We start from the raw sequence: 56,275 nt of genomic DNA on the forward strand, positions 1-56,275 counted from the left end.
GCCCGCCGCCGCGGCACAACTTCACCTCGTTGCCGCGGATCCGCTCCGAGCGACCCGCCCTGGACCTCCACCACCCGGAGCTCTCCCAGTCCTACACGGTCGATACCTCCGATTCCCCGGCCGCAGCCGTGCTGGGTAACGCCGACCAGAAGGACAACGCCAAGTGAAGATTGAATCAAGGGTTTTTGGCCTCGGAGTCTTCTTTTTCGTCCCGGTGTCAGTGGTCTACGGGTTTCTGACCGGCTGGACTGAGTACGTTGGGTTCCTCGGAATTATGCTGGTCGCCGGCCTGGCAGGCATGATCGGTGCCTACCTTTCGTTCACGGGGAAGCGGGTCGGGATGCGTCCCGAGGACCGCAGCGACGCCGAAATCCATGAGGGCGCCGGTGAACAGGGTCACTTCAGCCCCTGGAGCTGGTGGCCCCTGGTTCTCGGTACGGCGTGCGCCACCGGCTTCCTTGGGATGGCGGTGGGTTTCTGGATCGTCTACATCGGTGCCGGCCTCGCCGTCGTAGCCCTCGTAGGCTGGGTCTACGAGTACAGCCGCGGAGATCACGCGCACTAAGGTCCGCACGGACGCGAACATGGATTCAACGGCAGCGGGCCCCACCATCGAGGTGGGGCCCGCTGCCGTTAACGCTTCCTGTTGGACGGGGCGGCGGCCGAGTCTCCGGTCGGGGCACCTAGCCGGCCAGAGATGACTCCACCAGGTCCCTGAGACTCTCCAGGGCCTTCTCTACGGCGGCAGGGCTGCGTTGATGCGGGAGGGATTCATCGGCAATGGAGAGCTCTACTGAGCACCCGAAGCGGAAGTCCTCGGTCATCACTTCCAGCAGTGAGCGGGCGTCGACGGCGGGCCTGCCGTCCCTGCTGATGGTGACGGGAAGCCCGGTGGCAAGGACTGCACGGACGAACCGGGCGGCCGGTCTGGCATGCAGTCCAACACGGGCCCTGACGATTGCGGTCCGAACAGGCAATGGTCTTCCTTTATCTCGCAACGGGAATTTCGGCCGGTGGGGGACCAGCGCATTCAAGCCTATCGGCGGGCGGCCCCGCGGGCGAACCTATACTTCTTGGTGGTCTAGACCGGGGTCAGGCATGGCCTAATCTTGAGGTATGGCTCATTCGGGAAGGCAGTGAAATGGCGCCCACTGATGCTTCGCGCATGGACGGCGAAATCGACCGTCACAACGGAACGCCCATTTACGTCCAGCTGAGGGAGATCATCAGGGCGCACATCGTAAGTGTTTGCCCGCCGGGCTCGGCGCTTCCCTCGGAGCGGGATCTCGCATTGCGTTTTGGTCTGGCCCGGATGACGGTACGCCAAGCCATTGATGCCCTCGTCGGCGAGGAAGTCATCGAACGTGTTGTGGGGCTGGGCACTTTTGTCCGAAAGCCGAAACTGGACCTTCAGGTCAAGCTCACTTCCTACAGCGAAGAAATGCAGCGCCGCGGCATGGTTCCCGCGGCTAAGGTGCTTAGCTTTGAGCAGATCGGTGCGAGCGCATTCCTGGCCCGTGAATTGCAGCTCGAGGAGGGGACACCCTTGGTGCGCTTCCGGCGGCTGCTGCTTGCCGATAGCGAGCCCATGAGCGTGGACGAGAATTTCATTCCGGCCCACCGGGTACCGGGCCTGCTCGACGGCGAACCGCCCACCTCGCTCTACAACGTCCTCAGCGAACGGTACGGACTGGTGATGGAGTGGGGAGAAGACATGATCGAGGCCACGGCTGCGTCGCCGTCAACGTCTCGTTTGCTCAACGTGGAGGTTGGGTCTCCGCTGCTGAAAATCCAGCGTCATGCCTTTGTGGCTCGGGCCATGGTTGATTACTCGGTGTCGTACTACCGGGCCGACCGGTACAAGCTGTGGGTGCCGCTGCAGCGGCCCGGTGTCCGCCCGACACGCAACTACGCCTCGGGATACCGCCCCTAGCAGCCCTTGGGCGCGCTGATCCTTCACCGCCCCTCGTGTGGGGCCTTGTGGGCTGTCCTAGGTGTGGCCAGTGGGCATGTCCTGTGGCGGGATCCGGCAGTGGACATATTGGCCTTGTGCGCTGTCCTTGCTGTGACCAGTGGGCATGTCCTGCGGGCCGATGGTCGCCGTCCGGACGGTGGCCCGGACACTTGGGAACAAAACAACTCGGGAACCACAACGAGGCGCCGGTCAAGTGGATGAGGGGCTAAGGCAATACACAAAAAAGGCCCGGTCCTGTAGGACCGGGCCTTTCTGCGGATCACTGCAGCAGGTTAGTGGCTGAGTGTCTTTTGATTATCCGCTGTTTCAATTGCTTCGTGCCCGCCGTGGGCCCCGTGGGCAGCTGCCAGTTCAGCGGGAGTTGCCGGCGCGACGCGGTCCTCAAAGAACAGCTGCGACAGCTTGGCACGGCGCTTTTCCGTTCTGTCGACGACTCCGTGTGCGTTCGGCTCCGCGGGCAACGGAGACGGTGACTCGAAGCCTACGAGCTTGTAGCGCTTGTACTCATCCAGCGGGGCGTGGACCTCGATGAATTCACCGTGCGGGAGCCGCACGATGCGGCCGGTTTCGCGGCCGTGCAAGGCTATCTCGCGGTCCTTGCGCTGCAGGGCCAGAGCAACGCGCTTGGTGACTATAAAGGCGAGGATCGGGCCGATGAAGAACAGCGCGCGCAGCCAGTAGGTGACATCGTTGAGCGACACGTGGAAGTGCGTTGCAATGAGGTCCGAACCGGCGGCCGCCCACATCACGCAGTACCAGACGAACCCGGCCATGCCGATGGCCGTCCGGGTCGGCGCATTGCGGGGACGGTCCAGGACGTGGTGCTCGCGGTTGTCCTTGGTGATCCAGCGTTCAATCCAAGGGTACGTGAACATAAGGGTGAACAAGATGCCGGCCGGGACCAGCGCCGGCAGCAGGACGTTGAACGTAAACACGTGACCGAACCAGATCTGCTCGACATGCCAGTCGCCGAAGGTGCCCGGCATCAGGCGCAGGGCGCCGTCAACAAAACCGATGTACCAGTCGGGCTGGGTGCCGGCGGACACGGGGGAGGGGTCGTACGGGCCGTAGTTCCAGATCGGGTTGATGGTGAAGAAGCCAGCCATCAGCGCAACGACACCAAAGACGATGAAGAAGAAGCCGCCGGCCTTCGCAGCGTAGACCGGGCCAAGCGGGTAGCCCACGACGTTGCCGTCGTTGCGTCCCGGGCCGGGGTACTGGGTGTGCTTGTGCACCACAACCATAAACAGGTGGAGCACGATCATCAGGAGGATGAGCGCCGGAACGAGCAGGATGTGCAGCATGTACAAGCGGCCGATTATGGCCGTGCCCGGAAATTCCCCGCCGAAGAGGAAGAAGGAGATGTACGTGCCGATCACCGGGATTGACTTGATAACGCCGTCGATGATTCGCAGGCCGTTTCCGGACAGCAGATCATCGGGGAGGGAGTAGCCCGTGAAGCCGGCAGCCATTGCGAGGATGAGCAGCACGCTGCCCACCACCCAGTTCATTTCACGCGGTTTGCGGAAGGCGCCGGTAAAGAACACACGGAGCATATGCACCGAGACGGAAGCAACAAACAGCAGCGCGGACCAGTGGTGGACCTGGCGCATAAACAGGCCGCCACGAACGTCGAAGGAGATGTCCAGCGACGAGCTGTACGCGACGGACATTTCGACGTTCTTCAGCGGCGTGTAGGAACCCGAATAGTGGGTCTCTGCCATGGAGGGATCGAAGAAGAACGTCAGGAACGTTCCCGAGAGAAGCAGGATGACGAATGAATAAAGAGCCACTTCGCCGAACATAAACGACCAGTGGTCCGGGAAGACCTTCCGGCCGAATTCTCGAAGCATACCGGAGCCGCCAACACGCTGGTCGACGAAATCGGTAATGCGGCCGCCTTTAGTTGTGGCGACAAAGACCGGTGCCTCAGGCGTTGTTGCTGCGCTCATGCTCATCACGCTCCCAATAGCTAGGTCCAACAGGTTCATGGAAGTCGCTGGTGGCGACCAGGTAGCCCTCGGCGTCGACTGCAATGGGCAGCTGGGGGAGAGGACGGCTGGCCGGGCCAAAGATAACCTTGCATTCCCGGGTGAGGTCGAAGGTTGACTGGTGGCACGGGCACAGCAGGTGGTGCGTCTGCTGCTCGTACAGGGCAACGGGGCAGCCAACGTGAGTGCAGATCTTGGAGTACGCGACGATGCCGTTGTAGCCCCAGTCCTCACGCCCGGCGGACGGGTTCAGCGACTCAGGATTGAGACGCATCAGCAGAACGACGGACTTTGCCTTCTCGTTCAGCTTGCCTTCGCTCAGCTCGTTCAGCCCTTCAGGGATGACGTGGAAGGCCGAGCCGATGGTGACATCCGAGGCCTTGATGGGCGTGCCGTCGGGGTCGCGGGTAAGCCGCTTGAGCTTACCCTCCTCGGGCGCCCACATGGTGTGAGCCAGAGCCTTATCAGGACGGGGACCCAGGTCGCCGAAGACGGCAAGGGCAGGCAGCGGCGCCAGCGCGACGGCGCCCAGCAGGGTGTTGCGGATCAGGGGCCGGCGCTTGATGCCAGTTTCCTCAACGATGTCGTCGACGATGCGGACGGCGGCCTGGCGGTCTTCTTCGGTGCGGATCGCGTGGCGCTCTTCCGACACTTCATGGTCCGGCATAAGGGCCTTGGCCCAGTGCACAATGCCGGTACCGATGCCGAGCATCGCAAAGGCCGTGCCGATGCCGAGTAGCGCGTTCTGCAACCGGATCGTCGCGATCGCGGTGTCATCTCCCAGATCGATGGCGAAGTAAGCCACCAAAAATATCAGGGTGCCAACGACTGAGATACCGAAAAGAAGGGCTACCTGCCGTTCTGCTCGCTTTGCGGCCTTCGGGTCCGTGTCGGCCAGGCGCAAACGGTGCGGAGGAAGTCCAGGGTCCTGGAACTTCTCCACCTCATTTTGACCAGCCGTAGCTACGGTGCCCGAGTGGTTCGGACTGCCGTCACTATGGTTGCCCATAATTCGCCTCATCCCTCTCTCGTCTCGGCGATTGCCGAGTTAGCTTTCAATTCAAACTGCCGACGGGTCAGCAGCAAAACTCTTACAGGTGCAACAGGTGGCTAGGACGTCCGGGACGTCAGCCAGATGGTGAAGGCGATGATAACGCCGAGGCCGGCGATCCAGACAAACAGACCTTCCGACACCGGGCCCAAGGCGCCCAGATCAGCACCGCCGGGAGACCCGTTGGCTTCGATCTGCTTCAGGAAAGTGATGATGTCTCGCTTACCTTCGGGGGAAACGTTGGCATCGCTGAAGACCGGCATGTTCTGCGGGCCGGTGACCATTGCTTCGTAGATGTGCTTGCCGGTGACGTCGGCCAGGGCCGGGGCGAACTTGCCACGGGTCAGGGCCCCTCCGGCAGCTGCGGCGTTGTGGCACATGGCGCAGTTTGTGCGGAACAGCTCGCCACCCTTGGCGGCGTCTCCCTTTTCATCGAGGACACCTGCCTCGGGAATGGACGGGCCGGGGCCGAGCGAGGCAACGTATGCGGAAAGCTGGTGGGTCTGCTCTTCGTTGAACTGGGCCGGCTTCTTGTACGCCTGCGGGCCGTTCATCTGCATGGGCATACGGCCCGTACCGACCTGGAAGTCGACGGCTGCGGCGCCGACGCCTACCAGGGACGGTCCGGACTGGGACCCGCTGGCACCCATGCCGTGGCAGGTGGCGCAGTTGGCGGCGAAGAGCTTGCCGCCCTCCTCTGCGTCGTTGGCGCTGAAGCTGGTGGTGGCCTTGGCCTGGTTGACGGTCGTGGCAACGGCGTACAGCCCACCAGTGACCAGGAGGCCCATCAGCAGCAGTGCAATTGCTGCCAGCGGGTGACGTCGCTTCTGCGAGAGTGCCTTCACGTGGTGGTTCCTTTATTCGATCGTGCGTTGGCTCCGGGAGCCGCTACTTGAAATTCTACCTCTTGTAGAAAGAGTGGCAAGTGGTGCTACTTGAGGACATAGATGACCAGGAAGAGCCCGATCCAGACGACGTCAACGAAGTGCCAGTAATACGAGGTGACGATCGCTGAGGTCGCTTCGAAGTGGCCGAACTTCTTCGCCGCGAAGGACCGTCCCATTATGAGGAGGAAGGCAACCAGGCCGCCGATAACGTGCAGGCCGTGGAACCCGGTGGTGATGTAGAACGCCGAGCCATAAGCGTTGGAGGAGAGGGAAACATGCTCGGAAACGAGCATGGCGTACTCGGTTGCCTGGCCGGCCACGAAGAAGGAACCCATGATGAAAGTCACGGTGAACCATTCGTTCATTCCCCAGCGGGTGAAGCTGAGGGGGCCGCCGCTTCGGCGCGGCTGAAGCCGCTCAGCGGCGAAGACGCCCATCTGGCAAGTAAAGGAACTGGCCACGAGGACGATCGTGTTGACGAGCGCAAAGGGAAAGTTGAGCTTGGCTGTCTCTTCGGCCCACATTTGTCCGGAAGTCGAACGGAGTGTGAAGTACATGGCGAAGAGACCGGCGAAGAACATCAACTCACTGGACAGCCAGACTACGGTTCCAACAGAAACCATGTTCGGGCGATTCAGCGTCGGGTGCGCCGGGGTACTGGGGGCATGGGTCGCAGATGTCACATAGACATTATGTCTATAAAAGTCCCTGCTGCCCAACGCAAACCGCGTTTTGGGAGGACTTTTTCTACAAAGACGCGAATTCGAGCGGAAAAGTTCCCGGAGCGGTTCACATTGGTCATTGCGGTGCGCACCTCGATAGCATCGGAACGTGACTTCTCAGGCATCTGCACAGGCGGCAGTCAACTCGTGGCCGCGGCTCATCAAGGCACTCATCGACGGTACCGATCTCACGGCCGGCAGCACCGAGTGGGCGATGAACTCGATCATGTCCGGGGAAGCGACGCCCGTCCAGGTTGCAGGCTTCCTCGTGGCCCTGCGTGCCAAGGGCGAGACCGTGGATGAACTCGTGGGCCTGGTGGCGGCCATGATCGCGAACGCGAGTCCCATGGACATCTCCGGGCAGAAGCTGGACATCGTCGGAACCGGCGGTGACCAGCAGAACACCGTCAACATCTCCACCATGGCGGCACTCATTGCCGCCGGCGCCGGTGCCAAGGTGGTCAAGCACGGTAACCGTGCTGCCTCTTCGACCTCCGGGTCCGCGGACGTGCTTGAAGCCCTGGGTGTGCGGCTGGACCTGCCGATCCCGAGGGTGGCCCTTAACGCTGAGGAGGCAGGCATCACCTTCTGCTTCGCCCAGGTGTTCCATCCGTCCATGCGCCACGCGGCCGTTGCCCGCCGTGAACTCGGGGTCCCCACGGCGTTCAACTTCCTGGGTCCGATGACCAACCCCGCTAACGTGCAGGCCTCAGCGGTCGGCGTCGCCAACGTGCGGATGGCTCCGCTGGTGGCGGGGGTGCTGGCCAAGCGCGGGAGCCGGGGCCTGGTGTTCCGCGGGAATGACGGACTGGACGAGCTGACCACTACCGGCCCGTCGCGGGTGTGGGAAATCAGGAACGGCGAGGTGACCGAGGAGATGTTCGACCCGCGCGGGCTGGGCATCCGCCAGGCAACTCTTGAGGAGCTGCGCGGCGGGGACGCCGCGGCCAACGCCGCCGTCGTCCGGTCCGTTCTCTCCGGTGCGCAGGGACCGGCACGGGACGCTGCACTGCTGAACGCTGCCGCCGGACTCGTGGCGTTTGATCTGGACGCGGCCGGCCCGTTCAACGAACGGATGGCCGCGGCCCTCAAGCGCGCGGAAGAGTCTGTCCAGTCTGGTGCTGCTACTGCCGTGCTTGACCGCTGGGTCGCACTTTCCCGTAACTGACCCGCAGGCGTAACTGGCCCGCAGGCCGGCCCGTAAGCGGGCAAGCCTGCGGGAACCTACTCGTCGAAGCCGAGTGCGAAGGCTGCGTCCAGGTCATGCTGTGAATAGGCTCGGAAGGCGATCTGGGTGGTCGTGTGCACCACTCCGGAGACCTTGGAGAGCCTGTCCGCGATAACGTCCGCGAGGTCTTCATGCTTCGGAACCCGTGCGATCGCAATGAGATCCCATTCGCCGGTCACGGAGTAGACCTCGCTGATCCCCTGGATAGCGGAGATTTCTTCCGCGGTTTCCGGGATGCGGGAAGCATCTGTCTTAATCAGGACGAAAGCGGTGACCACGTGTGAGCCTTTCCGGATCTGTTGCGTCGTTGCCGGCCAACTTCAGCGCTCCCGTTGGGTGCTTCGGGGCCCCGGCCGTGTCACTGCCAGCCTAGTCCATCACGCCCGGCGACGGCGTGTGGTGAACCGCCGGACGCCGGCAGCTATCAGGCGGTATCCGAGCAGCAAAAGGCCCAGGCTGAGCAGGGCCACGATGATAAATGGCAGGACTACAGTTTGCCCTGTCACCGCCCGCAGGAGCATACCTACCGTCACCGCGCCGAGCCACACGGCGACGCCTGCGGGTGCCAGGGACAAGGGCGAGCGCCAGAGTCGCAAGACCAGCCAGGCCAGGGCCGCTCCTGCGAGGAAAGGCCAAGCGGTGGCGAACACGCCGGTGACGACGTCCCCGCGCTGATGGGCGTCCCGGCCGATGGCAGCGAAGAGCAGGATCAGAACGGCGTCGGCACCGGCGGCCAACACCGCTGAGCGCCGTGTCCGGGGCAGTAGAGGGCGGCCGGTACCGGAGGTCCGGGGGAGCGGGGACGTTGTGGAAGACATGCTGCCAAGCCTAGCGGCGCTGTCGTTGAAGCCGGTTATCAGCACAGGCTGGTTCAATGCGGCACAGCGGGGCTGCCCCCGGCGGGCTGGCCGGCGCGTGCAGAACGAGGCCGCTGGCTGGCGGAGTGCAGAACCGGGCGCGAATCTTGCCGCATGGCAGGTCGGCCTGGCGCACGCAAACGGCAGGGGAGTCCACCGGCCGCTAGGACCGAAGCGGGGGACGGCGGCTTCCGGCTCCCGAAGCAGGGAGGGAATATCAGGGCCATGGTGTAGGTTGCAGTTTCGTTAGTTAAGCACGACAGAAAAGAGAAGGACTCCCGTGGCAACCGATTACGACGAAGTACGTTCCGACGTTAAGGAATCACAGGACCGCTCGTTGGAGGCGCTGCAGTCCGCGAACGCCCCGGATGCCCGCAGCGTTGTCCGCGAGCTGGACGAATCCGATGCACTGGATGAAGGCATTACCCCCGGCGGTGAGTTTGTGGCCGAGGAACTCATTGTGCAGGTGATACCCCAGGCCGAGGATGAATTCACCTGTTACTCGTGTTTTCTGGTCCGGCACCGGTCCCAGCTGGCACGCAAGAAAAACGGCCACTCGTACTGCACGGAGTGCGAAGGATAGGACGGCCGTGTACCCGCTGCCGGGGGAGCGGCCCGCACCTTCGGTAGCGCTCGAAGCGGCCGTCCTTGGCGATATCTGAACCCTGGGTGGTGTGGGGGAGCTGCGGCCCGGAGTGCAGGCCGAACGCGATTGCCGGGTAGCTGGATTTCGCTCCAGCTGTCGGGTAAACGGATTGCCGAAGTGGCAGACTTTGGTTATGAGTATCGAGCAGTGGTGGCCGAAGCTGGCACCCGCAACGCGGGACTGGCTGATTGAGAACAACGGCGGCGCCGTCCCGGCCGAGATGGTTGCCGAGATTACGCAGGCCGGTGGGGTCGTCGATTCCGGAGCGTGGTGGTCTGGTGAGTACCGGGCCGGTGACTTCTATTTCTCCGACGAGGGTGTGGACTGGATCGAGGCCGTCGGCAATGGCGAAGTCCCCGAACCGCGCTGAACGGCAGAACGCAGGAGGATTCGGCAGACACCACATATTACCGGTCCACTTCCCCCGGCAATTTGCGACTACTTGACATAATGTTGATTATCGGCGTTTTCTGCAACGCTGGAAGTGGCCTTGGATCCAGCGTGACTCGCGCAAGTTGCGCGGCTTTGCCTCGCCGGGACGTTGCGCAACCCAAAGCCGCCGGATCCACGACCTTCTGTATCCTTTCAGCATGCGTATTCCGTTCAGCACCGACGTCCCGGCCCGCCTCGGAAAGTCCCTGGCGGCTCCGTGCAGGGCTGCGATCCTGAGCGTTGAATCCCTCGACAGCTGCGCTGAACCACGCCGCCCGCAGGTCCAGTTCGACGCCGGCAGCAACACAGCGTGCACCGTAGGGACACTCGTATGAGCGGGCATGATCACGATCACGGTGCAATCGCTGCCGGGAACCGCGCCAAGCTGATCCTGGTCTTTGCCATCACTTTCACCGTGATGGTCGCTGAAATCATCGGGGCTGTCCTGACGGGAAGCCTGGCGCTTCTGGCTGACGCGGGCCACATGTTCACCGACTCCACCGGACTGCTGATCGCCCTCATCGCGGCCTCCCTGGCGTTAAAACCGGCAACCCTCAAACGCACCTGGGGCTACAAACGCGCCGAAATCATCGCCGCCGCCGGTCAGGCGGCGCTGCTGCTCGGCGTCGGAGGATTCGTCATCGTGGAAGGTATCCGGCGGCTGATCGTGCCTGCCGAAGTCGGCGGCGGCACCATGCTGTGGTTCGGCATCATCGGGCTGGCCGGGAACGCCGTGGGACTGGTTGTCCTCGCGTCCGGGCGGAACCACAACTTCAACATGAAGGCGGCGTTCCTGGAAGTACTCAACGACGCCCTCGGTTCCGTTGCCGTCATTGTTGCGGCCATCATTATCGCCGTCACCGGTTGGGTCCAGGCAGACGCCGTTGTGTCGCTGCTGATTGGGGCGCTTATCATCCCGCGAACCCTGAAACTGCTTCGCGACACCGTTAATGTGCTGATGGAAAACGCCCCGCAGGGCCTGGATATGGCCCAGGTCCGCGAACACATCCTCGCACTCCCCCATGTCATCGACGTCCACGATCTGCATGCCTCACTGGTGGCCTCCGGCACACCCGTCCTCTCGGCGCACGTCACCGTCGAGGACGGGTGTATGACGGACGGCCACGCGGGAACCATTTTGGCGGAGCTGCAGCGCTGCGTCGCCGAACACTTCGACGTCAGTATCGAACACTCCACGTTCCAAATTGAGCCGGCCGCGCACCGCGACCAGGAGAGCATTCCGCACTGACTTGAGGTACCTGGTGCTTTCAGGCGCTGACGTAGGCCGCGAGGTGCTGGCCCGTGAGGGTGGAACGGGCCGCGACGAGGTCCGCCGGTGTGCCCTCGAACACGATCCTGCCGCCGTCGTGTCCGGCGCCGGGTCCGAGGTCGATAATCCAGTCGGCGTGCGCCATCACGGCCTGGTGATGCTCGATGACGATGACTGACTTGCCGGAGTCCACAAGCCGGTCCAGCAGACCGAGCAGCTGCTCGACGTCGGCAAGGTGGAGGCCGGTCGTCGGCTCGTCAAGGACGTAGATGCTGCCCCGCTCGGCCATCTGGGTGGCCAGTTTGAGCCGCTGCCGTTCCCCGCCTGAGAGGGTGGTGAGCGGCTGCCCGAGGCTGATGTATCCCAGCCCGACGTCGGAAAGCCGGGTGAGGATCTTATGGGCCGCCGGGACCGCCGCCTCCGCGGACTCGAAGAACCCGGCCGCTTCGGTCACCGGCATGGCCAGCACCTCGGCAATGTTCCGGCCACCCAGGGTGAAATCCAGCACAGACGCAAGGAACCGCTTGCCCTGGCATTCCTCGCAGCTGGACTCGACAGTCGCCATAACGCCCAGTTCGGTGTAGATCACACCGGCACCGTTGCAGGCGGGGCAGGCGCCCTCGGAGTTGGCGCTGAAGAGTGCCGGCTTAACGCCGTTGGCCTTGGCGAACGCCTTGCGGATCGGCTCGAGCAGTCCGGTGTAAGTCGCCGGGTTGCTCCGGCGTGAACCGCGGATGGCTCCCTGGTCGATCACCACGACGCCGTCCCGGCCGGCAATCGAGCCCTGGACCATCGAGCTCTTGCCGGAACCGGCGACGCCGGTGAGCACACACAGGACGCCGAGCGGAATGTCCACGTCGACGTCCTTGAGGTTGTGCGTCGCCGCGCCGCGGACTTCCATCGCAGCCGGCGATGTACGCACGGACTCCTTCAGCGTGGCCCGGTCGTCGAAATGGCGGCCGGTTGTGGTGTCGCTCCCCCGCAGCCCGTCCACGCTGCCTTCAAACACCACCTCGCCGCCGCCCTTGCCGGCGCCGGGACCAAGGTCGACGACGTGGTCCGCGATCGAGATGGTTTCAGGCTTGTGCTCCACCACAAGCACGGTGTTGCCCTTGTCCCGCAACTGCAGCAGCAGCCGGTTCATCCGTTCGATGTCATGCGGGTGCAGGCCGATCGTCGGTTCGTCGAACACGTATGTAACATCCGTGAGCGAGGAGCCGAGGTGCCGGATCATCTTGGCGCGCTGCGCCTCTCCCCCGGACAGGGTTCCGGCCGGCCGGTCCAGCGAGAGGTAGCCGAGCCCGATCTCCGCGAATGAATCCAGAAGGTGCTGCAGCCCGGTGAGCAGCGGGGCCACTGACGGCTCGTCCAGATCCCGGACCCAGCCGGCGAGGTCGCTAATCTGCAGGGCGCAGACGTCAGCAATGTTCTTGCCGTTGATCTTCGAGGAACGCGCCTCTTTGCTGAGCCGGGTTCCGTCACACTCCGGGCAGGTCGTGAAGGTGACGGCCCGCTCGACGAAGGCGCGGATGTGTGGCTGCATGGCTTCCGGGTCCTTGGCCAGCATGGATTTCTGGATCTTGGGGATCAGCCCCTCGTAGGTCAGGTTGATTCCTTCGACCTTGATCTTGGTCGGCTCTTTGTAGAGCAGATCGTGCAGCTGCTTCTTGGTGAACTTGCCGATCGGCCGGTCCATGTCGAAGAATCCGGAGCCGCCGAAAATGCGGCCGAACCAGCCGTCCATGCTGTAGCCGGGGATGGTCAGCGCACCTTCGTTGAGGGACTTGCTGTCGTCGTACAGCGCCGAGAGATCAAAATCGGTGACCGAGCCCAAGCCCTCGCAGCGCGGACACATGCCGCCCTGGTAGACCACGTCCCGCACCACGTTCCGCTCGACCCTGCCGCCCTTTTCGGTACTCATCACTCCGCTCGCCTTGCGCGTCGGGACGTTAAACGCGAACGCGGTGGGCGAGCCGATGTATGGCTGTCCGAGCCGGCTGAAGAGGATGCGCAGCATCGCGTTGGCGTCGGTGGCGGTACCCACTGTGGAGCGCGGGTTGGCGCCCATCCGCTCCTGGTCGACGATGATCGCTGTGGTGAGGCCCTCCAGGATGTCGACGTCCGGCCGTGCCAGTGAAGGCATAAAGCCCTGCACAAAGGCGCTGTACGTCTCGTTGATCATCCGCTGCGACTCCGCGGCGATAGTCGCGAACACCAGCGAGCTTTTTCCGGAGCCGGAGACCCCGGTGAACACCGTGAGCCGCCGTTTCGGGATCTCCAGGTTAATGTCCTTGAGATTGTTCTCGCGTGCACCTACCACCCGGATCAGATCGTGGCGGTCCGCAACGTGCAGCGCGGGCGACTGGGTATCCGGCGTCGGTGCCGTGCTCATTGTGACTCCATCCCGTGGGGCGCCGCGGCCGCAGTCTCCGCCGGGTCACCTGGCTCAATCTAACCAGCTTCGACAACGCATCGTCAGCTGACATCCATTGTCTTCTGCGCAGGCCTCCCTGAGAATGAACCATGACGGTCTACTTGAGGTCCCTGGAAACTGCTGTCCCGCCAACTGTCTTGATCCAGACGGAAGCACGGGATGTTTTTGCCGCCCAACCGGGACTGACCAGACTCGGTACCCGGCTGGTCAGCACGTGCTTCGATTCCGCCGCAATCGACACCCGCCACACCGCTGTTGATGAACTGACAAAGGACTTCCAAGCGGAGAATCCACGGTTTTTCGACGCCGGCACAGGGCTGCTGTTGAGCCCCAGTACTAAGGTCCGCAACGACATCTTCGCCGCCGAGGCCACCAAACTCTTTATCGAGGCGGCCCGGAAGGCCCTGGACGCCTGCCCCGGAATCTCTCCGGCCGGCATCACACACCTCGTCACGGTGTCTTGCACCGGCTTCTTCAACCCAGGACCGGACTACAAAATCGTCCGTGCCCTCGGCTTGAATCCTGCGGTGCAGCGCTACCACCTGGGATTTATGGGCTGCTACGCGGCGTTTCCCGCATTGCGGGCAGCCAAGTCCTTCTGCGAGGCGGATCCGGACGCCGTCGTCCTGGTCGTCTGCGCCGAACTTTGTTCGCTGCACGTGCGCACCTCTAACGACCCGGACACCATCATGGGTTCGGCGTTGTTCGCCGACGGAGCCGCCGCCGCCATCGTGACTGCCCTTGAGGACCCGGACGAGCCCGCTCTGCTGCAGCTGGACCATTTCGAGACGGTGCTGACGCCGGTCGGGGAGGAATCCATGGCCTGGAATATCGGCGACGAGGGCTTCGAGATGGTCTTGGGAAATTACGTCCCGCACATTATTGATGACCACATCATCGGCGCCCTGGAACCACTGCTCGCCCGGGAAGGAGCCTTGCTGGGCTTGCCCTACCGCGGTATCCGGCACTGGGCTATCCATCCTGGCGGCCGCAGCATCCTGGATAAGGTCCAGTCCAGGCTGGACCTCAGCGATGAGCAGCTGGTCCCGGCACGTGAGACGTTGCGCAACTACGGGAACATGAGCAGCGCCACAGTGCTGTTTGTGCTCCGGCACATCCTGGACCTGCCGCCGGCGGAAGGGGTCGAGGGCGGCAGCGAACGGATCTGTTCGATGGCGTTCGGCCCCGGACTGACGGTTGAATCCGCACTCTTCACGAAGCTCGGCAGTGTCCAGCGCGGTGCTCCCAAGCGCGGCGGGGACCCGGTACAGACCGCGGAATCGGTCGGTGCCGGGTCCCCGCAGCCGGAATCTGCCCTGGCCTGAGTTTCGGTGCTGAGCCTGCGTGCACGGGCGGCACACGCCGTCGAGGAAATGGACCTGCCCGACTGTGACCCTGCCCGGCTGGAGCGCACCTATGCCCAGTTCGCCCTGGTGAACCGCGCCGTCTCCGGCTGGCGCAGCCTCTACCTTCGCCAGCTCCGGCCGCGCCTGCGCCCCGGCGTCCCTGCCACCCTGCTGGACATTGGCTGCGGCGGCGGCGACGTGCCGGTGATGCTTTCCCGCTGGGCGGCCAGAGACGGCCTCCGCCTGGAGATCACTGCTATTGATCCGGATCCCCGCGCCGGCCGCTTCGCCGCGGAACGCCATTCGTCCACTGGCGTGAAGTTCCGCAGCTGCACAGCTGCGGAGCTGGGCTTCGAAGGCCTCAGCTTTGACCTGGTCGTGTCCAACCATGTGCTCCACCACGTGGCCGAGCATGAGCTTCCGGTGTTCCTCGCCGAGTCCGCCGCGCTCAGCCACGGCACCGTCATCCACAACGATCTCCGGCGCAGCGCGGCCGCGTACGGGCTCTTTTTTGCCGGGTCCTGGCCGTTTGCCGGCTCGTACATCAGGCCCGACGGCCTCACCTCCATCCGCCGCAGCTACACCGCAGCAGAATTGCGCAAGGCAGTTCCGCCCGGCTGGACTGTCCTCAGCCGGGCCCCTTTCCGGAACTTGCTGATCCGTGAGGCGGTTCCCGCCGGTGGTTGATGTTCTTGTGGTCGGCGGTGGCCCGGTGGGCCTGTTTATGGCCGCGCTGCTGCTCCAGCGGGGAGCCAGCGTCCGGATCCTGGAACGTCGGGCAGTCCCGGAACCGCACTCCCGGGCGATCGGCATCCATCCCCCCTCGTTGGACGCGCTCGACGGGGTCGGTGTGGCAGCAGTCCTGGCGGCCGAAGGGGTGCCGATCCGGAACGGCGTCGCCCTCGGCGGCGGCCGGACACTCGCACGGATGTCGTTCGCCGGGGTTTCGGACAGCTATCCGTTTGTCCTCTCCCTGCCGCAGGCCAGGACGGAGGCCATCCTGGAACACCGCGTCCGGCAGCTGGACCCCGCAGCCCTCCACCGCGGGGTCCAGCTCACGGGATTGCACGAGGACGGCGGCCTGGTCGCAGCCGACGCCACCGCAGCGGGATCGGTCCGCCGCTACTCGGCGTCCTTTGTTATTGCCGCCGACGGCGTCCGGTCCACAGTCCGTGCGCAGCTCGGCACGGCTGTCCGGGCGAGGGACTATCCGGACAGCTACCTGATGGGCGACTTTGCCGACACCACAGGGTTCGGTGCGGATGCCGCCCTGTTCCTGGAATCCGCGGGAATCGTGGAGTCCTTCCCGCTGCCGGGGTCGTTACGCCGCTGGGTAGTGCGCGTGACGGGCTCCGGGAACGGCACGGACGCCGCCGGGCTGGTGCAGCTGGTCAGGCAGCGGACCGGGATCGACGTCGATCCCTCGGGCCACAGTATGCTGAGCCGATTTGGCGTGCGTACCCGCCTGGTCCGCACCATGGTGGCCGGCCGCACAATCCTGATCGGTGACGCCGCCCACGAGATCAGCCCGATCGGCGGTCAGGGCATGAACCTGGGCTGGCTCGACGCCGCGGCGCTGGCTCCCCTTGTGCTGGCGGCGCTGGCGGGCGCGGACGTGGGTGCGCAGTTGCGGTCCTTCGAGGCCGGACGTATTGCTGCGGCCGCCCGGGCAGCCCGCCAGGCCGAGATCAACATGGCGCTGGGGCGGCCGCTGCCGGCGGTGCCATGGTCTGCGCGGAACCGCGCGATTGCGGCGGCCGCTGCCGTGCCCGCCGTAAAGAACTTTGTGGCCCGCCGGTTCACCATGCAGTGAGGGCCCGCCCGCCGCGACGACCCGGCAGGACGCCGGAGAGCGTAACTCAGGCCGGGGTGAAGTAGCAGTCGTAACTGTCTTGGCTGACAATCGTGCCGTCCCGGACCTCAAAGACGGCAGCGATCCTGGCCCGGATGACCTCGCCGCTGTTCCAGTGCGGCAGGTCCATCAGCAAGGTGGCGCTCCAGTCGGCTTCCAGCACCACCCGGGTCCCTTCGCAGGTTGTGCGGCGAACCAAGAAGCACTGCCCCGAGACGACTTGATGGGCTGCCGCGGCCCCGGCCAAGGCCTCGTCGCGGTTCCTCGCGGCACCTGCCGGTGCCAGCAGATGCGGTGCCTCGCTCAGCGTATAGTCTTCGGCGAGAAGCGGGGCGATCTCCGCCGGGCCGCCGTTGGCCTCAATAGCCCGCAGGAAGTTCAGGACAGATTCCAGGGGGGTCGGTGACGTCATGGCAACGAGACTAGCCGATGACGGCCGCGAGGCGCCGCCGCACCGGCCCGCGGCCGGAATACACTGATTCTATGGGCCGACTTCTTCCGCTCGTGCGGCGCCCTCCCGGCGAAAACCATCGGATTCCGGTGTGTAGGCGTGCCGCGGCCATGGTGTGCCTTGCGCTGACGGCCTCATGCAGCGCGGGCGCCACCCGCCCCGTCGGTCCCGTCAACGCACCACCAACGTCGGCTGCCGCCTTACCCATCACTGTCGAGATCAACCAGCTCCGCGACAACTACAGCCGGCAGATCATTGCCGTGCAACTCACGAACAACACCGACGGTCCGGTGACCGTGCTCAGCGCAGGGGTTGCCAGCCCGCTCTTTTCCGGCACGATCCCGTGGCAGGCAGCCCCCGGCGGAATCGAAATTCCACCGGGCCAGACCAAGATCCTGCCAGCCCAACTGCGTGCCCCGGACTGCGGAATCCGGACCCTGCCGCCGGGCGCGGGACCGGATGTTTCACTGGGCCTGGCCGTTGCCGGCGGAGCAGTTCACACCTCGACGGTCACCGCCGGCGACCCCTACGGCGTGATGGACCGGAACAACGCGGAAATGTGTCTTGCCCAGGCCGCCGGTGCGGTCGCTGACCTCCGGTTGGAAACGGAACTTGAGGTCTCCGCTGACGCCAAGAGCGCCGTCCTGCGCCTTGACGTCACACCGCGCAGCGTCCCGGGCGCCGTGAACCCCGGCTCGCTCGGAAGCCTGACCATCGACCGGATCGACGGGACAACCCTGCTCGACGAGGACCCGAGCCACCCCTGGCCGCGCTCTGTCTCGATCAGCGCCGGTGGTGCCGGCCAGCAATTCCGGCTGGTGATCCGACCCGCACGCTGCGATCCGCACGCCGTCGCTGAAGATAAAGTGGGCACTTTGCTCCCCCTCCGTGTCTCTTCGGGGGGACGGGAGGGAGTCTTGAAAGTTGACGCCGGCGCGCTGCTGCGTGGACGCATCTACGACTTTATTACGGCCGCCTGCGGACGCAAGTAGTCTGTTGGCATGTATTCCGACGCCAAGCCCACTGACTTCAGCGCCGCCCGCATCCATGAAACTGTCCAGCAGCTACTGTCCGCCGGGGTGCTTCCGGGCATTGTCCAGGCCGGGCATCCGGTGCTCAGGCAGCTCGCCGCGCCGTTCAGCGGCCAGGTGAGTGACGCCGAGCTGGGCCAGTTGATCGACCTGATGCGCAGCGTTATGCATAAGGCACCCGGCGTGGGCCTGGCAGCACCACAGCTTGGCGTCCCGCTGCAGCTCGCGGTTCTCGAGGACCAGTTCGACGTCGATCCCGACGTCGCCGCTGTCCGCGGACGGGAGCCGTTGCCCTTTTTTGCCATGCTCAACCCGAGCTACCAGCCACTTGGCGGCACCACAGTGGCCTTTTACGAAGGCTGCCTGTCGCTGCACGGACTTCAGGCCGCAGTCAACCGGCCCGAACGGGTTCGGCTCGACTTCACCGCAGCGGACGGCAGCCGGCAGCAGCGGGAATTCAGTGGCTGGCAGGCACGGATCGTCCAGCACGAAACTGACCACGTGCACGGCATCCTCTACCTTGACCGTGCCGAACTGCGCTCGATCAGCAGCAACGCCGAGTATTCCGCACGCTGGGCGCAGCCCGACATCAGTCTCGCCCGCCGGGAACTCGGCTTCCTTCCGGGCGATAGCGCCGACTGAACTCCGACTGAAGGCCGGCTGGCCGTCAGCCTTGACATGAGCCGGTGCCGTCAGCCTTGACGTCCGCCGGGGCCGTCCGCGGTGCCGTCAGCCTTGACGTCCGCCGGGGCCGGATTGGCCGCCGTGGGGAGGTACCGGGCCCACCACCGCAGGATCTGGTCGAAACGCTGCTTGCGGTGGTGCGGTGTTCCGGTGCGTGAGAGCTCATGGTTCTCCCCCGGGAAGACGAGGAAGGCGGCCTCCACACCGTGCTGTTTGAGCGCCGTGAAGTACCGCTGGCCCTGCTCCACCGGACACCGGAGGTCCTCCTCGCTGTGGATCACAAGCGAGGCGGTGCGCACCCGGTCCACCCGGGACATCGGGCTTTGCGCCGCCATCTGTTCGGCCGCGCGCCCGGTGTACTCCCCGCCGAAGAACCAGCCGATGTCCGAGGAGCCGACGAAGCTCACGGGATCGAGGAATCCACGCTCCACAATGGCGGCTTTGAAGCGGTGGTCGTGGCTGATGGTCCACGCGGTGAGGTAGCCGCCGTAGGACCCGCCCATAATGCCGAGCGCCCCGGCATCGAGCTCCTCGAACGTGCTGAGCGCGCCGTCGAGGAAGGCCAGGACGTCCTGCATGTCAAGGGTTCCCATCTTTTCCTTGATGGCCCGTCCGTGGTCTTGTCCGTAGCCGGCGGAACCGCGGGGGTTGCACATCAGGACCGCGTAGCCCGCCGCGGCGTAGACCTGTGCTTCGTCGAACAGCGCGCCGGTGAACTGGGCGAACGGGCCGCCGTGGATGTTCAGCAGCACCGGGTGCGGTCCGCGCCCCGGCGGCTGCACAAGCCAGCCGTGGACGGGGTAGCCGTCTGCTGAGGGGACTGTGAACTCCAGAGGCTTGATGATTCCGGGGCCGGAACGCAGCGCCGCGGAGAAATCGGTCAGGATCCGGAGCTGTCCGCCCGCAAGCACAGCAGTGTCCCCCGCCGTCGCCGCGTCCGTGAAACTGACCACCAGCGAGCCGCCCGACGCCGCGGCGCCGGTGGCCACCCGTTTTCCGCTAACCAGCACCTGGTGCTTCCCGGAGGCGTGGAACTCGATCACTTCGACCGTTCCGCAGACAGTATTGAGCAGCAGCACCGCGTCAGGGCCGGACAGTTCGATCCTGCCGTTGCAGCTCAGGTCCATCGTCTCGGCGTCGCTCAGCCGGGTGGCGTCGCCGCCGCCGGCCGGCAGCACGTAAAGAGCGGTGTTGCGTGCCACGAAGTCCAGGCCCGAGGCGCCCAATTCCTGGGCGAGGAAAAACAGCCGGTGTCCGTCCGGCGACGCGCGGACGGCGTGCACGTCCTGCCGGCCGGTGTTCTCCGGTACCACGGCCAGCGGCTCGGCTCCCCCGGTGCCGTCGCCGGTGTCCAGGCGGTAGATGCCGCTCGCAAGGTCGGCGTCGCTGCCACGATGCAGGGCCGCGACAAAATAGATTGCCAGCCCGTCGGCGCTGAAACCCGCACCGGTGTGGTCTGTGGCAGCCGTGGTTAGTTGCCGTGCGGCCGGGAGACCAACACCGGGTGTGCCGCCGTCGGCAACTGCGGTGCCGGACTTCAAAGCCCGGCCCGTTGGCACCACCTTGGGTTCAGCGCCAAGATCGGGCACTTCGACCAGGAAGAGCTGCACTGGCTGGTCCGCAGTGTATCCGACGCCGTTCATGCGGTACTTGTAGTCGGTGATCAGCCGGGCGTCCTCGCTGCCGGCGGATACCCCGGGGGTGCTGCCGTAGCGGCCGTTTTCCGGGGTTCTGGCCCCGTAGACAATTTGCCGGGAGTCCGGCGACCAGGCAAACTGGGACACTCCCAGCGGTGCGCCGGTGACTGGCAGCGGTTCCCCGCCGCCGGCCTCGACAATGTGGAGTTGAGGTTTTCCACCGTCCGCGGCGCGCAGGAAGGCCAGCATCTGTCCGTCCGGTGAGAAGTCCGGAGCGGTGTCGCGGAATCCGCGGGTCAGGCGGCGCGGAGCCTGACCCGGTCCCAGCGGCACCGTCCAGAGTTGCCCAACGTAGGCGTCGGCATCGAAATCGGGCCGGATCACGGAGACCACGGCGTGCCCGCCGTCTGGATGCACGGCAGGGGCGGACACGGAATTCAGCAGCGGCAGATGTTCGGATTTCACGTGTGCGAGCCTAGCCCCAGTTTCCCCGGCAGTGAAATAGCTCACGTCGGCGGCGCTGTGCCGTTCTGGAACGCCGCCGCCGCGGACCGGCCACCTAGGATGGACAGTATGCCCCCCGTTTCCCCCGACTTGCTGCTCTGCCCGGTCTGCCGGGCCCGGCTGGCTCCCGGCGGACCTGGCGTGCCGGCCCTGAAGTGTCCTGCCGGGCACAGCTTCGACGCCGCGAAGCAGGGGTACTTCAACTTCCTCGTTGGTAAAGGCACCGTATTCGAAGCCGATTCGGCCGACATGGTGGCGGCGCGCTTCGAATTCCTCGGCGCCGGCCACTACCGTCCGCTCGCGGATGCCGTGGCGGAACTGTCCGCCCGCTTCCTCGCAGGCGTTGACCCGCAAACGCCTCCGGTTGTGCTGGACGCAGGAACGGGCACCGGCCACTATCTCCGGGCTGTGCTGGACCAGGCCGCGCTGGACCGGACGCCCGCCCGGGCGATCGGCCTGGACATCTCTAAGTTCGCCCTCCGCAGGGCCGCGAAACTGAACCCCGAGGCGGTAAACCTCGTCAGCGACGTGTGGCAGCCGCTGCCGCTGGGTGACGGCAGCGTCGATGTCATCACTGTGGTCTTCGCGCCGCGCAACCCAAATGAGTTTGTCCGGGTGCTGCGCCCTGTCGGCCGGTTGATTGTGGTGACTCCGCGGCCGGGACATCTCCAAGAGGTGGCAGGCCAGTCCGGCATGCTTGGGATCGAGCCGACAAAGGACGAACGGCTCGCGGCCTCACTCGAAGGACACTTTTCGACGCTCTCCACCGACGATCTGGATGTGCCGCTGCTGCTCTCCCCGGACGACGTCCTTCGGCTGGCCCTGATGGGCCCCGCCGGGCACCATCTGAACCGGGATGCCCTGCTGGCCTTCGCGGCCGGGCTGCCGCCGCGCACAGCCGTCTCTGCCCGGTTCCGGATCAGTGTCTTTGAGCCGCGCGCCAAAGCCGCAGATAACGACTTGGCCACTTTCGCAAACTGATTTCTGCGGCCCTCCGCACGGCTTGCCTATCGGCTTAGGATGGAATGAGAGTAACTGAGGGTCTGCGCCTGCAGCCCCTGGGGCGAAGGGGGAATGATGCTGGACTGGCTAGCCGAAAACTGGTGGGCGCTGTGGCTCACGGTGTTCCTGGTTTTTGCCGTGGTAGAGATGCTCACTCTGGACCTCTTTTTTATCATGCTTGGCGGTGGCGCTCTGGCCGGACTGGTGGCAGCATTCGCGGGGGCCGACCTGGGCCTGCAAATCGTGGCGTTCTGCGTCGTGTCGCTGCTGATGATCGGCTTCGTCCGGCCCGTCGCGCTCAAGCACCTCCGCAAGGGTCCGGACGACCTTCGGAGCAACGTCGAAAGGCTGATCGGTGAATCCGCGCTGGTCATGGAGCCGGTCAGCGCCAGCGGCGGCCTGGTTAAAATTGGCGGCGACGTCTGGAGCGCCCGCTCCGAGACCGGCATGCTGGCCGCTGGCCAGCACGTAATTGTCAGAGCCATCGACGGCGCTACTGCCGTCGTCGCCCCGCAGCAGGAAACTGCCGTCCAGTAGCCGAAGCAAGAATTCCGGCGGCCGTCACCGGCGCCGGGGACGCGGCGGGACTCCGCCGCACACCATGGCAAGACCAAATCTGGGGAATAGGTGAAGTATGGATATCGCAGTCGCAATCGTGCTGCTGGTGCTCGTTGCGTTCGTAATAATAGTGCTGGTCCGGTCGGTTCGGATTGTCCCGCAGGCACGGGCCGGCGTCGTCGAACGGCTGGGCAAGTACCAGCGGACGCTGAACCCCGGCCTTACGATCCTGATCCCGTTTGTGGACCGGCTGCTGCCGCTGCTTGACCTGCGTGAACAGGTGGTCTCTTTCCCGCCGCAGCCGGTGATCACCGAGGACAACCTCGTCGTTTCGATCGACACGGTGGTCTACTTCCAGGTCACCGATGCGCGGGCAGCCACGTACGAGATCGCGAACTACATCCAGGCCGTCGAACAGCTCACCACCACGACGCTCCGAAACGTTGTGGGCGGCCTGAACCTCGAAGAAGCCCTCACCTCACGTGATCAGATCAACGGCCAACTCCGCGGTGTGCTGGACGAGGCGACCGGCCGCTGGGGCATCCGTGTCTCGCGGGTGGAGCTCAAGGCGATTGATCCGCCGCACTCCATCCAGGATTCGATGGAGAAGCAGATGCGCGCCGAACGGGACCGGCGCGCCGCCATCCTGACGGCGGAGGGCACCAAGCAGTCCGCCATCCTCACCGCTGAAGGCCAGCGGCAGTCCTCGATCCTGAAGGCCGAAGGCGACGCCAAGGCGGCGATCCTTCGGGCCGACGGTGAAGCCCAGGCCATCCAAAAGGTGTTCGGTGCGATCCACAAGGGCAACCCGGACCAGAAGCTCCTGGCCTACCAGTACCTGCAGACCCTGCCGAAGATCGCCGAAGGCTCGGCGAACAAGCTGTGGATCATTCCGAGTGAAGTCGGCGAGGCGCTCAAAGGTATCGGCAGCGCCCTCGGCGGAAGCAAGGACGGCCAGGCCAACGATGGGCTTTTTGGGCCTGATTCTGACGCGGCCAAGGCCGAAACCGCCGGACCGGCAGCGTCCGCGGGAGGCCCCGCCGACGGCGGAGTGGATCTCAAGGGCCGGCAAGAGCCCTAAGCGTTCCCGGTCAAGGGGAGGTATCCGCCGCTGGCGGGTGCCTCCCCTTTCCGCATCCCGCGAGGGCAGCCCGTTCCCTAAGCTTTACCGGGGACGGCCCGTTCGCGTATACTTAAATATTTGTCCGGCCGGTTCGGTCCGGCGGAACATTTAAGCTTCGCAAAGCGTTTTCTTTAGTGACGTTGTATCCGTTAAGGGTCCTGTGAGAATGCGCAATGCAAACCGTAGTCCGGCGCGGCCCCACAGCCCCCGGCTCACGCAGGGCCTGACCCTGCGAACCGAATAGAGGGAGAAAAGATGAGCGATCGCAGCCTGCGGGGTATGCGCCTTGGCGCCCAAAGCATGGAGACCGAGTCCGGTGTCGAGCCGGCTCCGCGCCAGCGGGTCGAGTACCGGTGCGCGGACGGCGAGCAGGTTTTTGTGACCTTCTCCTCCGAAGCCGAGATCCCCCCGGTGTGGGTCTCCAAAACAGGCAAAGAAGCCCTGCTCGTTGACGGCGAACGCCCGGTGAACCTCAACGAAAAGGCCGTTCGAACGCACTGGGACATGCTCCTGGAACGTCGCTCCCTGCCGGAACTTGAGCAGATCCTCGAAGACCGCCTGACGATCCTGCGCGAACGCCGGGGCGAACGGCGCTCCGCCTAAGGAACCCGCAGTCCAGGCACAGCAAAGGGGCCGGCCCGCACCGTCACAGACGGTGCAGGCCGGCCCCTTTTTTGTCCCCGGACGGGCGAGGGCTAGCGCTTGTGGCTGCCAAGCTTGCCGGACAAAGTGTTCCAGCGTGCGGCCAGGCCCCACTTGGTGACGTTGATCATGGCTTCGACCACGATGTTTCCGCTCATCTTCGAGGCGCCCAGTTCGCGTTCAACGAAGGTGATGGGCCGTTCGACAATTGTCAGACCCAGCTTGGCCACGCGCCAGGCAAGGTCCACCTGGAAGCCGTAGCCGACGGAATCAACCGCGTCCAGGTTCAGCTTCTCCAGGGTGCTGCGCCGGAACGCACGGAAACCGCCGGTAACATCCTTGATTTTCAAACCCAGCAGGAGCCGGGCATAGGTGCTGCCGACCCGGGAGATGGCTTGCCGGTACAGCGGCCAGTTGACGACGCTGCCGCCCGGTACCCAACGCGAGCCCATGGCGAGGTCGGCGCCTTGTTCGACGGCCTCGAGCAGTTGCGGAAGTTGCTCCGGCTGGTGCGAACCGTCAGCATCCATTTCGACGAGCACGTCGTAACCGGCGGCGAGGCCCCATTTGAACCCGGCGATGTACGCTGCGCCCAGTCCGGCCTTTCCCGCTCGGTGCAGGACGTGGACCTGGCTGTCCTCAGCGGCAAAGCGGTCCGCAAGCTGCCCGGTGCCGTCGGGGCTGTTGTCGTCGACAACCAGGACGTCGGAGCCAGGCACAGCCGTGCGCAGGCGCCCGAGAGTCTTGGGCAACGATTCCAGCTCGTTGTAGGTCGGGATGATCGTGAGGACACGCACAGCGAGGCCTTTCCTTGGAGGGAGCGGTCAAACGCCCGGCCAGTCACTTCAGAACTGACACCAGGCGCAACTCTCCATTATAGGCAGTCACCGGGCCCGCTGGGTCCGCGGCAGGTCCCGGGGCAGATCCACCCGCTTCGGGCCAGTTGCGGCGGCCAGCGGATAGGGCCGCAGAAACCGTTTTCTGCTGCGAAGTGGACCTGCCCCCTGTGGTACCCGTGGCCATGACCAAGTCAGCTGCCGGCTTGCGGCAACCTGGAAATGACCGGGGGACGTCCGGAGTCTGCGGCGTACGCAACCCTCCGTTGACCCTCAATGCTACGGGCCGGCCCCGATCTGTCAACCGCTTCCTGACCTGCCGGTTTATCCGTTGCCGCAGGTCAGGCGGGCTTGTCGGGGCTCGAATTTTCCGCTGGCAGCGGCCGGATCCGCAGTCGGTCAGCCTCGCAGCGAGCCGCTGGAATATAGTTCGCGGCCGTCCTTGACTGTCTGCAGGCAGACCGGCTCGGAGCCGGTATCCAGGGCAGGCAGCAGCGGCGTCCTGGCGCGGGGGTCCGTGCTCCAGGACTGGACCCGGCCGTCAGCTACCTGCACCATAAGTTCCTCTACTTCCCAGACTGCGAAGCTGGCCGGGGCGCCAGGTACCAGCTGGCCGGCCATCGGGTTGCGATACCGGGCGGCGCGCCAGCCTGCCCGGGTGTGGCCGAGGAACGCCGCGCGGGCCGAGATCTGCTCCGCGGGGTTGTTGTGCTGCAGGCAGGCCCGGACGCTTGCCCAGGGCCGCATCGCAGTGACCGGACTGTCACTGCCAAAGCAGATCGGCACACCCGCGGCGTAGAAGGATGCAAAAGGATTCATGCCGTCCCGCCGGGACCCGAGGCGCTGCTGGTAGAGACCGTCCCCGCCGCCCCATGAAGCATCAAAGCCGGGCTGGACGCTGACCGTCACCGAGTAGGCCGCCAGCCTGCGGATGGAGTCGGCGTCAGCGAGCTCGACATGTTCGAGACGGTGGCCCGCTGCCCGGACCCGTTGTTCACCGACGTCTGCCGCCGCCAGGTCCAGGGCCTCCAGCGCCGCATCCAGACCGGCGTCGCCAATGACGTGGAAGCCCGCCTGGATGCCCAACAGCGAGCATACGGACAGGTGCGCGGCGGCTTCCGCGACCGACAGATAAAGGCTCCCGCGTTCGCCTGGGGCGTCACTGTAGTCCGCCCGCAGTGCCGCGGTCCGCGAACCGATGGAGCCGTCCATGTTCAGGTCCCCTGCCAGCCCGAGTACCGGCACGCCCAGGCTGTCGAGCAGAGACCGGGCCTGGTCTGCCGAGGTTGCCAGTTCACCCCAGTAGGGCAGGACCTCCGGAACGGCGTCTGCGCCCGAGTTCCAGGCCGCGGCGAGCTGCAGGTCCTCGATACTGCCAATATGCGGCGCGGCCATTTCCGCCACGGCGACATAGCCGTTGGCCGCTGCCTCGGTGAGCGCCCGCCGCTGGTAGCCGCGCAAGGCGGCGGCCGGCAGTTGACGGGCAGCGAGCCGGGCGGCGGTGTGCGCCGCGCGCTTGACCTGGCTGCCCTCGCCAAAACCGTCCCTCCCGTGCAGACCGGCGGTTGCCGCCAACGAGGAGGAGACGATTGCCGAGTGCACGTCAACACGGGACAGGTAGACGTCCCGTCCCCCGGCGGCACGTTCCAATTCTTCGCGGGAAGGCAGTGCTGAGTCCGTCCACTGGGTGTCGTCCCAGCCGTGGCCGAGCACTGTGCCGTTGGCTGTGGAACCGGCGACGGCGTCGAGCAGTTCCCGGGCAGAGCGGACGTCGCCGAGCTGCAGCGAGTCCAGGGCAATCCCGGTTTCCGTGAGATGGACGTGGGAATCGACAAATCCGGGGGCCAGGAGCGCACCCTTAAGGTCGATGATCTCCATCGAGGCGTCCGCGATCGAGCCGGCAGCCTGCTCGGACCCGACCCAGGCGACGGTGTCGCCGTCGACCAGCAGCGCCGTCGCGAAGGGATCCGCGGCCGTGTAGACGGAGCCGTTGCGGTAGAGCGTTACCTTGCGCGGCGCGGGGATGGCCGGTGAATCTGTCATGGGTCTTGGACTCCTTGCAACTGGTGGCCGGTGTGGCCGGACATGTTCGACGACGGTGGGGGCCCGGCCCGACGGCCGGCAGCGGCGGTCAGGCCACTGAGGAGTACGCGACGACGCCGCGCTTGATGAGTTTGATGGCCTCGGCGCACAGCCGCGAGACCCGCGGGTCCAGCGTCGGGATTTTCGCCAGCTGGTCCAACAAATCGATGACCTGTTTCACCCACCGGACAAAGTCGCCGGCGGCCAGGTCCGTCCCGCTGAGGACCTCCTGCAGGTGACGGCCTTTGGCCCACTTAAACATCGGCCAGGCCAGGCCCAGTTCGGGTTCGCCGGTCAGCGGGAGCTTGTTGGCTTCCTCAACATCCTCCAGGGCTGACCATTCGCGCACCACAATGTCGACGGCGGATTCCAGCGAAACACTCGGCAGCTTGGGCCGGAGGCCACGTTCCTCACGTTTGGCCTGGTAGACCAAAACGCTGGCCAGGGCGGCCACTTCGGCGGCGTCCAGGTCATTAAAGGCGCCGAGGCGAAGCGACTGCGAAATGAGCAGGTCCTTTTCGCCGTAGATCCGGCGCAGCCGTTGACCATCCGCTCCGATGGTGAGCACGCCGTCCTCCGACGTCTCCAGGTACCCGTAGCCGGAGAGGACTCCGCACACCCGGTCGAAGGTTTTGGCGATGGTGTTGGTCCGGCCCTGGATCTGGCGCACCAGCCCGTCCGTCTCCTGCCGAAGCTTCCAATAGCGCTCCGACCAGCGCGCGTGGTCCTCCCGATCGCTGCACCCGTGGCACGGGTGGGCGCGGAGTTCGCGGCGCAGCTCAGCGATCCGCTTTTCCTGATCCGGCTGCGCAGCGGCGCGGCCAAAGTCATCGTTCCTGCTCGGCGGCGCCGGCGGCCGGTTTTCCCGGAGGGCGTTGCGGACCGAGGACGCCAGGTCCCGGCGTGACTTGGGCACCTTGGCATTGAATGACTTAGGGATCCGGACCCGGGTAATCGGGGCCAGCGGCCCTTCCACGTCCTGGGTTCCGATCCGCCGCAGCTGGTTGTCCAGCGTCATCACCGCCGGCCGCGGCTCGCGGGAGTGGTGGTCGGAGCTGAGGACCACTGCAAGTCCGGGTGCCCGCCCGGTCGGTACGTCCACCACGTCCCCGGGAAGCAACCGGCTCAGGGAGTCCTCGGTGACCGACTTCCGGGCCCGGGAGCTGGTCTTGGAAGCGTTCTTCTCTGCATCGGAGAGGGCGCGGCGGATTCGTGAGTAGTCGGTGAAATCACCCAGGTGGCAGCTCATCGATTTACTGAAGCCGGCCAGGGACTCCTCGCGTCCGCGTACCTGTTTCGCCAGCCCGACGACGGACCGGTCGGCCTGGAACTGGGCGAACGAGGACTCGAGGATTTCCCGGGCCCGGGGGCGGCCGAACTGCGCCAGCAGGTTGATGGACATGTTGTAGGTGGGCCGGAAGCTCGAATTCAGCGGATAGGTGCGGCGTGAGGCGAGCCCGGCTACTGCCGCCGGGTCTGTCCCGGGCTGCCACAGCACCACGGCGTGGCCCTCGACGTCGATCCCGCGGCGCCCGGCGCGTCCGGTCAGCTGGGTGTACTCCCCCGCGGTGATGTTAACGTGCGCCTCACCGTTGAACTTATCCAGCTTTTCCAGGACCACGGAGCGCGCCGGCATGTTGACGCCGAGCGCCAGGGTCTCGGTCGCGAACACGGCTTTGACGAGTCCGTCGACGAAGAGCTTCTCCACCACTTCCTTGAAAGTGGGCAGCATTCCGGCGTGGTGGGCCGCGAGGCCGCGGAGCAAGCCGTCGCGCCAGCTCCAGAAGCCCAGCACGTCCAGGTCGTCGGGCGGGATGTCTTGCGCCGCTTCATCGACGCGCCGGGCAATGATGAGCTGTTCCTGCTCGGTGGTAAGCCACAACCCTGCCGCGACGCACTGAGCCACGGCGGCATCGCAACCGGCCCGGGAAAAGATGAACGTGATGGCCGGCAAGAGGTCCTGTCTGTCCAGGCTGGCGATGACCTGGGGGCGGCTGGCTTTCCGGACGGGGCTGCGCGGGTCGCCCTGCGGGGCCTCGTCGCGCCGGCTGCTTTGGCGCCGGACGTTCCGGCCGCCGTGGCCAAAACGTCCGCGGAAGTTCATCTGGCTCTCGGCGCGGGCCATGGAGAGCAGCTCGGGATTGACGTCAAAGCCCGGCCGTTCGGTGCTGACGGCGCCGGAGCCCGCGGCCTTCAGCCGGGCGGGCACGGCGGACACGGCGGCCTCGCCGGCCGGAGCGATCTCATCGAAGCTGGTATCGCCGGCGAAGAGGTCCACGATCTTCCGGCCCACCATCACGTGCTGCCACAGCGGAACGGGACGGTGCTCGGAGACGATGACGTCGGTCTGGCCGCGCACAGTATCCAGCCAGGCGCCGAACTCTTCGGCATTGGAGACCGTTGCGCTCAGCGAGGCAAGCTGGACTTCGCTGGGCAGATGGATGATGACTTCCTCCCAGACCGCGCCGCGGAAGCGGTCCGCAAGGTAGTGGACCTCATCCATCACGACGTAGCCGAGGTCGCCCAGAGTGCTCGAGTCGGCGTAGAGCATGTTGCGGAGCACTTCGGTGGTCATCACCACCACCGGGGCGTCCCCGTTGATGTTGGTGTCGCCGGTGAGTAGGCCCACCTGGTCCGCACCGTATTTGTCCGCGAGTTCAGCGTACTTCTGGTTGGACAGCGCCTTGATCGGTGTGGTGTAGAAGGCCTTGAGGCCGCGCTGGAGCGCCAGGTAGATGGCGAACTCCCCCACGATGGTCTTGCCGGCACCGGTAGGGGCGGCCACCAGGACACCGCGGCCGGACTGCAGTGACAGGCACGCTGCACGCTGGAAGTCATCGAGTTCGAAGGCGAGCGAACGGATAAATCCGCCCAGGTAGGTTTTGGCTTCGGCGGCCCGCTCGGCACTGGCGCGGTAGCGTTCAGATGGCGATTCCGGACCGGGTAGTGAGGACATGCTTCCAGCCTAGTGCGCCGGGAGCTAGAGATTCTCCAGCTCGGAGCCGGGAGTCGCCTGGTCTGCGGTGGCTTCGGTCTCGGCGGCCCGTTTGACGGCACGCCGTTCCCGCCGGCGGTCGTTCAGCAAACACAGCCCGATGGCGCTGAAGAAGAGCACAAGCATGGGTCCGGCAAGGTAGAACATGCTCATCGCGTCGGCGCCGGGTGCAGCCATGGCGGCGAAGAGGCAAACCAGGAAAACTGTGATCCGCCAGCTTTTGACGAGCTGCTTTCCCTTGACGATTCCCGCCAGGTTCAGCCCAACAAGGACAACGGGCAGCAGGAAGGCGATGCCGAAGGCGAGCAGGAGCCGCAGCACGAACGAAAGGTACACCTGGGCGCTGATGAAGTTGGATCCGCCGGATGGCGTGAAATCGGTCAGCACCCGGACGGCGTTCGGAAGCACCAGCCACGCCAGCAGGACTCCGCCAATAAAAAGTGGAACCGCGACTGCCACGAAGGACAGCGCCATCCTGCGTTCCTTTTTGTGCAGCCCGGGCACAATAAACGCCCACAGCTGGTAAAGCCAGACCGGGCTGGCGACGATCAGGCCAAGGAACACCGAGACCTGGATCATCAGGTCAAACGAGCTTGCCACGCCGTCGAAGTTCAGCGATGCCTGCCGGCCGGAGTGCTGGTTGAGGTCGCTGATCGGCTTGATCAGCGCCGCGAGCATCGGCTGATAGACGAGGAACCCCACGACGGTGCCCAGGATCACGGCGATCGCGGACCGGAAGAGCCGGTTGCGCAGCTCTTTGAGGTGATCGAGGAGCGCCATCTTCCCCTCGGGGTTCGACCGGCGGCCCATTGTTACTGCCATTCGGTGTTAGGCGCGGTTCGGCGGCGGAACGTCGGTTCCGCTTTCGGCGCGGGATTCCGTGCCGGCGGATTTCGGATGGTTGACGACCTTGCCCTCGACAGGCTCGGAGCCCTCTTTGTCGTCGGTAGCGCCGTCCTTTTTCATTTCCCGGACTTCCGACTTAAAGATCCGCATCGACTGGCCCAGGCTCCGGGCCATGCCGGGCAGCTTGGGTGCCGCGAAAAGCACCAATGCCAAAACAACGATGATGATGAGATGCCAGCCTTCAAGTCTCATGACAGGAGGTCCTTTCGTTTGGTTACATCTTACGTCTTAGTGAATTCGATGTCGCTTAGCCGTTGGGGCTGGCCGCGGTCCATCTTGCGCCTGACGCGCCGCCGCCGGCGGGCTTCCTGCCGCGCGGTTTTGGCTGCCCGGTAATCGTGCCGCAGCTGGTCCGGAGAGGCAAATACGGCCGATCCGGGTTCCCCCGCGAGCACGGATCGGTCCTTGCCCCCGGCGTCACCCGCGCCGTCCGGCCGGGTGTTTTCGGAGTTGCTTCCCGACGCCGGACCGGCCGACGGGAAGCTGGCGAACCTCTCGGCTGCTTCCCCGAGCTCCTTGACCGTGGCCATAAAGGTCCGGAACAAGCGGACGCCGAGCGCGACGAAGAGCAAGAGCGACAGCGCGACGAGCGCTATCCAGATCACGATCCAGGACCACCAAGGCATGCTGACTACTCTAGCCGCCGGAGCGGCTGGTCTTCATATTGGGCAAGTGCGGCTGCGAGCCATTCGCGGGAACTGCCGGCAAGTTCTTCGGGCTCCAGGATCCGTGCAGTCCCGCCGTGCTGGGCCACGAACATCGGCAGCCAGCCAGTGCTGCCGAAGCGGATTTCGGCCAGCAGACCGCCGTCGGTCAGCTGTGCCGTCCGTTCGGCGTAGTATTCGTCGGCGAGGCCGGCGCCTTGCCGGGTCAGCTGGACCACCACCACCGCGTCGTCGTCGTTCGGGGTGAAGAGTTTGACCGGCAACTTCCCGTCTGGAGCTGCCTCACCGGACACTGGCTGGCCGGTGGTTTCCAAGGCGTCGATCCGGTCCAGCCGGAAGTTCCGCAGGGCACCCGCGGAATGGCAGAACGCCTCGAGATACCAGGTGTTGTCCAGCGAATACAGCCTGAGCGGATCAATGTTGCGGGTAGAGGCGGTATCGCGGAGCGGTGAGAAATAACGCAGCCGCAGCTGGGCGCCGTTTCGGATGGCCTGGCGGGCCGTCTCCAGGGCCGCAGTATTCCCCGGGGCCACCTCGGGTCCGGACAGGACGGCCGCCTTCAGGCCTTCCTCCCCGGCCGCGGCCAAAAGTTTGAGCGTAACGGATTCCAGTGCCCCGCCCTCGGCAAGTTCGGGCAGGCTGTTGAGTGTTTCCAGCCCGGTCAGCAGGGCGCAGGCCTCTTCCACTGTGAAGCGGACGGGCCGGTTCAGGTCGAGGTCCTGGGTGATGGTGACGTGGTCGTCCTCCCACTGGATATCGAGCAGGTCATCAGGGTAGCCCTCCGGAAGGCCCGAGCAGATCAGGATGCGCAGGTCAGCTTCCAGCTCTTCCCGGGTGATGCCGAAGTTCGCCGCTACCTCCGAGATGTGCAGTCCCTGGTGGTGCACCAGGAACGGCACAAGCTGAAGCATCCGGGTGAGTTGGTCTTCGGATGTGCGCTTGCGGCCGTGCCGTGCCGAACCCGTTGCCGGGAACGCAATCGGCGGGGCCGGCGCCGCCGCGAAGTCGGCGGCGCCGGCCAGGCGCCGGCGCACGGACGTCACCAGACCGGGCGGGGATACCACCTGTACCCGGGGACCGTAGGAGGCGAGTTCCTCCGCCAGCGTCTCAGCGTCCCGGTACGGGACACTGAGGCGGTCCCGCCCGGCGGCGGTCACCCCGGCGTCTTCCGGCCCGCGGACGGCGGTGGCCCGCCTGCGGAGGCCGTGGACGCTGCCGGCCCGGACGTCCACGACGGCGGTCTGTACCGGCAGCTCCGTCAGCGTGGCAAGTTCTGCGCGTACGTTGAAGTCCGGCGGAGCCGTGAAGTTCTCCTTCGCAAGGACGTCAACGGCCGAGGTGAGCCGGGACAAGCGGAAGAAACGCTTGGCACCCCGGGTCCTGTCATGGCCGACGAGGTACCACTGGCCAAACCGGCTTCCGAGCCCCCACGGCTCCACGAGCCGGGCCTCCTCCCGTCCGGTGCTGCCGGCCAGGTAGCGGAAGCTGACGGGGTGCCGGGCGTGCACAGCGGCGACGAGGTCCTCGAATGCCTGGCCCGCGGGCCGGATCCGCGGCTGCAGCCCGGCGGGGAGCTCGGCGTCGACCAGCCCGCCGGATGCCTGCAGCTTGCGCACCGCGTTGACGGCCGCCGAACCGAGGGCTGCATGCTCCCAGAGCTGGGCTGCCAGGATGAGCACAGTGCACTCTTCCGGGGTGAGGCTGACATCGGGCAACCGGTTGGAATCCTTGCCGATCCGGTATCGGGTGGTGGCCGGATCATCCGAACCCCAGCCCTTGTCCGTCACGGTCTCGACCTCGAAGCCGAAGCGGCGCAGCTCGCCCTTGTCGCGTTCGAACATCCGGCCGAAAGCGACGTCGGTGCTGGTGGTGTCGTGATACACCTTTTGCCGCAACTCACCGCGGCGCAGGCCGTACGTGGTGTTGAGCAGGGCTATCAGGAGGTTCAGGAGGCGTTCGGTACGTGAGGCTGACACCCCGCTAGGGTACTAAAGTCTGCTCCCGAATATGGCAAAAGCGCGGCACCAGCCGGAAGAACTTCCCGGATGGCGCCGCGCCCAGCGGCTCAGGACCGCAGCCGGCGGGGCCGGCTGCGGTCACAGTGTGCCGGTGCTTAGCGGACTGCGACGAGGTCGACGACGAAGATGAGCGCCTCGTTCGGGCCGATCGCCCCGCCGGCGCCGCGGGCACCGTAAGCGAGCTCGGCGGGGATCTCAAGCCGGCGGCGGCCGCCGACCTTCATGCCCAGCAGACCCTGGTCCCAGCCCTGGATGACCTGGCCGACGCCGACACGGAAGTCGAGCGGCGCGCCGCGGCCCCAGGAAGCGTCAAACTCCTCGCCGGTGGACCAGGCCACACCGACGTAGTGGGTGGAGACGGTGTCACCGGCCTTGGCTTCGGCGCCGTCGCCTTCAATCAGTTCGGTGATGACAAGTTCGGTGGGAACGGCGCCGTCCGGGAAATCAATTTCCGGCTTCTGGCGGTCGATGTTTCGCTGTCCAAATGACATGGGTGCTCCTTCTAGCGTGACTTAGGTAGTGGGGGTGCAGCAGTTACTTCTTGCCCAGGATGTCAACGACGAAGACGAGGTCGCCCTTTGCGTCGCCCTGGCCTGCGTCGCCGTAGGCGAGGTCCTTCGGGACAACCAGCAGGACGCGGGAACCAACCGTCTTGCCGGCCAGGCCCTGGGTCCAGCCTTTGATAACGCCGGTCAGCGGGAAGGTGGCCTTTTTGCCGCTCTCAAAGCTGGAGTCGAAGACCTTGCCGGTGGCGAGGGCAACGCCCACATAGTTCACGGTAATGGTGTCCGCTTCGGTGAGTGCGGGTCCGCTGCCCTTGATCAGGTCCTGCGAGACAAGCGCTGTCGGGGCGGCGACGCCTTCGACAGAAATCTCCGGGATGCCCTTGTCGTTTTCCTTCACGGTGGGCAGGCCTGCCGGCGGGCTGACAGTCTCACCCTCGGGCTTGTCGAGGACGGGGGGTGCGTCCTTGGCGGAGATGACCTTGACGATCAGGAGCTGGGTGGGCTTGGCCTCGGCACCTTCGGCACCTTCGGCGGCTGCGGCACCGGGGACAGCGAGGGCCAGCTGGGAGCCGATCTTCGTACCGACGAACGCGTTGTAGATCACGGCGCTGTTGGTTTTGAGCTCGTCGTTTAGTTCGAGCTCCTCCGGGTCCTTCGGGAAGGTGTCTTCCAGGGTGGAGCCGTCAGTGCCGTTGAGGGCAATGATGGAAATAGCAGCGATCTGGTTCGCCTTGACCCGGTCGCCGTCGCCCTCGCTGACGACCTTGACGGTCGGTTCCTTGACGTCGAGCGGCTTGGTGAATTCAACACCGGGTGCCTTCTTGTCGCCGTTCTCCGTGAGCTTGAGGGAGTCCAGCTTGGCCGTTTCGCCGGCGGACTGGCTGGAGGGCTCCGGGGCGGCCGGTTCGCCGCCGCCGCAGGCGGTCAGGAGCAGCAGCCCGGGAAGAAGAATTGCTAGTAGTCGGCGCACTTAAGAACTTTCGTCGGGGCAGGATGGACGCCTTGCCGGGCACAGGCCAGCGGCAAAGCAAGCGGTGGCCGCGAGCGGCACTCGTCCAGAATAACGCGGAAAGCTGGGTATCAGCCCATAGAGTCCAGCAAGGCATCGACCCGTTCGTCCACACTGCGGAACGGATCTTTGCACAAAAGTGTCTGATGGGCGCGGTCGTTGAGCTTCAAATGCACCCAATCGACGGTGTAGTCGCGGCCCAGTTCCTGCGCCCGCCGGACGAAGTCCCCGCGGAGCTTGGCGCGGGTGGTCTGCGGCGGAGCGTCCACAGCATCCTTCACTGCGGTGTCATCGACCACGCGGCGGACGGCACCGCGGGCCTGGAGGAGGTAGTAGAGCCCGCGCGTGCGGGAGATGTCGTGGTAGGTCAAGTCAAGCTGCGCGATCCGGGGCGCGTCGAGGCCCAGATTGTGACGTGCGCGGTAGCTGTCCATCAGCTTCTTTTTGATCGCCCAGTCCACTTCGGTGTCGATTGTGCTGGTGTCGCCGCTTTCGATCGCATCAAGGGTGCGTTCCCAGAGATCCAGGATCAGCGGAACGTGGGCGTTGTGGGCCCCTTGCTCGGCGACGAACGCCGTGACCTTTGCCAGGTATTCGCGCTGGATCTCGAGCGCGGTGAGCTGCCGGCCGTTGGCGAGCCGGACGAGTGCGCGGCCGCTGAGGTCGTGGGAGATCTCCCGGATGCTGCGGATCGGGTTTTCCATCCGCATATCGCGCATGATCACGCCCGCTTCGATCATCCGCAGGATCAGGTCAACGGTTCCGACCTTCAGCAGGGCTGTGGTCTCGGACATGTTGGAGTCGCCCACAATCACGTGCAGCCGGCGGTAGAATTCGGCGTCTGCATGCGGTTCGTCGCGGGTGTTGATGATCGGGCGGGACCTGGTGGTGGCGGAGGAGACACCCTCCCAGATGTGGTCGGCGCGCTGCGAGAACGCGTAGGTCGCCCCGTGCGGGGTCTTGAGGATCTTGCCGGCGCCTGCGATCAGCTGCCGGGTCACAAGGAACGGAATCAGGATTTCGGCCAGCCGGGAGAACTCCCCCCGCCGCGGAATGAGGTAGTTCTCATGGCTGCCGTAGGAATTTCCGGCCGAATCGGTGTTGTTCTTGAACAGGTACACCGTGCCGTTGAAGCCCTCGGCCGCGAGCCGCTGCTGCGCCTCGTCGACGAGGTCGTCCAGGATCAGTTCCCCGGCCCGGTCATGTGCTATTAGCTGGGCGAGGTCGTCGCATTCCGCTGTGGCATACTCCGGGTGCGAACCGACGTCGAGGTACAGCCTGGAGCCGTTGGTCAGGAACACATTGGAGGACCGTCCCCAGCTGACAACCTTGCGGAAGAGGTAGCGGGCTACCTCTTCCGGCGCCAACGGACGGGACTCCGGACTTGAATAGGAAATTCCAAATTCGGTCTCAATGCCGAAAATACGCTTGTCCATCTCAGTTCTCCTCCACCAGCACTGCCGTGATGTCTGCGTCGTCCAGCCTGCGGAAGGCGCGGCGGGTACCGCGGCCGCTCTCCGAACCCCGGTCCAGTACCGCCACCTCAACGGCCGAGGCCGGCAGCGTGTTGGCCTCCTTGTCCGCGACGAGGCCCGCCAGTGCCAGCCTGATGGCCGCGGCGAAGTCGAGTTCGCCCTGCCAGCCGGCCGCCACCTCTTCGGAGACCTTGTCGGCCTGGCCGCCCATCACGATAAAGCCCTTCTCGTCCGCGATGGAACCGTCGAATGTCAGCCGGTAGAGGTGGTCTTCGTCCGGGGAAGTGCCGACCTCGGCGACGGCCAGTTCGACTTCAAAGGGCTTTTGTTCGGCCGTAAACACTGCGCCCAGGCTTTGGGCGTAGACACTCGCGAGGCCCCGGGCTGTGACGTCCTCCCGGTCGTAGGAGTAGCCGCGCACATCCGCGTAGCGCACCCCGGCCTGGCGGAGGCTTTCGAATTCGTTGTATTTCCCCACGGCCGCAAAGGCGATCTTGTCGTAAATCTCACCGATTTTGTGCAGCGACGGGGACGGGTTTTCGGCCACCAGGGCGATCCCGTCACGGCAGCTGATGACCACCACGGAACGCCCCCGTGCGATGCCTTTCCGCGCGAAATCCGCGCGGTCCTTCATCAGCTGCTCGGGCGATACGTAGAACTGCTGGGTCATCTCAAGCCTCCCGCCGGGCTGCGGTCCGGGACTCTATAACGGTGCCGGCCGCTGCCGCGAGCTGACGCTCCGGAACCCGGAAGGCACCTGAGCGGTTGACGATGTAGACCACGGGCCAGAGCTGCCGGACCGGATCGGGTCCGCCGGTGGCGGAATCGTCGTCGGCGGCGTCGTAGAGGGCCTCGACGGCGACGGCCACGGCTTCCGGCTCCGTGAGGTTGGGGCGCCAGAGCTTCTTCAGCGAGCCGCGCGCGAACACCGAGCCCGAGCCGACGGTGTGGTGTTCCTGCTCCTCATAACGTCCGCCGGTGACGTCGTAGGAGAAGAGCCGGCCCAAGCCCGCCGGGCGGTCGAATCCCGCAAACAGCGGCACAACGGCGAGGCCCTGCATCGCCATCGGAAGATTGCTGCGGATCATCGCCCCAAGCCGGTTGGCTTTGCCGTCCAGGCTCAGCAGCGTCCCCTCGATCTTTTCGTAGTGTTCAAGTTCGACCTGGAAAAGCCGGGTTATGTCAAGGGCGATTCCCGCGGTTCCGGCGATGCCGAGCACGGAGTACTGGTCGGCCGGGAACACTTTTTCGATGTTCCGGCTGGCGATGACGTTGCCCATGGTGGCGCGGCGGTCCCCCGCCATCAATACGCCGCCCGCATATGTCAGCGCCACAATCGTTGTCCCGTGCGGCGCTTGCAGCGGCGCGGCAGGCAGCCCGGCCGGCAGTTGTTGGCCGGAGCCTTGCAGGCCGAACGGCAACAAATCGGGGCGTTGGCGTTGAAGGTGTTCAGCGAAGGAGGACGTGGCGTTGGCGGCTACCTGGTTGGCGGTGGTTTCCTGCACTGGTGCACTCCCTCAACGTAGTGAATCAACGGCTTCCGGTCCGGAGCCCTGAGCCCGGTGCCAGCCGCGCTATTGGCCGCCCTTTTGGACAAAAGCGCGGACAAACTCCTCGGCGTTGGATTCCAGTACGCCGTCGATCTCATCAAGCAGGTCGTCGACGCCCTGGGTTGCGGCCGAGGCCTGGCCCTCCGCGGGGGCCGGCGGGGCGGCCGGAACGTCTTCGTCGACTTCCGCGTCCCGCGACTGCGGCTGCTGCTGCTCCTGGCCTGCCATGATTTTCTCCTTCTGTCCGTCCCTCCTTCGCAAGGGACTTCCTGTAAGCCATAGTGCCACGCCCGGCGGCGCTGCGGGGTCCTTTGTCCCTAGGAACCGGGTGGGAGCCCGAGGAGTTCGGCGAGGAACGGTCCGGCTTCCCGGTGCCGGGCGAACAGAGGCCCGGTGAGGGCCTCTGTTCCGCGCAGCGGTTCCCGGGTGGGGACCCGCTGCAGCCTGCCGCGGCCGGGCACATCGAAGATCACCGAGTCCCAGCTGGCACCGACCACGCCGGTCCCGAAACGGCTGATGCAGCGGCCCCTGAAGTACGCCCGGGTATCCGACGGCGGTTCCGTGACCGCGCGCTGGATCGCGCCGTCGTCGACCATCCGCCGCATTCGGTCCCGGGCCAGCAGCCGGTAGTAGAGTCCCTTCTCGGGCCGGATATCTGCCCATTGCAGGTCCACCAGGCCCAGCCGGGCGTGGCCCCAATCCAGTCCGTCGCGGTCCCGGTAGCCCTCCAGCAGCGAGAGCTTCGCAAGCCATTCCACCGAGGAGGCGGCGGCGGCGCTGTCGCTGCCCAGCTCGGAAAGCGTCGCCGACCAGCGTTCCAGCACCCCGTGTGTGTGGCCGTCACCGTCCACGGAATCGGCGACGCCGGTGTCCTGGGCATGTTTTGCGGCCGCCTCGAAGTAGATCCACTGCAGGTCCAGGGCGGTGATCCGCCGCCCGTCGAGCAGCCGCAGGGTGGCCGTGAGCGAGGTGTCATGGCTGACAGCCTGCAGCGCGGCGACCGGCTCGTGGACTTCAATGCGGGGGGCAAGCCCGGCCTCGATCAGGCTGAGCACCAGCGCGGTGGTGCCGAATTTCAGGTAATTGGACGCCTGGCTGAGGTTGGCGTCGCCAATGATAACGTGCAGGCGCCGGTACTTGTCCGCCGTCGCGTGGGGTTCATCCCGGGTGTTGATGATGGGCCGGCGGATGGTGGTTTCCAGGCCGACCTCCGTTTCGAAAAAATCTGCACGCTGGCTGATCTGGTAACCCGGGAGGGAGCCGTCCTGCTTGATACCAACCCGGCCGGCGCCGCAAAGAACCTGCCTGGTGACGAAGAACGGGGTCAGCCCCCGGACAATGTCGCCGAAGGGCACACTGCGCGGCATCAGGTAATTTTCGTGGGACCCATAGGAGACCGATTTGTTGTCCGTGTTGTTCTTGTACAGATTCAGCGGGGGCAGGTCGGGGTCGGCAGCGAGCCGCCGCACCGCCGCCAGCGCAACGAGGTCTCCAGCGGCGTCCCAGGCGACGACGTCCAGCGGGCTGGTCACTTCCGGGCTGGAGTATTCGGGGTGGGCGTGGTCGACGTAGAGACGGGCACCGTTGCCGAGCACCATGTTCATCAGCAAGGTGCCGGACTCGTCCTCGCCGTCGGCTTCCAGCTCCTGCCGTCCGTAGGCGACGGCAACGGCTTCGGCGTCGAGCACGGGCGGCTGATCGGTCAGCTGGTCCGGTTCGGCCCGGCTTCGTTCCAGCGTCCAGCCGCGGGCATCGCGCAGCGGTTCCTCGTCGGAGTAGTCCCAGCGCGTTTCGGCCCCGCCGGCGGCGCGCTGCCGTGTCACCTGGGCATACGCCTGGATCACCCGGGCCGACATCATCGTGGCGTTCGCCCCCGGCGCGGACGGTGCGTGGATGCCGTATTCGGTCTCAGAGCCCATCACCCGCATGGCACCGCCGACGGGAAGCCCGCCGGGACCGCCGGCGGGCTTCCCCGGCACAGCGGATGTCACAGGTACTGGCCAGTGCTCGGCATTGTTTCGATGGACTTGCCGGGTTCCTGGCCGGCCTTGCCCTGGACAATGGTGCGGATATACGTGATGCGCTCGCCCTTTTTACCCGAGATGCGCGCCCAGTCATCGGGGTTTGTGGTGTTGGGCATGTCCTCATGCTCACGGAATTCGTCAATGACGGCACGCAGCAGGTGGTCGATGCGGATGCCCCTTTGGCCCACCGTCAGCAGGTCCTTGATGGCGTACTTTTTGGCCCGGTCCACCACGTTCTGCACCACGGCGCCGGAGTTGAAGTCCTTGAAGTAGAGCATTTCGGTGTCGCCGTTCGCATAGGTGACCTCGAGGTATTCGTTGGACTTGTCGGTCGAGTACATGGCCTCGACCGTGCGCTGGACCATGGCGTCCACGGTGGCCTGGATGTCCCCGCTGTATTCGGCCAGGTCCGACTCGTGGAAGGGCAGGTCGGCGGTGATGTACTTGTTGAAGATGTCCGCGGCGGCCTCGGCATCGGGGCGGTTGATCTTGACCTTGACGTCCAACCGGCCCGGGCGCAGGATCGCGGGGTCGATCATGTCTTCGCGGTTGGATGCGCCGATGACGATTACATTGTCGAGGCGTTCGACTCCGTCGATCTCGCTGAGCAGCTGCGGGACAATTGTGGTTTCGACGTCGGAGGAGATGCCGGTGCCGCGGGTCCGGAACAGCGAGTCCATTTCGTCGAAGAACACCACCACGGGGCTGCCTTCCGATGCCTTTTCACGGGCCCGGGCAAAGATCAGCCGGATGTGGCGTTCGGTCTCGCCGACGTACTTGTCCAGCAGTTCCGGGCCCTTGATGTTCAGGAAGTAGCTTTTCATGTCCGTGTTGCCGGTGCGTTCGGCCGCCCGGGCGGCCAGGGAGTTGGCTACCGCCTTGGCGATGAGCGTCTTGCCGCAGCCGGGCGGGCCGTAGAGCAGGATCCCTTTGGGCGCCTTGAGGCCGTGTTCGCGGTACAGGTCCGGGTGCAGGAACGGCAGTTCCACGGCGTCGCGGATCTGTTCGATCTGCGGCCCCAGGCCGCCGATGTCCTGGTAGGTGATGTCCGGTACTTCCTCGAGGACCAGGTTCTCGACCTCCGAGCGCGGGATCTTCTCGAGGGCGTAGCCGGTACGGGAATCGATCGAGAGTGCGTCGCCGACGCGGAGTTTCTGCGCGAGCAGGGCGCCCGAGAGCCGGATGACCCGTTCCTCGTCGGCCCGGCCAACTACCAGCGCCCGGTCCGGTCCCAGCAGTTCCTTCAGCGTGACCAGGTCGCCGGCCCGTTCGTATCCCAGCCCGGCGACCACCAGCAGTGCCTCGTTAAGCAGGACTTCCTGGCCGGCCGCCAACTGGTTTATGTTCACCAGCGGACTGATCCCCACACGCATCTTCCGGCCCGCGTTGAAGATGTCCACGGATTCCTCGGTGGCGGCCTGGCCGCCGTTCCCGGCGGCAGGTTGGCGCTTTGGATTCAGCTGCAGCACCGTGCCGAAGCTGTACGGCGGCTGGCCCTCCTGGTCGAGGGCATTCTTCAACCGCATGATTTCCGCTTTTGCGGTCTCCAGCATCGAGACCAGTTTGGAGTTGTTTTGCGTCGCAGCGCCAAGCTGGCGGTCAATCTGCCGGAGCTTGTCCCGGAGGATATTGAGCTGGCGCTCGGCCATCGACAGTTCGCCAATCGGGGGGCCAGCACCGTCAGTGGTATGCGCTTGTTCCCCGGCTGCCGCCGCGTTCTGCGCCGGCGTCCGGCCCGGATCGGTGTTCGGAGTCTCCATGGTGCATCAGCCCCTTCGTACGCTTCTCCTTAGACACTAGTCCCAAGAAGACCGGTGACGCGGGAGAGTTCCGAAATGCGGACTACTTCGTGATCTCCGGATCGTCCTTGACGTTGGTTCCGGCGATGGCGTCCCGGGCCGCCCGGCGCAGCTTCTTGTCCGACACGGCGCGCTCCCCTACGGCACCGGGCGTCCAGGCATTTACATCCTCTTCGTTGAAGCCGGTCTTCGACGGACGGCGCTTCAGGGAGATGCCCGTGACGCCGTCCGCGAGCCGCCGGGTGACGAGCAGGAAGCCGGTGTGCGCGACCATCCTGTGGTCCGGACGCACGGCGAGACCCTCGAGGTGCCAGCCGCGGACCATGGATTCCCAGGCGTCGGGTTCGGTGAAGCGGCCGTCGGCGCGGATGGCCTCCGCGGTCCGGGACAGCTGCGTGACGGTGGCGACGTAGTTGATCCACACGCCGCCCGGTGCCAGGACAGTGGCTACGGCGTCAAGGCATTCCCACGGGGCCAGCATGTCCAGGACCACCCGGTCCACCGAACCGGGCTCCTCGGTGCGGACCACTTCCTCCTGGAAATCGCCAATGCTGATCTGCCAGGCCGGGTGCGGGCCGCCGAAGATCGTCTCGACGTTGCCGCGGGCGATGTCGGCGAATTCCTCCCGGCGCTCAAAAGAGTGCAGGTAGCCGTTGTCGCCCACCGCACGAAGCAGCGAGATGGACAACGCGCCGGAGCCGACGCCTGCCTCGACCACGCGGGCGCCCGGGAAGATGTCCGCCATGGTGACAATCTGGCCGGCGTCTTTGGGGTAGACGACGGCCGCGCCGCGCGGCATGGACAGGACAAAGTCCGAGAGCAGGGGCCGCAGCGTCTGGTACTGCTGGCCAACGTTGTTGACTACGACGGATCCATCCGGCATGCCGATGATCTCGTCATGGTTCAGGAAGCCGCGGTGGGTGTGGAAAGCACCGCCGGCTTCAAGGCTGATTGTGTTCATCCGGCCGCGTTCGTCGGTGAGCTGGACACGCTCACCCTCCCGGAAGGGTCCGCGTCGGCGCGCTGACCCGACGGGGGCGGCGGCCATTCGTGCGGTCTCCGTTGCCGGTGCGCTGCTGACGGCAGCGCCGTCGGCCGTTCCGGCGTCGTCTGGGCTGATGCTGGCGGCGGTGTCGCTGCTCATGAAGATGTTCCTCGCTCCTGGAAAGCTGTGTGGACGCCGATGGTGCCGGAGGTCCGGCCCCGGGTGCCCGGGGCCGTGGCCCGGGCACGGAAATACACGACCGGCAGGTAACTCTACCGGCTTTGGCCGAACATCCGCTTGCCGGGCCCCGGACGCCGGCCCTTGAGGGCTGCCAGCACAACTGATTGTCGGAGCAGTCCGGTGACGGTGCCGTCGCGGTCCACCACGGCGTACTCCACGCCGTCGAGCTGGGCCAGGTACTGGAGCAGTTCCTGCCCCTTTGACCAAGCGGGCACGTACGCGCCGGGTCCAAGGGCGTAGGACACGGCGGTGAGGGCGGTGGTGGCAGCCGCGCCGGCAGGAACGGTGGCCACTGCCGCGCCGTCGACCACTCCCGCCGGACGCCCGTCCGGACCGTAAAGGACAATAGCCGGAACTGCCCCGGTGGCCGGATTCGGGGCCAGCGCCAGCAGCTCGGCCACGGTGGCCGACTCCGGGAAGCCGAGCGCGGGTTCGGCCAGCGCCCCGGCTTCCACCAGGGGTAGCCGGCCCCGCAGCCGTGCCTGCACAATCGAGGCGCCGGCGCCCATCCAGAGGAAGCTGCCAACGAGGGCTGTGATGAGCATCAGTGAAACATCCGGCCGGCCGCCGCTGAGCAATGGCAGCGCCACAAACCACAGCACGAGGGCGATCACAATGATCCTGCCGCCCCAGCCCGCCGCCACGGTGCCCTTCTCCTGGCTGCCCGTCAGTTTCCACACGGCGGACTCCACCAGCCGGCCGCCGTCCAGCGGCAACCCGGGCAGAACGTTGAAGAGGCCGATCAGCAGGTTGGCCCAGACGAAGATGTTGGCCAGGATGCCCGCGACTCCGCGCAGGTCGGCGCCGGTCAGCAGGAGCCAGCCCGCTGCGGCCAGGACAAAGTTCGCCGCAGGACCTGCCATCGCCACAAGGACCGACCGGCCGGGCGAAGCCGTGAAGCTTTCGAACTGGGTGTGCCCGCCCCAGAGGTTCAAGACGATCTTTTCGCTGGGCCAGCCGAAGATCCTGGCAGTGAGTGCGTGCGCGAGTTCGTGCACCAGGACTGAAATCAGCAGCAGGACAGCGTAGGCGAAGGCGACAAGGTACGCGCCGATGCCCAGCAAGGGGTTGTTCGCCTGCAGCACCGGGCCGTAGGCGATCACGGTGAAGGCGGCAATGATGAACCACGAATAGGCGAGGATTACCGGCACACCAAAGATACGCCCCAGCGCGATTCCTTCTTTGCGGCCTTGTTTCCGGGGATTCTGCCCATTGCGTCCGCGGGTTTCGGTGTCAGTCATGGTCAGGCACCTTCGCAGCGTCGGGTTCCAGTTCGAGGGGCGCACCCGGGAACTCGTGCCGCAGCGCCACGAGTTCTTCGAGGTCGGCCACCGTACGGCCCGCCAGGGTGTCCCAGCTGGCGTGGCGGGGGTCCGGCGGCAGGGGCACAATGTGCGCAATGGCGACCGTCAGGACTCCGGAGGCGACGGCGGCCGCCACTCCCGGTTCCGAGTCCTCGAGTGCGATGCAGTGGTGCAGGGCCAGCGAGGGGTCCTGCTCCTGGAGCAGTTCGACAGCCTTGAGATAGGCCTCGGGATGCGGCTTGCCCTGTGTGACGGTGTCACCGGTTACCAGGAAATCGAAGTATGGCTTGGGAAGGCTCGCCACGATCTCGCGTGCCAGCGGGGCCTCGGACATGGTCACGAGGGCACAGCGGATGCCCGCGGTGTGGAGCTCGTCCAGGAGCTCCCGGGCCCCGGGCCGCCAGGGCACGAGGGTACGGACCCGGCTGATGACATGGGCCGTGAGGATGTTGATAATCTCACGGCGTTCCAGCGCGACGCCGGCGTCCTGCAGGATGCCCGCGGAGAAGTCCAGGGACTGGCCTACCAGCTGCATCGCCTGCGGATGGGACCACTGCCCGCCGTGCGCCTCGACCAGGGCATGCTCGGCCTCAATCCAGTACGGTTCAGTGTCGACGATGGTGCCATCCATATCCCAGAGCGCGGCTTTGAGGAGGGGCTGGGAAACTGTGGATTGCATACTTTCCAGTCTACGGTGCGGGCCTGTGCGGGGCCCGAGAGTACGCCTGTGGCGAATATCCACCGCGGGACGGCGATTCCCGGCGCTTCATTCCATGCGGCGGCCGGGTCCTTGGACGTAGGGTGAAGAGATGAACAGCTTTGAGGTAGACCCCACGGAAACGGGCAGCGTGCCCGAGCCGGAACGGCTGCTGCAGCCCGTTCCCGAGGGCAGGCGCATCACCGTAATGCTCGCCGCCTTCGAAGGCTGGAACGACGCCGGTGAGGCCGCGAGTGATGCCTTGCGCTACCTGAACAAGCTCTGGGGCGGCAAAAAAGTCGGATCGGTCGACGCCGACGAATACTACGACTTCCAGTTCACCCGGCCCACCATCCGCCGCACGGCGACCGGGGAGCGGAAGATCAAGTGGCCCTCAACCCGGATCTTCAAGGCGAGTGCTCCCGGGTCCAACGTGGACGTAATTTTTGTCCAGGGCACGGAGCCGTCCTACAAATGGCGCGCCTACACCGCCGAACTGTTGGTCCACGCCGAAGCTCTCAACGCCGACTACGTGATCCTCGTCGGCGCGCTGCTCGCCGACGTGCCGCACAGCAGGCCGATTCCGGTAAGCACGTCCACCGATGACCCCGCGCTGCGGGAGCGGATGGACCTTGAAGCATCGCAGTACGAGGGTCCCGTGGGAATCGTCGGGGTCCTCGCTGAAGTAGCACTGCTCGCCGGACTGCCCACGGTCTCGCTCTGGGCCGCGGTCCCGCACTACGTGGCCCAGGCGCCGTCGCCGAAGGCCCAGCTCGCCCTGCTGCACCGGATCGAAGAGTTGCTGCAGGTTCCGCTGGACACCCAGGACCTCGTTGAGGAGTCCGACGCCTGGGAACGCGGCGTGGATGAGCTGGCCACCGAGGACCCCGAAATAGCTGCCTATGTGCGCCAGCTGGAGGAGGCAAAGGACACTGCTGACCTCCCGGAGGCCAGCGGCGAGTCGATCGCCCGGGAATTTGAGCGTTACCTCAAGCGCCGCGGCAAGGACAAGCCATAGCGCAAGGCCGGGTTCGGGCCCTAGAGTTCGACGCCCAGCAGCGCATTGATGGCGTCGCTGACCAGGGCGCCCTCCGCCGGGGATCCCGGCCGGCCGGCTGCAAGGGCGGACGTCGCCCAGTCGTCCACGGCCGCGACCGCCCCGGGAGCGTTCAAATCGTTCGAGAGTTCGGCCCGCAGGCGGGACAGCAGCCCGGCACCTGAGCCCTCCGGCGCGGCGTCGGCCGCAGCCCGCCAGGTGCGGAGCCTGTCCTTGGCAGCGGCGAACCCGGCCCCGGTCCAGGACCAGTCACTGCGGTAGTGGTGGGCCAGAATGGCCAGCCGGATGGCGGCCGGCTCCTCGCCGGCGGCGCGGAGTTTCGAAACCAGGACCAAGTTTCCCTTGGACTTGCTCATTTTCTCGCCGTCCAGCCCGACCATCCCGGCGTGCGCAAAGTGCTGCGCCAGCGGGACGCCGGAGAGGGAGTGTGCGTGCCCGGCACTCATTTCGTGGTGCGGGAAGACCAGGTCCGAGCCGCCGCCCTGCACCGTAAAGGGCGCCGGCAGGTACTCGTGCGCGATGACTGTACATTCGATGTGCCATCCGGGCCGGCCCTCCCCCAGTTCCCCGCCGGGCCAGCTGGGTTCGCCAGCCCGCGCAACCCGCCAGAGCAGCGGGTCCAGGGCCTGATGCTTGCCGACGCGCCCGGGGTCCCCGCCGCGTTCGGCGAAGAGTCCCAGCATTTCGGCGTCGGAGAGTCCGGAGAGCGCGCCGAGGGTCCAGGCATCGGTGGCCTCGGCGGCGTGCTTGCTGGCGGCTTCGACGTCGTAATAGACATCACCGTCAGGCTCGCCGGCTGTGCCGGGGACCCGGTAGGCGAGACCCCGGTGCAGCAGCCGCTCAATGGCCGGCACAATCAGCGGGACAGATTCAACGGCGCCCACATAGCGGTCCGGTGCCAGTACATTGAGGGCCTCCATGTCGGTCTGGAAGAGCTCGATTTGGCTGGCGGCAAGCTCCCGCCAGTCCACGCCGGTCGCCGTAGCGCGCTCCAGCAGGGGGTCGTCGACGTCGGTGACGTTCTGCACGTAGGCGACCTGCTGGCCGCCGTCCCGCCACGCTCGGTTGAGCAGGTCGAACGCGACGTAGCTGGCGGCGTGGCCCATGTGGGTGGCGTCGTAGGGGGTGATTCCGCAGACGTACATCGATTGTTCACCCGCTGCCCCAAGGGTGACGACGCTGCCCTGGGCAGTGTCGAAGAGGCGGAGGGCAGGCATGTTGCCCGGCAGGTGGGGGACGGGGCGGGAGATCCAAGACTTCACAGTCCCAGCCTAGTGCTAGGCGCTGATGACGTTAAAACCGAGCAGCACGTACAGGGCCAGGCCCAGGCCGATCCGGTACCAGACGAAAAGACGATAGCTGTGGGTGGATACATATTTCAGGAACCAGCCGATGATGATGTACCCCACCACAAACGCCACGGCGGTGGCGAGGGCCGTTTCCGGGAGACCGTACGGGCCGCTGATGCCGTCCTTGGAGACCACCTTGTAGAGCTGGTACAAGCCGCTGCCAAAGACGGCAGGGATCGCCAGCAAAAACGAATAGCGGGCTGCCGCCTCGCGGGTGTAGCCCATTAGCAGCCCGGCTGTGATCGTTCCGCCGGAGCGCGAGACCCCGGGGATCAGGGCCATGGCCTGGGCCAGGCCGTAGAGGATGCCGTGTTTGTAGCTGAGCTGGGTCAAGTCGCGCTGCTGGCGTCCGACGGCGTCGGCGACTGCGAGGATCATGCCGAAAACAATCAGTGTGGTGGCAACGATCCAGAGGCTGCGGAGCACGGATTCGATTTGGTCCTGGAACAGCAGCCCGAGGACGATGATCGGCAGGCTGCCGAGGATCACCAGCCACCCCATCCTGGCGTCAGGGTGCTGCCGGGACACCCTGCCGGTCAGGGATCCGGCCCATGCCCTCACGATCCGCACAATGTCGCGGCGGAAATACACAATGACAGCGGTCTCCGTGCCGAGCTGGGTGATGGCGGTAAACGCGGCACCGGGATCGGCCGCCGTGGGCAGGAACGAGCCAACGATCCGCAGATGGGCGCTAGAGGAAATCGGAAGGAATTCAGTCAGACCCTGTACAAGGCCCAGAAAGGCCGCTTCAAACCAGTTCACGTTTATAGACCCTACGTTATGAAGCCGTCCTAATCCCCGTAAGCTTGCTGACATGCAGCAGCGTTATGTCGGCAACAGTGGGTTGCGCGTGTCCTCCCTTTCCCTCGGCACCATGTCCTGGTCCCGGGAAACAGATGAGCAGGATGCCTCGGCCCTGCTCCGCACTTTTCTGGACGGAGGCGGGACCTTGCTGGACACTGCAGCGTCCTACGGCGAAGGCCGGGCCGAGGCGATGCTGGGCGGCATGCTGGGCGACGTCGTGGCGCGCTCGGAGGTAGTCATTTCCACAAAAGCCGGGCTGTCGACGGCGGATGGCCGGCGCAGCGTGGACACCTCGAGGAACGGAATGCTTGCCGGCCTGGATGCGAGCCTTGCGCGGCTGGGGACCGACTACGTGGACCTCTGGTTCGCTCAGGCCTGGGATCCGAACGTCCCGTTGGAGGAGACCTTGTCCGCACTTGAATTCGCGGTGCGCTCGGGCCGTGCCCGCTATGCAGGCGTCTCGAACTTCAACGGCTGGCAGACGGCAAAGGCGGCAGCGGTGGCTGGTTTCCCGCTGGTCGCCAACCAGTCCGAATACTCCCTCCTGTGCCGCTCCCCCGAAGCCGAACTTATACCGGCCGTCGAGGACGCCGGATTGGGCCTGATGGCTTGGGGCGCGATGGGACGGGGGGTGTTGAGCGGGAAGTACCGCGGCCAGATTCCCGCGGATTCTCGGGCCGCCCAGGAGCGGTTGGCAGGATATGTCGAGCCGTACCTTGAAGGTTCGGCATCCAGCGTGGTGGAGGCTGTTGCAATGGCGGCGAAGGGCCTGGGCCGGACAGCCATGGACGTCGCCCTGAGCTGGCTGTTGTCCCAGCACGGTGTGGCAACGGCGGTCGTGGGACCGCGGACCCCGGTCCAGCTCAAGGAGATCCTGGATGCGACACTGGCGCCCCTCCCGCCGCAGATCGCGCAGGCCCTCGAAGATGTGTCCCGCCCCGTTTAGGCGGCGACCCCAGCCGGCTTCACCGCCGGATCAGTTCTGGAGGATTTCGAGGTCTTCTTCTTCGTCGGTCTCGTCCTCGTCCTCAGCACCGCCGTCGTCCATAACCTCAAGCCCGGTCACTTCGCCGTACGCTTCATAGAGGGCATCGTCGTAGACTTCAAAAGCATCGGCAAGGGTGAAAAACGCCGCCTCGACTGCTGGGTCCCCGGGCCGCCGCTGGGATGACGCCGCGGCAAGGTGTTCTTCCAGCGCAGCCGTGAGGGCTCCAAGCGCGACACGCGGATCGATGCTCATGACTTCACGTTAGCCGGAAATGGACGAAAATGGAGAGCAATGAAAGAACATTTTCTCAACAGCTCAGTCCGGCGGGAACGGGACTACGCCAAGCAGTACGAGTACCTCGTGGTGACGGTCAGTCCTGACGATTCCCTGCCCGAGGCGCACCGCCGTCTGGTCGAACATTCCGAGTACGGAAAATGGGAGCTGGAACGCAGTGTGCTGTATCTGGGCGGCGGCCGCCGCTTCTGGCTCCGCCGCCGGGTGACGCAGGTCCAGCGAACCGTTTAGGGCGCCTCCAGCGGACCACCTAGGCGTCGGGGTCCAGCGGACCCAGCCATGCGCTGGCTACGGTGTTGTGTGCCGATTCGTCGTCCGAGGGATGGAACATGCCCGCAAGTACGTCACGGTACAGCCGTTCCAGTTCGGAACCGCGAAAGTAGCTCGATCCCCCGGAGACCCTGATGGCCAGGTCCACGACGGTACGGGCCGTCTCGGTCGCACTGACTTTCAGACCGACCAGTTTCGGGAACCACTGGCCGCCGTGATCGGCAAGCGAGTCGACGTCCGTCGCGACGCTGGCCAGCTGCGGGTATAGCGCGTCCATCGCCATCGCTGCGTCGGCCACCTTCCAGCGGATGTCAGGGTCCTGGGCGTAGCTTCGCCCGCCGTTTTTGAACGACGTCCGTCGCTTAACGGCCTGGACGCCCAGGGACAGGGCGCGTTCGCCGATGCCGGTGTACACCGCGGCAAGGAGCGTCTCGAAGCACGCGAAGATGGCGAAGATCAGCGGATCGGCGTTCGGGCCTACCGGCAACTTCCGGAAGATCCGCTCCGGGGGCACCACGGCGTCCGCCAGGACCGTTGTGTTCGATTGGCTGGCCCGCATGCCCAGCGTGTCCCAGTCGGGCAGGATTTCGTAGCCCGGGGTCTCCCTGGTGATAAAACCGTGGACCAGTTGCCCCGCGCCGTCCGCGGCGGCGGAGTCCTTTCCAAAGATCCCGAGCCGGGTCCACACCGGTGAGAGGCTGGTGAAGATCTTTCGGCCGGTGAAGGCGTAGCCGCCGCCGGCCTGCGGAACAGCTGTGGTGCGCGAATCAAAGAGCACCGAGTCGTTGCCGGGCTCCGAGTTTCCGAACGCGAAGATCTCCCCCTGGCCGGCTTCCTTCAGGACATAGTCCAGCGACGAATCACCGCGGGCCGCCAAAACATGCGCGACGCCGGTCCACACCAGGTGCATGTTGATTGCCAGTGCGGTGGCCGGCGCGGCCGTCGCCAGCCGGCGCTGGAGCGCGGCTGCCGCCGCGAGCCCGAGTCCGAAGCCGCCGTCGGACTCGGGCACGAATATCTTCAGGTAGCCGGCCGCGGCCAGGTCCGCCAGGTCCTCGTGGAAAAAGGCGTTGTCCCGGTCGTAGCCGGCGGCGCGGCCGCGGATCCGGTCCAGCAGGGCGTCGGACAGCACGTCTTCGGGGCGCATGCGCGGTGCCTTTCGGGTGTCTAGTAGTTGGTGAGCAGGGTGTCCAGCACCCGCGAGCCGAACTTCAGGGACTCGGTGGGGACTCGTTCGTCCACGCCGTGGAACATTCCGGTGAAGTCCAGTTCGTCCGGGAGCTGGAGCGGGGCGAAGCCGTAGCCGGTGATGCCGAGCCGGCTTAGGGACTTGTTGTCCGTGCCGCCGGAGAGGGTGTACGGCAAAACCTTCGCGCCCGGGTCCTCCGAGTGCAGCGCATCAATCATGGCATCCACGAGGTTGCCGGCGAACGGAACTTCGAGGGAGACATCGTTGTGGACGTAGCTGACGTCGACGCCCTTGCCTGCGAGTTCGCGGACGATTTCAAGGACCTGCTGCTCCTGCCCGGGCAGGGTGCGGCAGTCGATGAGGGCCTCCGCCGATTCGGGGATCACATTGTGCTTGTAACCGCCTTTAAGCAGGGTGGGGTTGGTGGTGTTCTGCAGCGTGGCACCGACAAAGCGGGCCACGGTACCAAGTTCCTTGAGGATCTTGTCCGGATCGTCTGGATCGAATTCGACGCCCGTGAGTTCCGTCACGCCGTCCAGGAACTGCCGGGTTGTGGGAGTCAGCTCCAGCGGCCACCGGTACTCCCCGATCCGGGACACCGCGCTGGCCAGCCGGGTGACGGCGTTGTCCGTGTTGATCTGGGAACCGTGTCCAGCCCGGCCATGGGCGACAAGCCGGAGCCAGGAAATTCCCTTTTCCGCGGTCTGCAGCAGGTAGGTGCGCTGGCCGCCGATGGTGGCGGAGAAGCCGCCGACCTCGGAGATGGCCTCGGTGGCCCCGTCAAAGAGTTCGGGCCTCTTCTCAATCGCATAGCGGGCGCCGTAAGTGCCGCCGGCTTCCTCGTCAGCGAAGAACGCGAAGATCAGGTCGCGTTTCGGTTTGCGGCCGGTGCGGGCAAAATTCCGCAGGACTGAGAGGATCATGGCGTCCATGTCCTTCATATCCACGGCACCGCGGCCCCAGATCATGCCGTCCTTGAGTTCGGCGCCGAAGGGATCCACCGACCACTGGTCACGCAGGGCCGGGACGACATCCAAATGCCCGTGCACCACGAGGGCGCCGGCGGACGGGTCCTCCCCGGCCAGCCTCGTCACCACGCTGGCCCGGCCGGGAGCGGATTCGAAAATCTCGGCGTCGAGTCCCACTTCGGTCATCAGGCCCGCGGTGTATTCGGCGGCTGCCCGTTCGCCCGGGCCGGAGCCGTCTCCGTAGTTGGACGTGTCGATCCGGATCAGTTCCTGGCAGATCCTGACGACTTCGTCCTCGGGCCTGATTTCAGTCATGGTCGCTCCTCCTGGCGTCGGGTGGTTGTGCTCACTTCAGCCTACCCACCTGCGCCCCGGGGCCCCGATTATTTGTTTCCGGAAACTTCATGCTAGAGTCTTTCTCGCTGCTTCGGAGAAAACCGAAACGCTGAAAGGCGAAAAGGTTCACCGAACACCACCTGCGCGGGTGGCGGAATGGCAGACGCGCTAGCTTGAGGTGCTAGTCCTCGAAAGGGGGTGGGGGTTCAAGTCCCCCTCCGCGCACAACAGGAAAAGGCCCTGGAATCCGTATGGATTCCGGGGCCTTTTTTGGCTTTCAGGACTGGGTGCTTGGTACGGCCACCAGCCACGTGCCCTTCCCACCATCCCGGCCAAGGTCCGGACGGGCCGGTCGGATCTGCGTGGTGCAACTGGGCACATCCGGTTCGCATCTGGGAGCCCGCCTAAGCTATCCGGTACCTGGTCGGCGGGCGCGGCCGGAATCAGGGCCACTGCCCGCCAGCGCTGGCGGTCTCCTCTGGCCCCGAGGGTCTGCCCCGAAGCCCGGCAGGCTCCCCCAAGGCAGCGCGCACGACGGTGAGCAGCGAACGGAAACGGGGGTCTTCCGGCAGCGTGTCCAGCAGCACGGGTCCCCGGGGTCCGGCCAGCGGGATGCGCCAGTTGGGATACTGCGTGCTGGTTCCTGGCTGGTTCTGCGTGCGGGTTTCGCCCACCGCATCAACCAGGGCGACGCCCAGGAGCGACGATGGTGCCAGCGCGGTGAACGCGTACAGCGCCTCGACCGTGCCCTGCACGTCCGGATGCCCCGGCACTTGTGGGCGGCTTTGCTCGGGCAGGAGTCCACGGTCCCGGAGCAGGCTGAGCACCGCAGCCTGCTCTGCGGCGGCCGCGGCCAGTTCCTCATCCACCGGACGCTGCAGCAGCCCCAGGGATTCGCGGAGGGTGACGTGCTCGCCGGCCAGGAAGCCTGCTGTCGGTGGCAGGTCGTGGGTGTTGACGCTGGTCAGGCACTGCTGCCGGTACCGTTCCGGCGGGATGGGGCCCTCGGCGTTGTGCTCGAACCAGAGAATTGAGGTGCCGAAGATCCCGCGTTCGGCCAGGTAGTCCCGGACCCACGGCTCATACACCCCCAGGTCCTCGCCGATCACTATCGCGCCGGCCCGCTGCGCCTCCAGGGCGAGGATGCCGATCAGTGCCTCGTGGTCGTAGTAGACATAGGTGCCGTGTTCGGGACCGGCACCGGCCGGGATCCACCACAGCCGGAAAAGGCCCAGGATGTGGTCCACCCGGATCCCGCCGGCATGGCGCAGCACTGTCCGGAGCATGTCCCGGTACGCGGCATAGCCTGTCTCCGCGAGCCGCCCCGGGTGCCAGGGGGGTTGGGTCCAGTTTTGTCCCTGCTGGTTGAACATGTCCGGCGGCGCGCCGACTGTGACATCGCTGGCGAGTACCCCGGCCAGCGACCAGTTGTCCGAGCCGCCTTGCTTCACCCCGACCGCAAGATCATGGATGACCCCGATTTCCATACCGGCGCGCCGGGCCGAGCGTTGGGCTGCTTCGAGCTGCTGGTCGCAGAGCCACTGCAGCCAGCGGTGGAATTCGATCCGGCCGGCGAGCAGTGTGCGTTGCTCCTTGCAGTAGGCGGTGTCGGGCGCGGCTGCCTCGGCAGTCCACTGCGGTGCCTCCGGGGGCAGTTTCTCGGCCAGGGCGCACCAAAGCGCGAAGTCGTCGAGTCCTTGGCCCTGCCCTGCACAGAAATCCTGAAAAGCCACTGCGCGGGCCGGGCCCCGCGGGACGCCGAACACCAGTTCAAGGGCCGCCAGTTTTCCGGCGAAACTGGAGTTCCGGTCAAGCAGTCCGGTCGCCTGATTGGCGGTGTGCTGCTGACCGGCCAGGTTCTCCACTTCTGCCCGGCCTGCGGAGTCGAGGTAGCCGTACTCGGGGACCTCCTCCACCCGGAGGTAGAGCGGGTTGAAGAAGCGGCGGGTGGTCGGCAGGTATGGCGAGTCTTCGACCGGGGGGCGGGGTTCGGCGGCATGCAAGGGGTTGACCAGCAGGAAGCCTGCACCCTGTTGCCCGGTGATCGCGGCGAGGTCCGCGAGGTCCGCGAAGTCGCCGATGCCCCAGGACCGGGAGGACCGGACCGAATACAGCTGGGCGGTCAGTCCCCAGTTCCGCCGCCCGGCGAGCGCCTCGGTGGTGCTCAGCGTCAGCGGCGTGACGATGAGCGGACAGTGCGCCGCGGTGCCTTCGTTGTCTGCCAGCAGGGTGTGCCAGCCGAGGGGCACCCCGTCCGGAATCACGAAGGTCGCACGGCCGGTGAGGACGCCGTCGACGTCGACGGGGCCATCCCAATTTTCTTGTTGAGTCGTTTTGTACCTGCTTCCGTCCTCGGCGACAATCCACACCCGGACGGCGGTCCCATGGGGTACATGGACATCAATGGCGAGCGGCTGACCTGCACGGGCCACGGCGACCGCTGGCAACAGTCGCCGCCACGGTGCCAGTTGAGCCTCAGCCAGTGAGCGTTCCAGCTCCGCGGGGTCCCCGGCCGGCACACCCAGGGCGCCCAGGACGCTGCGCAGGGTCTCGTCTGCAACGGACCGTTCAACGCCGTCCCAGCCCCGGTAGGAGGTTCCGACACGATGGGCCGCTGCAAGTTCCCTGAGCAGTTCGGCTGTGCCGGTCGAGCTGTTGTGGTGCGTTCGGTCCGCCATGTGGCAACTGTAGACGCTTGCCGTCCGCCCCGTCCCGTCCCGAGGGAAGCAAGTTCTGCCCGGCGGTTCCGGCTAGCTATGCTGGCCCGCCGGCTTTAGGTGCAGGGCTCACCTCCAAGCTAGCGTTGCGTCCTATGATCGACGTCGAACGATTCCGGGTGCTTCTTCAGGAGGAGCGCCGCCGGAAACTTGCCCTCCTCCCCGCACTCAGCAAGGACATCAGCTCGGTCAATGCCGCCCGTCAGGACTCCAACGTCGACGACGAGCACGATCCGGAAGGTGCCACGATCGCGTTTGAGCTCTCGCAGGCGTCGGCCCTGCTGGAACAGAGCCGGCAGGGGCTCGCGCACATTGAAGCGGCCCTGGAACGGATTGAGGCAGGCACGTACGGCGTCTGTGCGGTGTGTGGTGAACAGATCGCAGAGGCCCGGCTGGAGGCCAGGGCGTGGACTCCGTTCTGCATCCGCCACAGTGCAGGTCCTGCGGGCCGGGCCGGAAGAACAGGACAACCGAAGCCATGACCAACGCCGCCGAGACCTGGTGGAGCCGGATCCTGGCAGGGTTCACCCACTCCCCCCTGCCCCACGTCACCGGCATTGAACTGGCGCTGGTGGTCCTGCTCGCTGTTGCGCTGTCCCTGCCACGGGTGACCTGGCGGTATTTCGGCTTGCTGGCCACCGTGACCCACGAACTCGGCCATGCTTTCGCTGCGCTGATGACCGGCCAGCGGCTCGGTGGAATCCGGCTGAGCCTGGACCACTCGGGCACCACCACCACCTACAGCCGCCGCCCGCTGGCAGCCGTCTGGTCGACGTTCTGGGGCTACCCGGTGCCGGCCGTCGTCGGTGCAGCCATGGTCTGGTGCGGTTTCAACGGCTGGGGTCCGGCGGCGATGTCGGTAGGAACCCTTGTGCTGCTGGCCTCATTC

General features: G+C 65.8%; 55 protein-coding genes and 1 tRNA gene (1 of these 56 cut by a window edge). 22 read left to right on the plus strand and 34 right to left on the minus strand.

What is annotated here, in order from left to right:
• Positions 1-163 precede the first annotated feature (163 nt).
• Positions 164-565, plus strand: coding sequence for a cytochrome c oxidase subunit 4 (locus tag QK287_RS09195; protein ID WP_226772978.1), 402 nt, complete (start codon positions 164-166; stop codon positions 563-565).
• 118 nt (positions 566-683) lie between these two features.
• Here QK287_RS09195 and QK287_RS09200 read toward each other — a convergent pair whose 3' ends face one another.
• Positions 684-977: an HPr family phosphocarrier protein gene (locus QK287_RS09200; RefSeq protein WP_226772976.1), complete on the minus strand. Its 294-nt coding sequence runs from the start codon at positions 975-977 to the stop codon at positions 684-686.
• Positions 978-1,141: 164 nt separating this feature from the next.
• Between QK287_RS09200 and QK287_RS09205 the strand changes: the two genes are divergently transcribed.
• Complete coding sequence (locus tag QK287_RS09205) at positions 1,142-1,933, plus strand: GntR family transcriptional regulator (protein ID WP_226772975.1); 792 nt, start codon at positions 1,142-1,144, stop codon at positions 1,931-1,933.
• A gap of 314 nt (positions 1,934-2,247) precedes the next feature.
• Here the strand turns inward: QK287_RS09205 and QK287_RS09210 are convergent, their stop codons facing one another.
• From QK287_RS09210 to QK287_RS09225, 4 genes are all read right to left on the minus strand, one after another.
• A complete protein-coding gene (locus tag QK287_RS09210; RefSeq protein ID WP_282359905.1) occupies positions 2,248-3,927 on the minus strand; it encodes a cytochrome bc complex cytochrome b subunit in 1,680 nt (559 codons plus the stop codon).
• Positions 3,905-4,975: a Rieske 2Fe-2S domain-containing protein gene (locus tag QK287_RS09215; protein WP_226772972.1), complete on the minus strand. Its 1,071-nt coding sequence runs from the start codon at positions 4,973-4,975 to the stop codon at positions 3,905-3,907. Before QK287_RS09215 ends, QK287_RS09210 begins: the two co-directional genes overlap by 23 nt.
• A gap of 101 nt (positions 4,976-5,076) precedes the next feature.
• Positions 5,077-5,862 (minus strand): c-type cytochrome, encoded by a 786-nt coding sequence (locus tag QK287_RS09220; RefSeq protein WP_226772971.1) that lies wholly within the window; start codon positions 5,860-5,862, stop codon positions 5,077-5,079.
• Between the two features lie 86 nt (positions 5,863-5,948).
• Complete coding sequence (locus QK287_RS09225) at positions 5,949-6,623, minus strand: heme-copper oxidase subunit III (RefSeq protein ID WP_226772970.1); 675 nt, start codon at positions 6,621-6,623, stop codon at positions 5,949-5,951.
• 112 nt (positions 6,624-6,735) lie between these two features.
• On the opposite strand from QK287_RS09225, the gene trpD reads away from it, so the two are divergent.
• Positions 6,736-7,794 carry an anthranilate phosphoribosyltransferase gene (trpD, locus tag QK287_RS09230; RefSeq protein WP_226772969.1) on the plus strand — a complete coding sequence of 353 codons (1,059 nt, stop codon included), beginning with the start codon at positions 6,736-6,738 and terminating at the stop codon, positions 7,792-7,794.
• A gap of 56 nt (positions 7,795-7,850) precedes the next feature.
• Here trpD and QK287_RS09235 read toward each other — a convergent pair whose 3' ends face one another.
• Positions 7,851-8,132, minus strand: a complete 282-nt coding sequence (locus QK287_RS09235) for an Lrp/AsnC ligand binding domain-containing protein (protein WP_226772968.1) — start codon at positions 8,130-8,132, stop codon at positions 7,851-7,853.
• Positions 8,133-8,231: 99 nt separating this feature from the next.
• Positions 8,232-8,672, minus strand: a complete 441-nt coding sequence (locus QK287_RS09240) for a DUF3054 domain-containing protein (RefSeq protein ID WP_226772967.1) — start codon at positions 8,670-8,672, stop codon at positions 8,232-8,234.
• 319 nt (positions 8,673-8,991) lie between these two features.
• On the opposite strand from QK287_RS09240, the gene QK287_RS09245 reads away from it, so the two are divergent.
• The 4 genes from QK287_RS09245 to QK287_RS09260 all read left to right on the plus strand — a co-directional run bounded on the left by QK287_RS09245 (position 8,992) and on the right by QK287_RS09260 (position 11,038).
• Complete coding sequence (locus QK287_RS09245; RefSeq protein ID WP_226772966.1) at positions 8,992-9,294, plus strand: DUF4193 domain-containing protein; 303 nt, start codon at positions 8,992-8,994, stop codon at positions 9,292-9,294.
• A gap of 196 nt (positions 9,295-9,490) precedes the next feature.
• Complete coding sequence (locus QK287_RS09250) at positions 9,491-9,727, plus strand: hypothetical protein (RefSeq protein WP_226772965.1); 237 nt, start codon at positions 9,491-9,493, stop codon at positions 9,725-9,727.
• A gap of 220 nt (positions 9,728-9,947) precedes the next feature.
• Positions 9,948-10,124, plus strand: a complete 177-nt coding sequence (locus QK287_RS09255; protein WP_226772963.1) for a hypothetical protein — start codon at positions 9,948-9,950, stop codon at positions 10,122-10,124.
• Positions 10,121-11,038: a cation diffusion facilitator family transporter gene (locus QK287_RS09260; protein ID WP_226772961.1), complete on the plus strand. Its 918-nt coding sequence runs from the start codon at positions 10,121-10,123 to the stop codon at positions 11,036-11,038. The genes QK287_RS09255 and QK287_RS09260 overlap by 4 nt, the downstream gene beginning before the upstream one ends.
• A 19-nt stretch (positions 11,039-11,057) precedes the next feature.
• Here QK287_RS09260 and QK287_RS09265 read toward each other — a convergent pair whose 3' ends face one another.
• The gene (locus QK287_RS09265; protein ID WP_282359907.1) at positions 11,058-13,451 is read right to left on the minus strand and encodes an excinuclease ABC subunit UvrA; all 2,394 of its coding nucleotides are present in this window, start codon (positions 13,449-13,451) and stop codon (positions 11,058-11,060) included.
• A 131-nt stretch (positions 13,452-13,582) separates the two neighbouring features.
• Between QK287_RS09265 and QK287_RS09270 the strand changes: the two genes are divergently transcribed.
• From QK287_RS09270 to QK287_RS09280, 3 genes are read left to right on the plus strand one after another with little or no spacing between them, the layout of a single operon-like run.
• Complete coding sequence (locus tag QK287_RS09270) at positions 13,583-14,818, plus strand: type III polyketide synthase (RefSeq protein WP_226772958.1); 1,236 nt, start codon at positions 13,583-13,585, stop codon at positions 14,816-14,818.
• Between the two features lie 6 nt (positions 14,819-14,824).
• The gene (locus QK287_RS09275; RefSeq protein WP_282359908.1) at positions 14,825-15,526 is read left to right on the plus strand and encodes a class I SAM-dependent methyltransferase; all 702 of its coding nucleotides are present in this window, start codon (positions 14,825-14,827) and stop codon (positions 15,524-15,526) included.
• Complete coding sequence (locus tag QK287_RS09280) at positions 15,519-16,652, plus strand: FAD-dependent monooxygenase (RefSeq protein ID WP_282359909.1); 1,134 nt, start codon at positions 15,519-15,521, stop codon at positions 16,650-16,652. The genes QK287_RS09275 and QK287_RS09280 overlap by 8 nt, the downstream gene beginning before the upstream one ends.
• A 46-nt stretch (positions 16,653-16,698) precedes the next feature.
• Here QK287_RS09280 and QK287_RS09285 read toward each other — a convergent pair whose 3' ends face one another.
• Positions 16,699-17,103: a nuclear transport factor 2 family protein gene (locus QK287_RS09285; protein WP_226775830.1), complete on the minus strand. Its 405-nt coding sequence runs from the start codon at positions 17,101-17,103 to the stop codon at positions 16,699-16,701.
• Positions 17,104-17,174: 71 nt separating this feature from the next.
• Between QK287_RS09285 and QK287_RS09290 the strand changes: the two genes are divergently transcribed.
• Both QK287_RS09290 and QK287_RS09295 read left to right on the plus strand, forming a co-directional pair.
• Positions 17,175-18,134 (plus strand): hypothetical protein, encoded by a 960-nt coding sequence (locus tag QK287_RS09290; RefSeq protein WP_282359910.1) that lies wholly within the window; start codon positions 17,175-17,177, stop codon positions 18,132-18,134.
• A 9-nt stretch (positions 18,135-18,143) separates the two neighbouring features.
• Positions 18,144-18,815 carry a peptide deformylase gene (locus QK287_RS09295; protein WP_226775832.1) on the plus strand — a complete coding sequence of 224 codons (672 nt, stop codon included), beginning with the start codon at positions 18,144-18,146 and terminating at the stop codon, positions 18,813-18,815.
• Positions 18,816-18,865: 50 nt separating this feature from the next.
• On the opposite strand, the gene QK287_RS09300 is transcribed toward QK287_RS09295, so the two are convergent.
• Entirely contained in the window at positions 18,866-20,959 is a 2,094-nt protein-coding gene (locus QK287_RS09300; protein ID WP_226775833.1) for a S9 family peptidase, read from the minus strand.
• A 108-nt stretch (positions 20,960-21,067) separates the two neighbouring features.
• Here QK287_RS09300 and QK287_RS09305 point away from each other — a divergent pair, with 108 nt between their 5' ends.
• From QK287_RS09305 to QK287_RS09320, 4 genes are all read left to right on the plus strand, one after another.
• Positions 21,068-21,979 carry a methyltransferase domain-containing protein gene (locus tag QK287_RS09305; protein ID WP_226775834.1) on the plus strand — a complete coding sequence of 304 codons (912 nt, stop codon included), beginning with the start codon at positions 21,068-21,070 and terminating at the stop codon, positions 21,977-21,979.
• 96 nt (positions 21,980-22,075) lie between these two features.
• Positions 22,076-22,537, plus strand: a complete 462-nt coding sequence (locus QK287_RS09310) for an NfeD family protein (protein WP_226775882.1) — start codon at positions 22,076-22,078, stop codon at positions 22,535-22,537.
• Between the two features lie 97 nt (positions 22,538-22,634).
• On the plus strand, positions 22,635-23,639 hold the full coding sequence (locus tag QK287_RS09315) for an SPFH domain-containing protein (protein WP_226775835.1): 1,005 nt from the start codon (positions 22,635-22,637) through the stop codon (positions 23,637-23,639).
• A gap of 297 nt (positions 23,640-23,936) precedes the next feature.
• Positions 23,937-24,284 carry an RNA polymerase-binding protein RbpA gene (locus QK287_RS09320; RefSeq protein ID WP_024367218.1) on the plus strand — a complete coding sequence of 116 codons (348 nt, stop codon included), beginning with the start codon at positions 23,937-23,939 and terminating at the stop codon, positions 24,282-24,284.
• A gap of 92 nt (positions 24,285-24,376) precedes the next feature.
• Here QK287_RS09320 and QK287_RS09325 read toward each other — a convergent pair whose 3' ends face one another.
• From QK287_RS09325 to QK287_RS09410, 18 genes are all read right to left on the minus strand, one after another.
• The gene (locus QK287_RS09325) at positions 24,377-25,120 is read right to left on the minus strand and encodes a polyprenol monophosphomannose synthase (RefSeq protein WP_226775836.1); all 744 of its coding nucleotides are present in this window, start codon (positions 25,118-25,120) and stop codon (positions 24,377-24,379) included.
• 438 nt (positions 25,121-25,558) lie between these two features.
• The gene (locus QK287_RS09330) at positions 25,559-27,202 is read right to left on the minus strand and encodes an amidohydrolase family protein (RefSeq protein ID WP_282359911.1); all 1,644 of its coding nucleotides are present in this window, start codon (positions 27,200-27,202) and stop codon (positions 25,559-25,561) included.
• Between the two features lie 88 nt (positions 27,203-27,290).
• Complete coding sequence (locus tag QK287_RS09335; protein WP_282359912.1) at positions 27,291-30,197, minus strand: DEAD/DEAH box helicase; 2,907 nt, start codon at positions 30,195-30,197, stop codon at positions 27,291-27,293.
• A 24-nt stretch (positions 30,198-30,221) separates the two neighbouring features.
• The gene (tatC, locus tag QK287_RS09340; RefSeq protein WP_226775839.1) at positions 30,222-31,058 is read right to left on the minus strand and encodes a twin-arginine translocase subunit TatC; all 837 of its coding nucleotides are present in this window, start codon (positions 31,056-31,058) and stop codon (positions 30,222-30,224) included.
• 6 nt (positions 31,059-31,064) lie between these two features.
• Positions 31,065-31,334, minus strand: coding sequence for a Sec-independent protein translocase subunit TatA (tatA, locus tag QK287_RS09345; protein WP_226775840.1), 270 nt, complete (start codon positions 31,332-31,334; stop codon positions 31,065-31,067).
• Positions 31,335-31,363: 29 nt separating this feature from the next.
• Complete coding sequence (locus tag QK287_RS09350) at positions 31,364-31,768, minus strand: alkaline shock response membrane anchor protein AmaP (protein WP_226775841.1); 405 nt, start codon at positions 31,766-31,768, stop codon at positions 31,364-31,366.
• A 5-nt stretch (positions 31,769-31,773) separates the two neighbouring features.
• Complete coding sequence (locus QK287_RS09355; RefSeq protein ID WP_282359913.1) at positions 31,774-33,783, minus strand: WYL domain-containing protein; 2,010 nt, start codon at positions 33,781-33,783, stop codon at positions 31,774-31,776.
• 137 nt (positions 33,784-33,920) lie between these two features.
• On the minus strand, positions 33,921-34,316 hold the full coding sequence (locus QK287_RS09360; RefSeq protein ID WP_282359914.1) for an FKBP-type peptidyl-prolyl cis-trans isomerase: 396 nt from the start codon (positions 34,314-34,316) through the stop codon (positions 33,921-33,923).
• Between the two features lie 43 nt (positions 34,317-34,359).
• A complete protein-coding gene (locus QK287_RS09365; protein ID WP_282359915.1) occupies positions 34,360-35,301 on the minus strand; it encodes an FKBP-type peptidyl-prolyl cis-trans isomerase in 942 nt (313 codons plus the stop codon).
• Positions 35,302-35,411: 110 nt separating this feature from the next.
• Positions 35,412-36,776, minus strand: coding sequence for a Pup--protein ligase (gene pafA / locus QK287_RS09370; RefSeq protein WP_282359916.1), 1,365 nt, complete (start codon positions 36,774-36,776; stop codon positions 35,412-35,414).
• Between the two features lies 1 nt (position 36,777).
• Positions 36,778-37,485 (minus strand): proteasome subunit alpha, encoded by a 708-nt coding sequence (gene prcA, locus QK287_RS09375; RefSeq protein WP_253032757.1) that lies wholly within the window; start codon positions 37,483-37,485, stop codon positions 36,778-36,780.
• 1 nt (position 37,486) lies between these two features.
• Positions 37,487-38,320 carry a proteasome subunit beta gene (gene prcB / locus QK287_RS09380; RefSeq protein WP_282359917.1) on the minus strand — a complete coding sequence of 278 codons (834 nt, stop codon included), beginning with the start codon at positions 38,318-38,320 and terminating at the stop codon, positions 37,487-37,489.
• A 69-nt stretch (positions 38,321-38,389) separates the two neighbouring features.
• A complete protein-coding gene (locus tag QK287_RS09385) occupies positions 38,390-38,593 on the minus strand; it encodes a ubiquitin-like protein Pup (protein ID WP_282359918.1) in 204 nt (67 codons plus the stop codon).
• Between the two features lie 89 nt (positions 38,594-38,682).
• Positions 38,683-40,293: a depupylase/deamidase Dop gene (gene dop, locus QK287_RS09390; protein WP_282359978.1), complete on the minus strand. Its 1,611-nt coding sequence runs from the start codon at positions 40,291-40,293 to the stop codon at positions 38,683-38,685.
• 59 nt (positions 40,294-40,352) lie between these two features.
• Positions 40,353-42,149 (minus strand): proteasome ATPase, encoded by a 1,797-nt coding sequence (gene arc, locus QK287_RS09395; protein WP_282359919.1) that lies wholly within the window; start codon positions 42,147-42,149, stop codon positions 40,353-40,355.
• An 82-nt stretch (positions 42,150-42,231) separates the two neighbouring features.
• Positions 42,232-43,332: a tRNA (adenine-N1)-methyltransferase gene (locus QK287_RS09400; RefSeq protein WP_282359920.1), complete on the minus strand. Its 1,101-nt coding sequence runs from the start codon at positions 43,330-43,332 to the stop codon at positions 42,232-42,234.
• A gap of 113 nt (positions 43,333-43,445) precedes the next feature.
• A complete protein-coding gene (locus QK287_RS09405; RefSeq protein WP_282359921.1) occupies positions 43,446-44,654 on the minus strand; it encodes a site-2 protease family protein in 1,209 nt (402 codons plus the stop codon).
• On the minus strand, positions 44,647-45,396 hold the full coding sequence (locus tag QK287_RS09410; protein WP_282359922.1) for an HAD family hydrolase: 750 nt from the start codon (positions 45,394-45,396) through the stop codon (positions 44,647-44,649). Before QK287_RS09410 ends, QK287_RS09405 begins: the two co-directional genes overlap by 8 nt.
• A 130-nt stretch (positions 45,397-45,526) precedes the next feature.
• On the opposite strand from QK287_RS09410, the gene QK287_RS09415 reads away from it, so the two are divergent.
• Positions 45,527-46,432: a PAC2 family protein gene (locus QK287_RS09415; protein WP_226775854.1), complete on the plus strand. Its 906-nt coding sequence runs from the start codon at positions 45,527-45,529 to the stop codon at positions 46,430-46,432.
• A 20-nt stretch (positions 46,433-46,452) separates the two neighbouring features.
• Here the strand turns inward: QK287_RS09415 and mshC are convergent, their stop codons facing one another.
• Both mshC and QK287_RS09425 read right to left on the minus strand, forming a co-directional pair.
• Positions 46,453-47,733: a cysteine--1-D-myo-inosityl 2-amino-2-deoxy-alpha-D-glucopyranoside ligase gene (gene mshC, locus QK287_RS09420; protein ID WP_226775855.1), complete on the minus strand. Its 1,281-nt coding sequence runs from the start codon at positions 47,731-47,733 to the stop codon at positions 46,453-46,455.
• A 15-nt stretch (positions 47,734-47,748) separates the two neighbouring features.
• Positions 47,749-48,582, minus strand: coding sequence for an undecaprenyl-diphosphate phosphatase (locus QK287_RS09425; RefSeq protein WP_226775856.1), 834 nt, complete (start codon positions 48,580-48,582; stop codon positions 47,749-47,751).
• Positions 48,583-48,634: 52 nt separating this feature from the next.
• Here QK287_RS09425 and QK287_RS09430 point away from each other — a divergent pair, with 52 nt between their 5' ends.
• The gene (locus QK287_RS09430) at positions 48,635-49,570 is read left to right on the plus strand and encodes an aldo/keto reductase (RefSeq protein WP_282359924.1); all 936 of its coding nucleotides are present in this window, start codon (positions 48,635-48,637) and stop codon (positions 49,568-49,570) included.
• 30 nt (positions 49,571-49,600) lie between these two features.
• On the opposite strand, the gene QK287_RS09435 is transcribed toward QK287_RS09430, so the two are convergent.
• A complete protein-coding gene (locus tag QK287_RS09435; protein WP_226775858.1) occupies positions 49,601-49,864 on the minus strand; it encodes a hypothetical protein in 264 nt (87 codons plus the stop codon).
• Between the two features lie 39 nt (positions 49,865-49,903).
• Here QK287_RS09435 and QK287_RS09440 point away from each other — a divergent pair, with 39 nt between their 5' ends.
• Positions 49,904-50,137, plus strand: a complete 234-nt coding sequence (locus QK287_RS09440) for a DUF5703 family protein (RefSeq protein WP_226775859.1) — start codon at positions 49,904-49,906, stop codon at positions 50,135-50,137.
• Between the two features lie 19 nt (positions 50,138-50,156).
• Here the strand turns inward: QK287_RS09440 and QK287_RS09445 are convergent, their stop codons facing one another.
• Positions 50,157-51,323: an acyl-CoA dehydrogenase family protein gene (locus QK287_RS09445; protein WP_226775860.1), complete on the minus strand. Its 1,167-nt coding sequence runs from the start codon at positions 51,321-51,323 to the stop codon at positions 50,157-50,159.
• 20 nt (positions 51,324-51,343) lie between these two features.
• A complete protein-coding gene (locus QK287_RS09450; RefSeq protein ID WP_226775861.1) occupies positions 51,344-52,648 on the minus strand; it encodes a M20/M25/M40 family metallo-hydrolase in 1,305 nt (434 codons plus the stop codon).
• A gap of 163 nt (positions 52,649-52,811) precedes the next feature.
• Between QK287_RS09450 and QK287_RS09455 the strand changes: the two genes are divergently transcribed.
• A tRNA-Leu gene (locus QK287_RS09455) sits at positions 52,812-52,894 on the plus strand.
• 218 nt (positions 52,895-53,112) lie between these two features.
• Here the strand turns inward: QK287_RS09455 and malQ are convergent.
• Complete coding sequence (gene malQ, locus QK287_RS09460; RefSeq protein WP_226775862.1) at positions 53,113-55,347, minus strand: 4-alpha-glucanotransferase; 2,235 nt, start codon at positions 55,345-55,347, stop codon at positions 53,113-53,115.
• A gap of 134 nt (positions 55,348-55,481) precedes the next feature.
• Between malQ and QK287_RS09465 the strand changes: the two genes are divergently transcribed.
• Together QK287_RS09465 and QK287_RS09470 are read left to right on the plus strand one after the other, a co-directional pair.
• Positions 55,482-55,868 carry a TraR/DksA C4-type zinc finger protein gene (locus tag QK287_RS09465; RefSeq protein WP_253032769.1) on the plus strand — a complete coding sequence of 129 codons (387 nt, stop codon included), beginning with the start codon at positions 55,482-55,484 and terminating at the stop codon, positions 55,866-55,868.
• Positions 55,865-56,275 carry the 5' portion of a M50 family metallopeptidase gene (locus QK287_RS09470; protein ID WP_282359926.1) on the plus strand. It continues 390 nt past the right edge of the window, so 411 of the gene's 801 nt are visible here — the first part of the coding sequence; the start codon lies at positions 55,865-55,867; its stop codon lies off the right edge, out of view. The genes QK287_RS09465 and QK287_RS09470 overlap by 4 nt, the downstream gene beginning before the upstream one ends.

Origin of the sequence: Arthrobacter sp. AL05, from assembly GCF_029960715.1 — a bacterium.
Taxonomy (GTDB): domain Bacteria; phylum Actinomycetota; class Actinomycetes; order Actinomycetales; family Micrococcaceae; genus Arthrobacter.

Bases quoted from the DNA above. Each gene is read 5' to 3' on its own strand.
- QK287_RS09305 (WP_226775834.1), top strand. From the start codon at position 21,068: ATGCCCCCCGTTTCCCCCGACTTGCTGCTCTGCCCGGTCTGCCGGGCC.
- QK287_RS09250 (WP_226772965.1), top strand. From the start codon at position 9,491: ATGAGTATCGAGCAGTGGTGGCCGAAGCTGGCACCCGCAACGCGGGAC.
- QK287_RS09360 (WP_282359914.1), bottom strand. From the start codon at position 34,316: ATGTCATTTGGACAGCGAAACATCGACCGCCAGAAGCCGGAAATTGAT.
- QK287_RS09240 (WP_226772967.1), bottom strand. From the start codon at position 8,672: ATGTCTTCCACAACGTCCCCGCTCCCCCGGACCTCCGGTACCGGCCGC.
- tatC (WP_226775839.1), bottom strand. From the start codon at position 31,058: ATGGCAGTAACAATGGGCCGCCGGTCGAACCCCGAGGGGAAGATGGCG.
- QK287_RS09310 (WP_226775882.1), top strand. From the start codon at position 22,076: ATGCTGGACTGGCTAGCCGAAAACTGGTGGGCGCTGTGGCTCACGGTG.
- QK287_RS09350 (WP_226775841.1), bottom strand. From the start codon at position 31,768: ATGCCTTGGTGGTCCTGGATCGTGATCTGGATAGCGCTCGTCGCGCTG.
- pafA (WP_282359916.1), bottom strand. From the start codon at position 36,776: ATGGACAAGCGTATTTTCGGCATTGAGACCGAATTTGGAATTTCCTAT.
- QK287_RS09315 (WP_226775835.1), top strand. From the start codon at position 22,635: ATGGATATCGCAGTCGCAATCGTGCTGCTGGTGCTCGTTGCGTTCGTA.
- QK287_RS09260 (WP_226772961.1), top strand. From the start codon at position 10,121: ATGAGCGGGCATGATCACGATCACGGTGCAATCGCTGCCGGGAACCGC.
- QK287_RS09330 (WP_282359911.1), bottom strand. From the start codon at position 27,202: ATGACAGATTCACCGGCCATCCCCGCGCCGCGCAAGGTAACGCTCTAC.
- QK287_RS09295 (WP_226775832.1), top strand. From the start codon at position 18,144: ATGTATTCCGACGCCAAGCCCACTGACTTCAGCGCCGCCCGCATCCAT.
- QK287_RS09445 (WP_226775860.1), bottom strand. From the start codon at position 51,323: ATGCGCCCCGAAGACGTGCTGTCCGACGCCCTGCTGGACCGGATCCGC.
- QK287_RS09410 (WP_282359922.1), bottom strand. From the start codon at position 45,396: ATGCAATCCACAGTTTCCCAGCCCCTCCTCAAAGCCGCGCTCTGGGAT.
- QK287_RS09205 (WP_226772975.1), top strand. From the start codon at position 1,142: ATGGCGCCCACTGATGCTTCGCGCATGGACGGCGAAATCGACCGTCAC.
- QK287_RS09265 (WP_282359907.1), bottom strand. From the start codon at position 13,451: ATGAGCACGGCACCGACGCCGGATACCCAGTCGCCCGCGCTGCACGTT.
- QK287_RS09415 (WP_226775854.1), top strand. From the start codon at position 45,527: ATGAACAGCTTTGAGGTAGACCCCACGGAAACGGGCAGCGTGCCCGAG.
- QK287_RS09385 (WP_282359918.1), bottom strand. From the start codon at position 38,593: ATGGCAGGCCAGGAGCAGCAGCAGCCGCAGTCGCGGGACGCGGAAGTC.
- QK287_RS09255 (WP_226772963.1), top strand. From the start codon at position 9,948: ATGCGTATTCCGTTCAGCACCGACGTCCCGGCCCGCCTCGGAAAGTCC.
- arc (WP_282359919.1), bottom strand. From the start codon at position 42,149: ATGGAGACTCCGAACACCGATCCGGGCCGGACGCCGGCGCAGAACGCG.
- QK287_RS09465 (WP_253032769.1), top strand. From the start codon at position 55,482: ATGATCGACGTCGAACGATTCCGGGTGCTTCTTCAGGAGGAGCGCCGC.
- QK287_RS09210 (WP_282359905.1), bottom strand. From the start codon at position 3,927: ATGAGCGCAGCAACAACGCCTGAGGCACCGGTCTTTGTCGCCACAACT.
- QK287_RS09405 (WP_282359921.1), bottom strand. From the start codon at position 44,654: ATGACTGACACCGAAACCCGCGGACGCAATGGGCAGAATCCCCGGAAA.
- QK287_RS09450 (WP_226775861.1), bottom strand. From the start codon at position 52,648: ATGACTGAAATCAGGCCCGAGGACGAAGTCGTCAGGATCTGCCAGGAA.
- malQ (WP_226775862.1), bottom strand. From the start codon at position 55,347: ATGGCGGACCGAACGCACCACAACAGCTCGACCGGCACAGCCGAACTG.
- QK287_RS09430 (WP_282359924.1), top strand. From the start codon at position 48,635: ATGCAGCAGCGTTATGTCGGCAACAGTGGGTTGCGCGTGTCCTCCCTT.
- QK287_RS09320 (WP_024367218.1), top strand. From the start codon at position 23,937: ATGAGCGATCGCAGCCTGCGGGGTATGCGCCTTGGCGCCCAAAGCATG.
- QK287_RS09335 (WP_282359912.1), bottom strand. From the start codon at position 30,197: ATGTCCTCACTACCCGGTCCGGAATCGCCATCTGAACGCTACCGCGCC.
- dop (WP_282359978.1), bottom strand. From the start codon at position 40,293: ATGCGGGTGATGGGCTCTGAGACCGAATACGGCATCCACGCACCGTCC.
- QK287_RS09270 (WP_226772958.1), top strand. From the start codon at position 13,583: ATGACGGTCTACTTGAGGTCCCTGGAAACTGCTGTCCCGCCAACTGTC.
- QK287_RS09285 (WP_226775830.1), bottom strand. From the start codon at position 17,103: ATGACGTCACCGACCCCCCTGGAATCTGTCCTGAACTTCCTGCGGGCT.
- tatA (WP_226775840.1), bottom strand. From the start codon at position 31,334: ATGAGACTTGAAGGCTGGCATCTCATCATCATCGTTGTTTTGGCATTG.
- QK287_RS09215 (WP_226772972.1), bottom strand. From the start codon at position 4,975: ATGGGCAACCATAGTGACGGCAGTCCGAACCACTCGGGCACCGTAGCT.
- QK287_RS09435 (WP_226775858.1), bottom strand. From the start codon at position 49,864: ATGAGCATCGATCCGCGTGTCGCGCTTGGAGCCCTCACGGCTGCGCTG.
- prcA (WP_253032757.1), bottom strand. From the start codon at position 37,485: ATGACCCAGCAGTTCTACGTATCGCCCGAGCAGCTGATGAAGGACCGC.
- QK287_RS09440 (WP_226775859.1), top strand. From the start codon at position 49,904: ATGAAAGAACATTTTCTCAACAGCTCAGTCCGGCGGGAACGGGACTAC.
- QK287_RS09400 (WP_282359920.1), bottom strand. From the start codon at position 43,332: ATGAGCAGCGACACCGCCGCCAGCATCAGCCCAGACGACGCCGGAACG.
- QK287_RS09290 (WP_282359910.1), top strand. From the start codon at position 17,175: ATGGGCCGACTTCTTCCGCTCGTGCGGCGCCCTCCCGGCGAAAACCAT.